We start from the raw sequence: 57,671 nt of genomic DNA, 5'->3' as shown, positions 1-57,671 counted from the left end.
TTGAAGAAATTACTCAGGAACATTTTATTGAGGATTATAACTTAAAGATATTTTTAACCGATCACAACTACTTGAAAAAGATACCTCTTACGTCTTTAAGAACAAGTCCTGAGCATAAGCTGAAAGACGATGACTCTATAGTTCAGGAGATTGAGACTCATAATAAAGCTGATTTACTGTTGTTCTCAAACAAGCAGACAGTATATAAGATCAGGATTTATGAAATTGACGATTGTAAGGCAAGCAGTCTGGGTGACTATCTGACCAACCTTTTAGGACTGGAAGCAGATGAAAGGATTATTAATATAGTTGCAACCGATGACTATAAAGGCTATATGATTTTTGCATTTGAAAATGGAAAAGTTGCAAAGATTGATTTGGAAAGCTACGCGACAAAGACAAACCGCAAAAAGCTTGCAAATGCCTATAGTGATTTGTCAAAAATAATATATATGCAATACATTACTGAGGATGAGGAACTCGTTGCGTTCAGTAGTCTTAAGAAAGTATTGATATTTAGTACTTCAAATATCAACCCTAAATCCACCAGGGATTCTCAGGGAGTTCAGGTACTCAAGGAAAAGAAGGGAAGCGTGATGACCACTGTAAAAAGGTTATCTGAGGTTTCGTTCAAAGACCTTGATTATTACAGGACAAAAAATATACCGGCTGTCGGATGTTATATCAAGGATGAAGATAAAGAGGACGGTCAGATTAAGTTTGAACTTTGATTATTTGGAATAAATGAATAAACTTGTCGCCAACATTTCCGAGGAAAATCATAACCGGGAATTGATTGGCGACTATCCTTCTTTAATCAATTCATATTGAGAATCTTCTTTTAAAAGTCACAATTATGTTGACGCTCAAATATAATATATTATATTTCAATTAAAAGTTAATCGGAGTACTTATTTCAAGGTTCTCATGCAGAATTTATTGTAGGGAGGTATGAGTGTGAATGCAATTTATATGACAATGATGAATGCAGTGCAGCCTTGGCCTGTAACTAGTGCGGAGGCTGTTGCCTATATACGTGGAGGTACACTCGCTCCGCAGATCAGTGGCCATGTGATATTTAAGGATGTACCGGGCGGGACACAAATATATGTTGAAGTATCAGGGCTTCCGGAATACAAACCGGGTAAAAACGGTGAAGCGCCTGTAGGACCACACGGTTTTCACATACACGAAAACGGTAATTGCGAAGTTGGTAATAGAGAAGAGCCATTCATGGCAGCAGGAGGACATTGGAATCCTAATGGCCAGCCACATGGCAATCATGCAGGAGATTTTCCAGTGTTATTTTCCAACCATGGTATTGCAAGGATGTGCTTTTTTACTGACAAATTTAAAGTAAAAGATATTTTAGGAAGGGCAGTTATAATACACAATAATCCTGATGATTATAGGACTCAACCGGCTGGAAATTCAGGCAAAAGGCTTGCTTGCGGAGTTATTGAACCTAGATTCCGATTTTGCCAAGAATAGGTTAATACGCTGGGGAATAGAAATATAATATATGAGTTTAGGAGGATTATTATTATGAAATTTTTAAAGTCTTTGAAGGATGCTAAAAATAAGAAAGAAAAAGAAAAAAAGGCTAAGGCGGTTAAAAAATTTGCTGCAGCTGCAACTCTAGGTTCCGCTGTTGGAGCCGTAACAGGGTTACTCTTTGCACCTAAAGCCGGTAAAGAGACAAGACAGGATATTGCAAACAATGTTAAGGAAGCGTCAGAAAGTGTAAAGGATTCTGCTAATAATGTGAAAGAAAAGGCAGCTGGAATTCAGAATGGTTTAAAGGGTATTTGGGGTAATGTTAGTAAATTCTTTACTAAAGATAGTGGAAAAAACGTTGAGACGGAAGATGCAATGCAGGAAGAACAGCCTGCTGAAAAAGAATAAATTATTTTGTGAAAAGTATAAATATGCACATCACAAGGCTGCTGGAGAATATCCAACAGCCTTGTGTTTAGCAGATGTACTTTTCAATTGTTTAGAATGTTTTTAAAAATCTTTATAGAATTTTTAAATTTGCTTTATTTTCCATTTAAATTCGAGATTTATAATGGCCTCATAGCAGATACAAAACAGTACAGTATCTCAAAATAAAAAGGAGGCCGAAATTATGAATAAGATTAAAATTTTGTACGATGTTTTTAAAACAATGAAGTCAAAGGAGGTTTTTAATGGTACTCTAACTGCAGAGGCTGTTAAAGGGCAAAAAAAGGTATTCAGCATTGACAATACCTTTGAGAAAAACAATAAGACTGGATTTAAAAAAGTTACAACTAACTCTGAAGTAGACTGCGAAGGAAAGAAAATCAAACTGCAAAACAGTCTTGAATTTCAAGGTGATGAATGTAAGGGGCATATGTGCTTTATGAAGCATTTGCACGCTCACCATAATGGAAATTCCGGGGTAAAGGATTGCTTTGGAAAAATTACATTTGCTTTAGGGGTGCTAAATAGTATCAAGGTTCTTGAACAGGAAGACAAATCCGTAATACTTAGCTTGCAGCATGCAGATATGTCTGAAGATTTAAAAGCGGCATTTTGTGAACATATGAAGGAGTGCTGTGATAATCACAAGTGTATGGATGAAGAAAATTGCAAGCACAAATTTATGAAGGAATTCCACGGTGTTGAGAAAACTGACTTTAATTTTAAGGTTTTTGTAAACAGTAAAAGCGAAATTGAGAAAATATCCATAGAGGTAGACGGAGTTAAGAAAGATGAAAACAATGAAAACTGTGATGTGAAATTATTTGCGGAAGCTAACTTCAACTGGTAGGCAAAGAGGTTCAAAAGGAATGATTTTATGCTGTAAAGAAACAGAGGATGCTAAATACGAAGTAAGTATTTGCATCCTTTGCCATTTTAAGATATTGTAGTATAATTAAGATCATGTCATATTTTCATTATTCCTAAGTAAATAATTACAATTTGCATTTATTATATTTAAGGTGGTATATATGGGCCTTTGCCAAAAGTTTAAGGGAAAATTTAAAAAGTGTAATAAGGAAAAATGCGCATTAGCCTGTATGGAATGCGATACTTCGAATTTACCGAAGCATATCAGGGAATTAAAAAAGTATAAAGCCGAGTTTCAGCGTTTTCATCGGTATATCAAATATGCTAAACCGGTAATTGTTATTTTTACACTTCTGGTATGGTACATTCTCATAAAATATGGAGGTTTTAAGGCCTTTAGTGTTTTTATTGCTTTATTATTCAGTATGGTTACATTTTTTGAGTTTTTCTTTTTGCGTAGAATCGAAGCAAAAATATTAAATCCTATAGGAAGTCTGAAAAATGGAGTTTCTGAAATTGCTCGCGGTAATTATGATGTAGAAATTAAGAATTGTGTATCAAATGAGATAGGCCAGCTGATTGACTCATTTAATGAAATGGCCCGGAAGCTTAAGGAAGGGGAAAAGGTGAAGTCTGAATATGAGGAAAACAGGAAAACGATTATAGCAAACATATCTCATGATTTAAAAACTCCTATGACGTCAATACAAGGCTACATAGAAGCTATTTTGGATGATACTGTGATATCAAGGGAAGATTTGTCTAAATATCTTAAGATAATATATAGCAATTCTGAGTATATGAACAAATTGATAGATGATCTGTTTCTGTTCTCTAAATTGGATATGCAAAAGCTTGATTTTAATTTTGCAGAAGTTGAAGCAATACCATTTTTTAATGATCTGTTTGAGGAATTTGAACTTGAGTTTCAGGAAAGAGGGTTTAAGTTTGCCTATACGAATAAGCTTGAGGAAAATGTAGTTTTCAATATAGATACCAAAAGAATACATCAGATTTTCAGAAATGTAATAGGAAATGCCGTTAAGTACAGGGGTGGAGCAAGTTTATCCCTATGGGTTGATTTATATATGGAGAAGGATTTTGTTTGTGTAGACGTTAGAGATGACGGCCGGGGAATTGGAGAGGACAAGCTGGAACATGTTTTTGACAGGTTTTACCGTGTTGATACTGAGCGAACCAAAGACCTTTTGAGTACCGGGCTTGGCTTGGCAATAGCAAAAGAACTTGTAGAAGCACATGGTGGTAAAATAAGTGCCTCAAGTGTTGAGGGCAGTGGAACTTGCTTTACAATAAGAATTCCTGCCTTAATAATAAGCCGGTAGAGGTGAAATATGAGAAGTGTTTTGATTATTGAAGATGATATTAATATTGCAGAGCTGGAACGCGATTACCTTAAATTAAACGGATACAAGGCCGATATTGTCCATGATGGCATGAAGGGATTGGAAAAAGCTATCTCAGGCATCTATGAAGTTATAATTGTAGATCTGATGTTGCCCGATAAAAATGGTTATGAGATAATAAAAGCGGTGAGAAATAGATTTGAGATTCCCATAATTGTGGTGTCTGCAAAGAGCGAGGATATTGATAAAATAAGGGGACTTGACTATGGTGCTGATGATTATCTGACTAAACCATTTAGTCCTGCTGAGCTTGCAGCAAGAGTAAAATCCCATATTAACAGATATGAAAGGTTAAAGGGTAAAAATACATGTTCAGAGGTAATTAACCATAAAGGATTGGAGATCAACGCAGGATCACATAAGGTTTTTGTGAATGGCAGGGAAATACAATTGACGACCAAGGAGTACGAGCTTCTATTTTTTCTCGCTTCCAATCCCAATATTGTTTTCACAAAAGAGCATATCTTCAACACTATCTGGGGTGACGATTATTATGGGGATACAGCTACTGTGCCGGTTCATATACAGAAAATAAGAAAGAAGATTGAGAAGGATGCCGGGAATCCACAGTATATCGAAACTTTGTGGGGTACGGGGTACAGGTTTAATTCATGAATTACATTAAGGGATCATTAATTTTAGATGGGGGTTTTATATTGTGAAAAAGATTGTTTGTTTAGCTATATTTTGTATCGTTATTGCAGTGTCTTTTACGCTAGTAAGCGCTTCTGACAATGTTGCCGAAAGTAAAGATATAAAGATCGTAATTAATGGAAAGACAGGTACTTACAGCGATGTGCCGTTAATTGTAAATGGCAGAACAATGCTGCCTTTAAGAGAAGTGCTTACCAATCTTGGAATTCAAAATGACGATGAACATATTATATGGAATGGGAGCAAAAAGTGTGTTACCGTAAAAAACGATTCTAAAAAAATATATCTGGAAGTAGGAAATGTAAAGGCAAGTGTAAATGATAAAATTGAAAAAGCACATATTGAGATATCTATCAATAAAGATACATATCTTATAAATAGTATAAAAGTGATAATTGATAGTACTTTGAGGGAAGATTTTCAATTCACTGCAGATATAAATTATACGGAATATAATCAGAATTTAGATATAGTAATACCATCGGAGCTTTTAGCTGGTAAGGAATAATAATTTATACAGGCTTTTAATTATAAAGACTAATATATAGAAAGGTCAAACAATTAGCGAAAAATGCTAAAAGTTTTCAAAAACTCCGTTACTCTTAAGATTAATTATCGTATATTATAGAATATCCTAAGCTATATTTGGAGATATAATTTTAACATGAAGGGGAATAGAGGTTTATATGAAAAATGTGATCTTTTCTATTTGTATTGTTTTAATGGTGTTTTCTTTAGCGGGTTGTAAACAGGCCGGTAAAACAAACAATGTTTCAATTAGCGTTGAAAAGTCTACAAAATTTAGTGAAGAGGAAATAAATAATGCAATAAATTGCGTAAAGGAAAAATTTAAGGATTTTGAAGGCTGTAAACTTACGAAACTATGGTATGACGACGATACATCAAATAGCTTTATTGATGGGTATTTGAAAAACGGACGTGGTTCAGTAAATGGGGCTAAAGCTGAAAATGTAATTGTTCTATTATCCAATTTTGATGTAGATTCTTCAGGTGGTGATGGAAGTTTAAATCCGAATTCAACATATACAGGTTGGAATTGGATATTAATAAGAAAAAGTACCTCAGATAATTGGAAAGTTGATGATTGGGGATATTAAAACTATAAATTGATTAGGATTGGGAAATTCCTGCAAATATGAATCAGGTATTGTAATACATGACAAAAGAGGAATTAAAAGAATTAATGGGCTGTTGCAAAAACTAAGTTATAAAAATTAGTTTTGCAATAGCCCTTCTTACTGAAAACCATCAAAGTGCAACGTCCTTGGTAGACTACTTTATTTTTTCATTTATACATTATACCAAATAAATCCTTAATTTGTATTTACATAAAAAAATATTAGTGGTATAGTGATTTTGAAAGTTTATGTCATATATATATGAAAATTGTAACTTGGTGTAGTAAATTGTTTACTTACTTAGGGGGGACGTTTTGTGAGCCAGGTTGGAAATGCAATAAAAATGTATATCTTATTACAGGCGAATGGAAAGATGAAGATAAGCGAGATTGCATCGCTGCTTGAGGTTGATGAGAGATCAGTAAGAAGATATCGTGATGATCTGGAAGTTGCCTCAATACTTATTGACGGTGAAAGAGGAAAATATGGAGGTTATCAACTTTATAACGACAATCTAATGCTAGGACTTAATATTTCAACTCAAGAACAAAATTCACTTCAACTCGTAGAAAAATATCTTAAGGATTCAAGAAATATAGCATCTAAAGACATTTCAAATATTGTAACGAAGATTAATGCAATGAATTCTGCACGAGAGAAGGAACAGGTTGACTTTTGCAATCATATGGCAAAAGAGACAATCTCAAATATTGACTTGAGCGTGGAGCGAAAGAAGTTTTTAGATATCCATGCTGCAGTTCTTTCAAGAAAGAAGATTAGAATAGACTACAATTCTTTAAATTCCGGCAAATTAACCAGAATAATACGACCTTACACAACCCTACAGTATAAGCAGGACTTATACTTAATAGGTTTTTGTGAATTAAAGGAGGAAATCCGAGATTTTAAAATTTCTAGAATAGAAAATTATGAGATTATGGATGAAACATTCCCAAAGGATGAAAGCTTTGATCCTGAAAAGAGCATGGAAAACTGCTTAGGGATTTATAAAGGCAAGGAATACAATATAAAGCTTAAGATAATGCATCCTATGTCGCAGATTATAAAGGAAAAAGTCTGGGTGAAAAATCAGGTGATAACTGAAACGGATGGGGGAGCGATTATTTTTAAGGCTAAGATGAGAGGGCTTACAGAGATAAAGACTTGGATTTTAGGTATGGGATCCTCTGTAATTGTGCTGGAACCTGATGAAATTGTATATGAGATAAAAAATGAAATAGAAAAGATGAGAAATTTTTATTTGCGCTGAGCTGTGTCCACATTGTGATATAGAATTTAAATTGAACTATCAATGGAAGGAGGTGACAAAAGTGAGATTAAAATGTGATTTTAAGGTTGATAAACTGCCAATTTCCCATAACATGATGTTTGTCAGTTTGATAAAAGAGGCTTTAAAAAAGTCTGACCCGGAGTATTATGAGAAGCTTTATAACTTTAATGGGAAAGCAAACAAAAAGAGCAAGAACTTTTGCTTTTCTACTAAGATGAGAGGCTTTGAGGTCGATGGAGATTTAGCAAACGTTAAAGATGGTGTTTCATTATTGGTAAGTTCTCCAGATACTGAATTTATCTTGTATCTTTACAACGGTCTTTTAAAGATTAGTGAGTTTAAGTATAAGGATTTTTGTGCTAAAAGGGAACGGATATCTATGGTGAAAGAAAAACCTCTAGATTCAGGTGAAGCCATATTTAAAACTTTATCTCCAATATGCATTAAAAATAATCAGAATTATTATCTAAAGATTGAAGATGAAAGTTATGAAAACGAGCTTAATTATATTGCTGGAAAAGTTCTTGAAAACTTTAGGGGCAGAGGGCTAGAAGAAAGGCTTGTTTTTCAAAGTGTTAAGATGAAAAATGTTGTTGTAAGACAAGATATTAAGGCGTTTGAAGAAATATCCCGTAGAGATTATTTATGCGTTAATTCTTACGAGGGCATTTTTAAACTGTGTGGGAATGTAACGGATTTAAAGGATTTGTATTCTTTAGGACTTGGATTTAAGAGAAACCAAGGTTTTGGAATGCTTGAGTTAGTTTATTAGGTGGGAGGTGAGAAATTGGACTACATTAAGTTAAGTCTTGCTGATTGGCTTTACAATGCTGGGGTTGTTGGATTAGTTAATATCTTAAAACATGCAAATGATGAGGTTAGTATCAATGGTCAGGAATTAATAATAAAAACTGACGTTTTAGAAAACTTTGAAGAGAAGTATTTTAGATATTTTATTGATACATATGAAGAAACGATGGTTTTCTCAAAATTGATTAATAAAATAGATAAGCTGCTTAATATGGAAATGGATGAATCGAAGGAAAAAGAAGTAGGAGAGGATATTGATTTTATTAAAACTAAGCTAAAAAACTCAGCATATAAAGCGATAGAGGGTAATATTGATTTAAAACGACTGGAAAAGCCAAGTAAAAAAGTAACAACAATAAATTCTGATTTTTTACTAGATTTAAAAGATTTATTATCAAAGGATAAAGAGAGTATATTGAAATCAGAATGTACAGGATATTATGACCAAAAAGCCAAAGCAAGTAAGGCTCCGAATGCAATAATTGACAAATATCTAAATACAAACATGTTGGATATAGAATTAGGCATTAGCGAGTTAAAGGAATATTTAAATAACAAGACAAAATTCAACTTGTGCTGCTTTCAATGTGGAAGGGAAATACGAAAAATAGATAAGGGATTAAGTTTTCTTAATAGAATGTTTTTTGACACATCCAGGAAGACATCCCATGTTTGGAATTTTGTCAGCGATATTGAGATATGTCCAATATGTAAAATAGTATATTATTGCGTTCCAGCCGGTTTTACAACAGTTTATGGAAATGGAATATATATTAATGATAATCAGAGTGTAAAAAGTTCTGAGAATATAAACTTCAACATAAAGCACGATATTTTACATAATGAAGAATCAAAAGGAATATATAATGCCTTTGGGACAATGATAAAAGCCCTGCATGAAAGTATTAATGACAGCGAAAAGTATGAGCTTGCGGATATTCAGGTAGTTCGCTATGAGGATGAAAAGTATAGGTTCAATCTTCTGTCAAAAAATGTTCTTAGAGTATTGTATGAATCCAAAGATGAACTGAATAGTTTGATAAAAACTGGCTTTCAAGAGGTAAAAACATATTTTAGGTTATATGATGAAGTGATGAAGAACTTATTGAACAATGAAAATTTATTCATTCTGATTCATAAAGTTTTAGTTATAAAAATATCTAGTCCCAAAGATGCAAAATACAACGAAAGCCATATAAGAAGTTTGATTAAAGTAAACTTGAAATACATGAAAGGAGTTGGGTATATGGAAGGAACGGAAAAAGATATTGTAAAGACAGCAAGTGGTGCAGGTTACTACCTAAGAGAAGCTTATAAATCCAAGAATTCGGAGAATAAGCTAAACGGTATATCCTATAGACTTTTGAATGCTTTAAAAACAAGTAATAAAAATATGTTTATGGATACAATTTTAAATTGTTATCTATATACAGGTAAGCCCGTACCAACATTTATTACAGAGTGCTTAAAGGATGATAATGTTTTTAAGACAATAGGTTATGCTTTTGTCACAGGTCTGATAGATGGTAAAAAAACTGAAAATACAGATGGGGGAGATAAATAATGGGAAAATCAATGAAGCCAAAAGGATTAATAGTATCAATGATATTTGAAGCTGAGAGTGCTAATTATGGAGAAGGAATTGGAAATGTAGCATCATTGAAAAAAATGGCAAGGGGAAATGGAGATCAATACACGTACATATCAAGACAGGCAATACGTTATAATATTGTAGAACAATTGAGTGAACCTACAGCAGAAGTAAAAGCAGAAGGAAGTGCGGATAAAAAGGTAATACAGTTTGCACCTGATTCAACTATTAAAGATTATCCGGAAATAGATTTCTTTGGATATATGAAAACTAAAAAAGGAGAAGGAAGTGCAACTCGTTCAGCTAAGGTAAGACTATCAAATGCAGTTTCGCTAGAAACATTTAAAGGCGACCTAGATTTCTTGACTAACAAGGGGCTTGCAGATAGATTAAATGAGAATATGAATATTGCTCAATCAGAGATTCACCATTCTTATTACCGGTACACAATAACAGCAGATATAGATCAGATAGGTATTGATGAAGAAGAGAATATTTCAATAGAAAATACCGAAAAAGCTAGGAGAATAAATAAACTTTTAGATACTGTTTCACTATTGTATAGGGATATAAGGGGAAGAAGAGAAGATTTAAAACCATTGTTTGCTATAGGTGGCGTATATGATGTAAAGAACCCGGTTTTTCAAAATGCACTTGAAGTGAAAGACAACAGGGTGCTTGTGTCGACTATTGAAGGGGTATTATTTGATATCATTAAAAAAGACACTTTTTGCGGCCTTATTGAGGGAAAGTTCAGTAATGATAAAGAAATAAAGGAAAAACTAAATGCTGTTTCGATGCCTGAATTCTTCAATAATATAAAGAGAAAGGTCAGCGAATATTATGAAAGCTGTTAGGTTAAAACTTGAACAAGAGCTTGTAAATTATAAGGTTCCAACTAGTTTTCAATTAAAAGAGACCTATCCACTTCCTCCATATTCAACAGTAAGCGGAATGGTACACTCCATTTGTGCTTATGAAGAATATAAGGCAATGAAAATAAGTGTTCAGGGAAAGTACTTATCAAAAGTTAATGATCTATATACAAGGTATGAATTTAAACCAGGTATGGGGTTTGAAGCAGGAAGACATCAGTTGGAGGTAAATGGTTTCGGAATTAGCAGGGGTGTAGCGACCTGTGAATTGTTAACTGAGGTTGAACTGTTGATTCATATAATTCCTGAAGATCAATCATTAATTGGCGAAATAGAAAATGCTTTTAGGTTTCCGATTGAATTCCCTTCTCTTGGTAGAAGGGAGGATCTTGTAGTAATAAAAGAAGTGAAGGCTGTAAATGTGAATGAGAAAGTACTGGAAGAGGATATTGAGCTTGAGAAAAACTATACTGCTTATATCCCTGAAAAAATGCTTGAGAATGGAACAATCAAACTTATTGGAGGCTCTTCAGGGGTTGAACAAAAGGGGACAAGATACAATATCAACAAGTACTATGAAAAAGTAAATTATGGTACAGAGAAAAGTCCGAAAGTATTTAGAAAGTGGGAAAAAGTTCGGGTTGTATATTCTTCAAGAATTTCTGCAATTGAGGATGAGAGCGTTCTTGTTGATGAAGATGAAAACATTGTTTTTGCAGTTTGAAAGTGAGGGTGTCATATGAATAATTATCTTGCTAAATCAAATCCTAAAGAAACCATACAGATGCATACTGATAACTTGCTTAAAAACTTGGAACTAATAAAGAACTTTTACCCTAACTTGGCAATAAACTGGCAACTTTTGAAAGTTGCCAGTTTGTATCATGATTTAGGGAAAATGAATTTAAAGTTTCAAAGTAAAATAGAAGGAGGAAAAAAGTATTCTGATGAAATAGCTCACAACTTATTAAGTCTGGCTTTTCTAGACAAAAATGAGTTAAAAAAGCAATTCAGTGACCAGGAAATTGAAATCCTTGCTCAAGCAATTGCTTACCATCACGAAAGGGGTGACTATGATGCGCCTAATTATAAAGAAGAAGTAGAGGCATTGAAGACTGAAGCAGAAAACTTTGTATATGAAAAGGTTAATATAACTACCATTAAAAAGATAAGCAACAAATATTTTTCCAATAATAGAATTTATGGAGATTCAGATTACTTTTTTGATTACGTTAAAATAAAAGGCTTGCTCAATAAGCTGGACTATGCAGCGAGTGCAGACATTAATGTGGAAGTAAATAATGACTTTCTGCTTAGAAAGCTAAATAGTCTGGATTATCAATGGAACGATTTACAAAAATATATGATTGCTAATAGTGAGAATAATGTTGTTGCTATTGCGCAAACAGGTATGGGAAAAACTGAGGCCGGACTTTTATGGATAGGTGACAATAAAGGATTTTTCACTTTACCTTTGAAAACTGCAATAAATGAAATCTACAAAAGAATTACTGAAAAAATTGTTGGTATTCAAAACAAAGAGTTAATAGGACTTCTGCATTCGGACACTTATAGCAAATATATTGAAAATACTACTGATGATGAAGACATTGATGAGTACTTTAATAAAACTAAACAACTATCATTGCCTGTTACAGTATGTACATTAGATCAAATGTTTGACTTTGTTTTTAGATATAAAGGGTTTGAATTGAAACTTGCAACTTTATGCTATTCCAAAGTTATTATTGATGAAGTTCAAATGTATTCTCCAGACTTACTTGCATATCTGATTATAGGGCTATCTTATATTTCTAGGATTGGCGGAAAATTTGCAATTCTTACGGCAACTTTGCCTGGAATAGTAACAGATCTTTTGAAAGAACAATTAAAGGATACTGAAGTTACTTTTGAGCAGCCAAAACCTTTTATAAATGATGAATTGGTAAGGCATAGCGTTAAAATTATAAATGAATCTATAGATTCATCTTTGGTTATCGAAAAATACAATAATAACAAAATACTGATTATTTGTAATACAGTAAAAACAGCACAAAGAATATACGATGAATTGAAGAATAATGAGGAATTTAGCCGGAAGTGTAAAAATATTAATTTATTTCATAGTAAATTTATAAAGAAGGATAGGAAAGAGAAGGAAAATAAAATAGTTAAGTTTGGTAAGGCAGATTGTAGTGATTCAGGGATATGGATAGCAACACAGGTGGTAGAAGCATCACTTGATATCGATTTTGATGTTCTCTTTACTGAATTATCTGATATAAATGGTCTTTTCCAAAGGATGGGGAGATGCTATAGAAATAGGATTTGGGATAAGAAGGGTTATAATTGTTTTGTTTTTGATGGCGGAGATAAAAAATGTAGCGGTGTAGGCAAGTTTATTGATGAAAAGTTATATGAGTTTTCCAAGGTAGCACTTAATGATGTTGATGGTATTATAACTGAAACAGAAAAACAGAACACCATAGAAAAAGTTTATAGCACTGAGAAGTTGAAGGATACTGATTACTATAAAGAGGTTTTAGATAATATTAAATATGTTCAATCATTTAGGGAACATGAACTAGATAAGAAAGAAGTTAAAAGAAGGTTCAGAAATATTGATAAAGTAACAATACTTCCGTCATGTGTTTACGATTCAAACAAAACTGAAATAGACAATCTTATAACAAAAATTCATATTGAGGAGGATAAGAAGGAGAGAAGGAAAATGATTGATCTCATAAATGAGTTTACATTGGATGTAAATCATTATGAGATTGAAAAACAGCAGTATACAATTTTGAAGGTATCGAAGTATATGGAGATTCCTATCTATGAAGGTTTTGAATATGACAAGCAAATTGGATTGAAAAGTAAGAATAAGAAGGAATTAAGTGCTTCTGATGCTAATAGTAGAATTTTGTAAAGATATAAGAATTGTAGGAATTGTAAGGTGATGGACATGAGCTTTGATTTTGAGGATTATAAAACCCAAGGTGTAAAGGTAAATTACTACTACATATGTAAAAGAAAGTTATGGCTTTATTCCAAAGGCATAACCATGGAGCACTTGAGTGACAGGGTACTAAGCGGGAAAGTGCTCCATGAGACAGCCTATTCAAGACAAAAATCCAGAGAAGTTTTGATAGATGATATACTTAAATTGGATATCGTAGATGGTGACTTTGTCCGGGAGATAAAGCTAACTAGTAGAATGTCAAACTCAGATAAAATGCAGCTGTTATATTACCTTTATTACCTAAGGAAAAAAGGGATTGAGAAAAAGGGGATCTTAAACTATGTTAAGGAAAAGAAGCAGGAATTTATTGAATTAAGTGATGAGGATGAAATAGAAATCGAAAAATCACTTGTAGAAATAAAAAGAATATGCAATATGGAAAAGCCTCCTTCGTTAGAGAAAAATACCATATGTAAAAAATGTTCTTATTATGAGTTTTGCTATGCAAAGGAGGTTGATGTAAATGGGTAGGGATTATTATATTTCGAGTAATGGCAGGCTTAAGAGAAAGGACAATACTATTTACTTTGAAGATATTACTGAATCAAGCAGATCGCTTCCAATCGAACTAGTTGATTGTCTTCATATATTTGGTGAAGTAGACCTGAATACAAAGTTTATAAATTACATTTCAGAATATTCACTAATGTTGCATTTTTATAACTATTATGGTTTTTATACCGGCTCTTTTTATCCCAGAAAAAGAAATGTGTCTGGATTTTTGACAGTAAAGCAGTCTCAACATTATCTGGACAAAGAAAAGAGACTTTATCTGGCAAAATGTTTTATTCTGAGTGCTAAATTTCATATAAAGAGAAACCTAAAGAATTATAAAGAGGTTTCGGAGGATATATATGAAAATCTTGAAAAAGAGGTTGTAGACAATGCCAGAGAAATTGATGAATTAATGGGTATAGAAGGGAGGATAAGAAATACTTATTATAAAAGTTTTAATCTTTTTTTGAGAGATGGATTTCACATGGATCGAAGGGAGAGACGTCCGCCTAGCGATCCTATTAACGCATTAATATCATTTGGAAATAGCCTTATGTACACAACGGTGCTTGGACAAATTTATCATACTCAGCTAGATCCGTGTATAAGTTATTTGCATGAACCTTCAACTAAAAGGTTTTCGCTTAGTTTGGATATAGCAGAGATATTTAAACCTTTGATTGTTGATCCGGTAATATTTAATCTTGTTAATAACCGGATAATTAATGATGAAGATTTCAGCATAAAGGATGGAATCTGCATGTTAAATGATTCTGGTAGAAGAAAATTTATTACCGAATATAATAATAAGCTTGCAGTTACTATAAGGCATAGGAAGCTTAATAGAAATGTTTCTTATAAGAGCTTTATACGTCTTGAATGTTATAAGCTTATCAAGTACCTTATTGATGACGAAATATATAAACCGTTGAAAGCGTGGTGGTAAATATATTTGTTGTATTAACCTATGATATTGAAGTCAAAAAAATAAATAAAGTAAGGAAATTGCTAAAAAAGTATTTGGTTTGGACACAGAATTCTGTTTTTGAGGGTGAGATTACAGAAGGTAAGTTGCAAAAATGTATAGGACAGATTGGCAGAATAATTGACAAGAACGAAGATTCAGTGTATATCTATACAATAGATAATCCAAAGAATATTGTTAAGAATAAAATTGGAAAAGAAAAGGCTTTAGATGAATTGATTTTATGATTTTGCAGCAAAGCGTTTTTTAAACTTAAGTCCTATAACATCTTTTATATGAGTGTTAGAAGGAATTGTGGAATTTTATTACAAACACTATTGGAGGCTTACTGCAGTTTAGTTATATTTGAAGGATTGAGAAAATCCTGAATAAGGCTTAAATAGAGCCTTTTAAAATTCAGTGAAAATGGGAACTGCCTTAACTATGCGGGATGTAAAGATTTTTTATAAATACTCACATTGAAGGGTATACTAAGAACTGCCTTAACTATGCGGGATGTAAAGCATTATAAGGCAAATTATGATTGTAATCAAAAGGAGAACTGCCTTAACTATGCGGGATGTAAAGCTCTGTTAAAAACGTCTATAACAACTACCATTCCGAGAACTGCCTTAACTATGCGGGATGTAAAGTGTTACCGCTTTTCATTCACAAGGGAATATCTTGGATGAACTGCCTTAACTATGCGGGATGTAAAGCAGCTAGCAGAGATATTGAAAGATTAAATAAGACTTTGAACTGCCTTAACTATGCGGGATGTAAAGTTATTTAATTTAATAACATCTATAACTATTGCACCGGAACTGCCTTAACTATGCGGGATGTAAAGGAATAATAGAGCTTCAAAAACTGAAAATAACAAACGAACTGCCTTAACTATGCGGGATGTAAAGTAACAATTCATCATATAAAAATGACAAATAAGAATTCGAACTGCCTTAACTATGCGGGATGTAAAGCCTAGCAAGATTTAAAACAAATTTCCAATTTTTTACCGAACTGCCTTAACTATGCGGGATGTAAAGGTTTATACTCGAATGTGTGTGCAATTAAGAGAGTCGAGAACTGCCTTAACTATGCGGGATGTAAAGTATTATATGCTGACTTTTAGTGGTGAACTTAACAGAGAACTGCCTTAACTATGCGGGATGTAAAGATAGCAATTAAATCTATTGTGGAGGATTTGAGAAGGAACTGCCTTAACTATGCGGGATGTAAAGTTTAATTTGTTTAAAGTGTCGTCAAACAATTCGTTCGAACTGCCTTAACTATGCGGGATGTAAAGTATTTATATGCCTTACAATATTAGTTTTATTGTCTTGAACTGCCTTAACTATGCGGGATGTAAAGACTAAGGGGGCAGGACTTGCTTCAGTACAAAAACCCAGAACTGCCTTAACTATGCGGGATGTAAAGTGGAGTAGGACTTGTCAATTTATTATTTAAAGTCCAGAACTGCCTTAACTATGCGGGATGTAAAGTTCTAACAGGGTACACAAAGGAATATCTTCAAAAAGAACTGCCTTAACTATGCGGGATGTAAAGGACTCAACTTTTGTATTTCCAAATTCAATTAAACTTTGAACTGCCTTAACTATGCGGGATGTAAAGTTAATCTCATTGGGTATTAAATAGTTGAAATTCAACGAACTGCCTTAACTATGCGGGATGTAAAGTTTACTGGTGCTTATGAAAGAAAAAATGATGAATTAGAACTGCCTTAACTATGCGGGATGTAAAGGAGCTGATTAATTCTATTGATTACTTGCAAGAAAGTTTGAACTGCCTTAACTATGCGGGATGTAAAGATAGATTTAATACTCTCTTCTCCCTCGCTTACCTGGAACTGCCTTAACTATGCGGGATGTAAAGGGATTATTTCACCTACAAATTTCTGTGGCGCTACCAGGAACTGCCTTAACTATGCGGGATGTAAAGTTCTTTCCAATTTTCTTTACCTATATTGGTATCAACAAGAACTGCCTTAACTATGCGGGATGTAAAGGCTGACACAGTAATTAAGTGAGATGCGGTCTGAGTAAGAACTGCCTTAACTATGCGGGATGTAAAGTTTGCTCTATTCTCAGATGTAGAAGGGTCAACTGACGAACTGCCTTAACTATGCGGGATGTAAAGTCTTTTATTAACTCTGTTTGACTTGCTGCTGGACGAGAACTGCCTTAACTATGCGGGATGTAAAGATGATATCAATCATCAAGAAGCCGCAGCTGTAAAAGAACTGCCTTAACTATGCGGGATGTAAAGGCGGACTATATCAAGCTGAAAGTCGAAAAGCATTAAAGAACTGCCTTAACTATGCGGGATGTAAAGTCGTTTCCTATAAGCCAGCATGTAGTCGCTATTCCGAGAACTGCCTTAACTATGCGGGATGTAAAGGTAATGAATTAATAACAGAATCAAATGTAACAAATGAGAACTGCCTTAACTATGCGGGATGTAAAGGATGTTGAAAGTACTTTCATTGACTTTGGAATGCTTGAACTGCCTTAACTATGCGGGATGTAAAGTCAATAGTATTAATAATATTATCAGCTGAAATGTCGAACTGCCTTAACTATGCGGGATGTAAAGTTATAAATAACCTCTTTCATTTACTTGATGTTTTTCAGAACTGCCTTAACTATGCGGGATGTAAAGATACCTTCATTGCGTATGCGTTGCCTTCAGTGCCCGAACTGCCTTAACTATGCGGGATGTAAAGAGGGAATTAATTTCGGCTTCTGATCTGATTAAACAGAACTGCCTTAACTATGCGGGATGTAAAGTTTGTTCAAGCTTATCTAAAAGAATAAAGCCACAAGAACTGCCTTAACTATGCGGGATGTAAAGTTCCTCCTTCAAATCTCCAAACGTTTGGAATTATTCATGAACTGCCTTAACTATGCGGGATGTAAAGAGTCTCATCCCACATGATGCGGCTAGCATTATTGGCAGGAACTGCCTTAACTATGCGGGATGTAAAGACCTTTATCACGGTTGATACTTTTTTGTCTTTTGGTAGAACTGCCTTAACTATGCGGGATGTAAAGGCAAAAGCATTCTTGCTCGTAAACGAGATGCAAAAGGAACTGCCTTAACTATGCGGGATGTAAAGGATCCTGTTGTTGGGGAAAATGATTTATTCGGTATGAACTGCCTTAACTATGCGGGATGTAAAGGAAGATGTACAGAAAGAGCTTGATGAGCTAAGAAAGGAACTGCCTTAACTATGCGGGATGTAAAGTTTAGTTTCTTGTGGTTCAATATCAATTGATGCAAAGAACTGCCTTAACTATGCGGGATGTAAAGCGCAAAGTCGGTGATTTTCCCTGTTTGCGTCTCAGAGAACTGCCTTAACTATGCGGGATGTAAAGACTTAATTCTCTGCCTTCTAAACTCATATATAATTCCGAACTGCCTTAACTATGCGGGATGTAAAGTACTCTTGAGATATAGGATAGTACCCAGTTGACTTTGAACTGCCTTAACTATGCGGGATGTAAAGTGGGTTACCTTCTGCGATAGCACAACAAAGCTCAATGAACTGCCTTAACTATGCGGGATGTAAAGACAACAATGCCGTATGCATCATCATATTTGATGAGGAACTGCCTTAACTATGCGGGATGTAAAGTGTGGAGCGTCTATTTTAATGTGTATTATTGCTTTGGAACTGCCTTAACTATGCGGGATGTAAAGGATACATACTTGTTAACGGGTGATGCAAGTGTTGACGAACTGCCTTAACTATGCGGGATGTAAAGGTTCTTTGCATCCCAGCAAGAATGGTGAGTTGTATGAACTGCCTTAACTATGCGGGATGTAAAGCTCAATGTACACGGTGTCTTCTACAATGCGTGCTTTCGAACTGCCTTAACTATGCGGGATGTAAAGTCTTTTATTAACTCTGTTTGACTTGCTGCTGGACGGAACTGCCTTAACTATGCGGGATGTAAAGAAGGATACCAAGGCTAGCCCGGGGCGAGCGTTGCGGAACTGCCTTAACTATGCGGGATGTAAAGTGAGATGATACAGCCTACCGTAGAAGCGGTACAGAAATTACAGAACTGCCTTAACTATGCGGGATGTAAAGGTCCAAAAGCGAACAACAAAGCGAATTTGGTTTCCAGAACTGCCTTAACTATGCGGGATGTAAAGGAGCTTCGAGAAGTGAAGCAAAATTCTTAACTAAAGGAACTGCCTTAACTATGCGGGATGTAAAGCTTAAAGAAAGCAGTTCGTCAAATCAGATTATTCAGAACTGCCTTAACTATGCGGGATGTAAAGTGACATCTCGATGATATCAACGGTGTTGTGTTGGTGAACTGCCTTAACTATGCGGGATGTAAAGGAGATAATGACAATCAATTTTAAGCTTAGATTCTTTGAACTGCCTTAACTATGCGGGATGTAAAGTCAAGAATCTATGAAAACACTTGATGATGAGCTGGCGAACTGCCTTAACTATGCGGGATGTAAAGTTAGTAACTTCGGTCAAAGGAAACTTTTCGCCACAAGAACTGCCTTAACTATGCGGGATGTAAAGGCTACATCCTCAAATGTTCGCCCTGTTTTGCTAGAGAACTGCCTTAACTATGCGGGATGTAAAGAAAAAAGAATGAGTTTTGCAAATACCTGTATATTCTGAACTGCCTTAACTATGCGGGATGTAAAGTATTATAAATATATGATTGAAAAATGTGATATAATATGAACTGCCTTAACTATGCGGGATGTAAAGAAATCAATGAAAGTACTTTCAATATCTGGAAAAGGGAACTGCCTTAACTATGCGGGATGTAAAGATAATTACATACTTTCTCGATAAAGGATTCAACTAGAACTGCCTTAACTATGCGGGATGTAAAGCCTTTAGGGTGTTGATATTCAAGTTCTTCATGCTGCGAACTGCCTTAACTATGCGGGATGTAAAGATAGATGCAAAAGGCAAATTATATGTGAGCTTTAAGGAACTGCCTTAACTATGCGGGATGTAAAGCTGCAAAAGCGTTCAACAATAACACAATCAGAAATTGAACTGCCTTAACTATGCGGGATGTAAAGGATTTTAAAGATACTATTGATGATTCTATTCCTAATGAGAACTGCCTTAACTATGCGGGATGTAAAGTCAATCTTTCAAAGTTTCATAAGGTTGAAACCAAGAACTGCCTTAACTATGCGGGATGTAAAGGTCTGCTGATGTAGATATCACTCTGATGAGACTGAGAACTGCCTTAACTATGCGGGATGTAAAGCCCATTATGCTACAAAAGCAATTTCTTTTGCTACGCGAACTGCCTTAACTATGCGGGATGTAAAGAGGAATTAATTGATGAAGGAATTCAAGCAGTTAAAGTGAACTGCCTTAACTATGCGGGATGTAAAGGAATTCCCAGTAGATTTATATCATATATTTGCTGAGAACTGCCTTAACTATGCGGGATGTAAAGCCAAAGAATTTTGTCATTATCACGCGATTAAGTAAGAACTGCCTTAACTATGCGGGATGTAAAGCGATATACATAACTACTAACTTGTTTTTTCGTAACGGAACTGCCTTAACTATGCGGGATGTAAAGACATCTACCTTAATATTAAACATCTTATCCCTAAAAGAACTGCCTTAACTATGCGGGATGTAAAGAAGATCATCTTCATGCCATCTTGTCATAATTAATAGAACTGCCTTAACTATGCGGGATGTAAAGCCATGTGTTAATTTCATCTTGTTTATTCCTCCCTTGAACTGCCTTAACTATGCGGGATGTAAAGCACTGTTAATATTCTTTGTTATACTGCTAATACATGAACTGCCTTAACTATGCGGGATGTAAAGTTAACTATCTGTTACTCAATTACTAGAGTATTACCGAACTGCCTTAACTATGCGGGATGTAAAGATTCTTGTGTTATTCATGTCTGTAACTGTCACTGTTTCGAACTGCCTTAACTATGCGGGATGTAAAGTCATAATAAATCTTGCCTATATACTTTACATTTTTTGAACTGCCTTAACTATGCGGGATGTAAAGAAATATAGCACAAAATCAGCACAAAATCAGCACAATGAACTGCCTTAACTATGCGGGATGTAAAGGATGATAGAACTATTGGGTCAAGAAAAAACACGTAGGAACTGCCTTAACTATGCGGGATGTAAAGTGGAAAGCAAAAAAGGTTCTGTTGAAAAAGCTAGACAGGAACTGCCTTAACTATGCGGGATGTAAAGTATACAGCTATTTGGTAAGTATAACACTTGTCGCTTAAGAACTGCCTTAACTATGCGGGATGTAAAGTGTAAATAATGTTTTAATATGTACATTTACATATGAGAACTGCCTTAACTATGCGGGATGTAAAGTATCAATGCTTTGGAAAATTTAAAGATAATGATGAATGTGCGAACTGCCTTAACTATGCGGGATGTAAAGCATCATTAAAACCATTAATCTGAAAATAATCATCAGAACTGCCTTAACTATGCGGGATGTAAAGGGGACAATATCGAAGTTAATTTGGTACTTACCGGGGAACTGCCTTAACTATGCGGGATGTAAAGATTAACATATAAATTATTGATGACCTTAAAATATTAGAACTGCCTTAACTATGCGGGATGTAAAGGAAATAGAATTACTAGCTATTGTTTGTATGATTTTTGAACTGCCTTAACTATGCGGGATGTAAAGCGTACTGTATTCATTGACCCGAAAGGTAAGTCATACGAACTGCCTTAACTATGCGGGATGTAAAGTTGAAAGATATGTTAGATGTAGATGATGTTGAATCTGAACTGCCTTAACTATGCGGGATGTAAAGCTTGCTTTTGATTAAGTCCATGTTTTTCAGCAATAACGAACTGCCTTAACTATGCGGGATGTAAAGGAATAACAGCATTACCTGATTTGATGACGGTCAGCAGAACTGCCTTAACTATGCGGGATGTAAAGCACTCATTATGACAATATCTAATGTTGCAAATTCTGAACTGCCTTAACTATGCGGGATGTAAAGTATATAAATTTGATTAATATTTGTAGGTTTTGTAATGAACTGCCTTAACTATGCGGGATGTAAAGTAGACTGTTGATAAGTTTGGGTTGCTTTTAACTGCCGAACTGCCTTAACTATGCGGGATGTAAAGGAAACACCAGAAAGAAACATAATTTTTATTTTCCTAGAACTGCCTTAACTATGCGGGATGTAAAGAATAGTCTCAATATCCGTTCTGACTGATTCGCTATTGAACTGCCTTAACTATGCGGGATGTAAAGCGGAAAGAATAAAGGAATAAATCCGTTCTTTCCTTCTGAACTGCCTTAACTATGCGGGATGTAAAGGATAATGATAAAATTAAAAATTTAGCTGATGAATTAAGAACTGCCTTAACTATGCGGGATGTAAAGTAATAATTCTAATGGGAAATCTTTAAACAATGCACTGAACTGCCTTAACTATGCGGGATGTAAAGATTTAACTATTGGCGAAAATGAAAGGGGTTATTTGGAACTGCCTTAACTATGCGGGATGTAAAGATGTTGTTAACAATGTTGATGTTTCTGGAGTTCAAAGAACTGCCTTAACTATGCGGGATGTAAAGATTGAAGAAACCTACGATATAGATTTTAACGAAACCGAACTGCCTTAACTATGCGGGATGTAAAGGTAGATTATTTGCGCAAAATTATGCCTGCAACTACGAACTGCCTTAACTATGCGGGATGTAAAGTCATCAGGCCCAATCTTAATACCGTTATAAACTTTGGAACTGCCTTAACTATGCGGGATGTAAAGTATCCCTGTTTTACCTGAATCTGTGGCCTATAACGAGAACTGCCTTAACTATGCGGGATGTAAAGTTTGGATATTTTGTCTTAATTGCTGTAATGTAATTAGAACTGCCTTAACTATGCGGGATGTAAAGTGTGTGAAGCCTTCTTCATCACCATCTTTTATTGCCGAACTGCCTTAACTATGCGGGATGTAAAGCCATATATACTAGCCCAACTCATTCCATTATTATTTTGCAGAACTGCCTTAACTATGCGGGATGTAAAGTGTTATCCATCCTGCATTATATTCAGTTTGAGTAAGAACTGCCTTAACTATGCGGGATGTAAAGATACATAAGAAACACGTTGGTAGTGTTAAGTATGGTGAACTGCCTTAACTATGCGGGATGTAAAGTTTCAAAAACTTTTTATCAAAGAAGGGGCCGTAGCCGAACTGCCTTAACTATGCGGGATGTAAAGGAAGATCAGCAGATCGATCAGGAAGATCCGAATTCGAACTGCCTTAACTATGCGGGATGTAAAGTTGCAAGAATGGAGTCAATAGAATCATTATTCCCGTGAACTGCCTTAACTATGCGGGATGTAAAGGCACTTGAAACACTTTCTATTTGTTCATGTACCAGCTTGAACTGCCTTAACTATGCGGGATGTAAAGGGGTAACACCCGGGGAAAAAACCTTTTACAAGTGGAGGAACTGCCTTAACTATGCGGGATGTAAAGTCAAAAATAATTATTAATAATGAAAGGAATTGTGTGAACTGCCTTAACTATGCGGGATGTAAAGACTATTCTCGAATGTCTTTGATAGGGGTACAACTGTAGAACTGCCTTAACTATGCGGGATGTAAAGCAGTTTACGCACTTCCAGCCTTTTTGCATTACACACCGAACTGCCTTAACTATGCGGGATGTAAAGTGAATGCAGAAGGGTGAGGTAAATGGCTAGAAAAAGAACTGCCTTAACTATGCGGGATGTAAAGTTGACATATGTATACACTAACTTATCAACAAGACATACGAACTGCCTTAACTATGCGGGATGTAAAGAAGAGTTCATGAAACTATCAAATGAGGAACAGCTTAAGAACTGCCTTAACTATGCGGGATGTAAAGTTCCATACAGGCTCATATAATTCGACAAGTACTTTGTGAACTGCCTTAACTATGCGGGATGTAAAGCTTTTTAGTTATATAGTGTTACAAAATCTAATCAGGAACTGCCTTAACTATGCGGGATGTAAAGAGCAAGCCCCATTATATTATCAATTTAAAAAAGGAGGAACTGCCTTAACTATGCGGGATGTAAAGCTGACTAACTGTATTCGATTCAGTATTGTGTTTAGAGAACTGCCTTAACTATGCGGGATGTAAAGGCTTTTTCTCCAAATCTTTTAAGCATATGATAATAAGGAACTGCCTTAACTATGCGGGATGTAAAGATGCATACCGGAGATGCTTTTAAAATGCCAGGTATTGAACTGCCTTAACTATGCGGGATGTAAAGTTTTGAAATATAACCATCTTGACCCTTTAAATTAAAGAACTGCCTTAACTATGCGGGATGTAAAGTTTATAGGGTACTTTACTATCATCATTTTGATGTACTGAACTGCCTTAACTATGCGGGATGTAAAGGTTATAAAAAAGACTTCTATAACTCAGAGTGAAATTAGAACTGCCTTAACTATGCGGGATGTAAAGTACACTTGTATTTCTTTCACGACCTCTAGTGTAAATGAACTGCCTTAACTATGCGGGATGTAAAGGACTTTAAAAACGATATTGATAATAGTATACCAAATGAACTGCCTTAACTATGCGGGATGTAAAGTTAAGAAGCCAAAATTTCAAGAAAAACTGTTTATAAGAACTGCCTTAACTATGCGGGATGTAAAGAAATTAAAAACCTCCTTTTTAGAACAAATATTCTTTGAACTGCCTTAACTATGCGGGATGTAAAGCTTTTATGTATATATCTATATAATAAATTAATCAAGAACTGCCTTAACTATGCGGGATGTAAAGTATAGCAACCAATTCAGCTTAAGGCTTTCGTTGTTAGAACTGCCTTAACTATGCGGGATGTAAAGTCAACCCCAAAAACCAGATCTGTCAAGTATCTTGCGAACTGCCTTAACTATGCGGGATGTAAAGGACCTCAAATAACCAGTAAATAATTCTCTTACCTGGAACTGCCTTAACTATGCGGGATGTAAAGACAACTTTCATCTTCGATGCTATCAATTAGATTTCCGGAACTGCCTTAACTATGCGGGATGTAAAGGGACGAAAATGATAATATAAAAATTGCTCGTGAAAATGAACTGCCTTAACTATGCGGGATGTAAAGAAGTATACAATAGTTATATTTGATGAAATTCAGAGTAGAACTGCCTTAACTATGCGGGATGTAAAGATGTCACTTGGAATAAGTATGCTACCTCTATTCATGAACTGCCTTAACTATGCGGGATGTAAAGGTAATAAGCGAATAACCTCGGCTTGTTGTTTGGAGGAACTGCCTTAACTATGCGGGATGTAAAGAATTGAAGTTGAGGGCTATAAGGTAGGAGGATTTGTGAACTGCCTTAACTATGCGGGATGTAAAGTGTTTTGGAGATAGTCATTTTGAGTTTTAGGAGTGGAACTGCCTTAACTATGCGGGATGTAAAGCTGATATATCAGCCCAATGGTAAGCCTCTTCCATTCCGAACTGCCTTAACTATGCGGGATGTAAAGATTTCTGATTCAACATATGGAGGCAAACCCTAGAGCGAACTGCCTTAACTATGCGGGATGTAAAGAAGAATGAGGAATTCAGAGAACTTGTAAAGTCTTTAGAACTGCCTTAACTATGCGGGATGTAAAGGACGAATGGAGAACGTCAAGCGATGACCGCCAATGGGAACTGCCTTAACTATGCGGGATGTAAAGATGGCACCGGTTATTTTATTGCTGCTTACCACCATTGAACTGCCTTAACTATGCGGGATGTAAAGAAAATCAATTAAAAAATGGAGGTAAACGAAATTATGGGAACTGCCTTAACTATGCGGGATGTAAAGCAGCAAAATTGAAAATGCCAATTTGGCTTGACGATGAACTGCCTTAACTATGCGGGATGTAAAGACTAAGGATAGTCATGTAATGGTCATCATACTTATAAGAACTGCCTTAACTATGCGGGATGTAAAGGGACACAGTACAAAAAGAATCAATCAACTAGCAGAGGAACTGCCTTAACTATGCGGGATGTAAAGTCTCGATAGCAAGCTTTTCCTGAGTCGCTGCATCAGAACTGCCTTAACTATGCGGGATGTAAAGTATATATAGCACTATAGGGATGTTCTACAAGCAGGTGAACTGCCTTAACTATGCCGGATGTAAAGTCTCTTACCATAGGGCATCCATACTCAGTTATCCAGAACTGCCTTAACTATGCGGGATGTAAAGTGGGGAAACATATACATACAATGTACAAAACCAACGGAACTGCCTTGACTATGCGGGATGTAAAGGGGCATGAATTAAGAGTAGTTACGATGTGTATCGGTGAACTGCCTTAACTATGTGGGATGTAAAGTGAAAGAAATGAAGGGTTAAACATGATTAATGAAGGCACGATTTACACAGGCGTGTGGATTATTTCGATAATTCTTTTATCCTTTACACCAATCCTGTATAGCTTTCTTAGAAGTATCCTGTGATTTATGTTGTTCTATGGCTATTATCGGTTTTTGAGGTGTATTGAGATTTATGAGTGTTTTTGCAAACGTCATTTATGATTTGTTGATCTGTATGGTCTAAATCCAAAGTTTTGAGGATAGAATTTTGCTTCGCATATTGCTCGGTTATTATTCTTATATACTCTTGAATTATCTTATCAATGACAGTTGTAATTCCATCATTTCAGGCTGCAACGAGCAATACTACCATGCCTCAAGGCCTCAAAGAAAACCATTACTTTGATTAAGTCAAAATATACTTTCCTTCAATTCTGGTAATTGCTCCTCCACCAAAAAGTACTCGTATATTTCCATCTGCATCAACTCTTGTTTTAAGCTGTACAATATTGAATCTATCTGTAGTACCATTTTGCTCGATTATGACAGACTCTTTATTCCACAAATCATTCTTTAAAAGATAATAACCAAATGCTGAGTTACCAGAGCCTGTGGCGGGGTCTTCCAAATAGCCAAAAGTAGGTGCAAATACCCTTGTCCTAAAATCGCACTTTTTATCATAAGTCTCATCACAAAAAACTTCAATAATATCTATATTCTTTTTCAAACAGAAATTCTTCAGTATATCAAGTTCCGGATTAATATTTAATATCGACTGTAACGTATTGATTGGAACTATTAAGGTTTCTAATCCTGCATTAACAATTGACATTTCAAATTTGACACTTATTGCAGCAATATCAATATTCAGTGCAGAAGCAATCTCTTCCTTACTAATTTTCGTTGTTCTAAATTCCGGATTTGGAGCAAAAATGAAAACTGCATCTTTTTTTGAAATTTGGTTTTCCACAATCAACTTTCCCTTATTTGTTATAATGTTAATTTCCGGTTTGTTTATTAGGCTGTTTGTATTCTTTATCATGTCGTACATTATCGCAATTGTTGCATGCCCGCAAAATTCAACCTCTCGCTCGGAAGAGTAGTATTTTAGAGAAAAGGTAGTTTCATTTTCCTTATAAATATATCCAACCTCATTTACAAATCCTTTCAATTCTCTTGCTATCTGTTGCATCTCATTCTCATTAATACTTTCTTTTGAATCTAAATTTATATAACCTGCTGGATTTCCAGCTGACTTCATTGTAGCAAAAGCATCAATTTTTTTAAAAATGAATTCCTTCATAACATTTAGTCCTTTCATTGACAAAAATAATTATATAAATACTTCAACGCATATCGTCGAAAGTATGCGGAGATGTGGTGCGGCAGACCTCTATGCACTACTTCATGCATCTACTCATCCGCACCCTTGCGAATACGCATTGTTCGAAGTCCGTTGGCACTATTCTTAAAATTACCACTACCTAAAAACACTTTCCTTACGTTCGCTGCCAGTGTTAAACTATAGCTTCAGAACTATTATCAATGGTTACATCATCAACTATAAAAACTAAATCAAATTCTTCGCAGAGAACTGGGATATCTTCAGTGAACTGCTTTCCTATCCTTAAACACTCGTATGTAAAATAGTCTTTATGAGCCTTTCTCCAAAAATCTAGACTTTGGTCACCTTCGCCTTCTTTTGCTGCAAAAGTTTCTGTTACTTCCTTGAAAGGCAGAATTTCAATATTCTTCGTTCTAATTATTGCTTTTGGAATCCCATCCCAATTTGTGATAATAGAATAATCGCCCACTTTAGGAAGTGGTTCGTTATCATATTCAAACACCCATGGTGAAGAAGCTGTGGCTTTCTTTTTCCCAGCTATCACTAAATCAAGTAACGAATTTGCACCTCTCTCTGTAACTTCAAAATGCCAAGATGTAAATGTCTTATCTGTTGTCTCAATTGATTCTCCAACTGAATGTAGAAAACTTTTCCATACTTGACTTATAAGATTTACTTTATCCAAATGATTCACTCCCTAACTTAAATTGAATTATGCTATTTAAAATGAGAAAAATTCAAACAAAAACTCCAAATTTGTACTTACTTCAAAAGGATTTCGACTAAACGTCACTCATTGCCCACGCCCACGAACCGGACAGGAGGAACGTGACCAGGAAGCGGGGCTTGCCGGTGAGAGGGCCCGCGTAGCCAATGTCATCAAGATGCCATGGAATAAATAGGTAAAGTGATTATAACAAAAAATATATACATTTAAAATACAAAAAATTAAAGAAAAATCAAAGGATTTTCCAAAAATACTTGACTTTTCAAAAACGCCCCACATCTAAAATGTCCTCTAACCCTTAAGGCGCCTTAAATTTGCAGTCACCACCAATCAATCTCTCAAATTGAAAGATTTCAAACTGCTACAACTTAAACACATTTTCATTTAATATATCGTAAAATGCTATTGAAATATCTTGCGTCAAATCTATACCACCTTTAAAATTCGTTATCAAACAGCTTATTGTCCAGAAAAAACCAGCAATTGACCACCAACCGAATAAGATAGTTTTTAGTGTTATGGGCCAGTGAACTTTGATAAACGGCTGCTCAAACTTTATAAAGAATATATCTGAGGTTTTCATCTGCGAAATAAAAATCGCTGACACACACGACTTAAATACTATGAATCGCCCGCCCTTTTCAATTTCTTCTATTATTTCAGAGGCAGTCATTCCTTTTACTCCGTAAATTCTTAAGCTTTTGTTACCATCAAATGATAGCACTATACTCTTGTCTAATATTCTCCCATCTATATCCATCCTACTAATTTTAACTTTAGGTTTATTAAAATCATAATCAAACGCTTCAGAATTCATAGTTTGATAATTTTCATTTGATAAAAACTGCTTCAAATCCTTTTTTCTTACAACATATACATTAGATACTTTGTCACCAAATCTTTGTTTGGTCTTGCTGTTTCTTGCAATAATAAAGGTAAATAAAGTTATTATTAAGATTGGATTTACTTCTATAAGCCAAAACAAGGCTCTAACTGCTGATTGACGAGTAGTAGGTTTTCCACACTCATTATTTATAACTCTAATTCCAAGAATAAATTTACCTATCGTAAATCCCAAAAGACTTTCAAATGATATAAAATATAATAATACGATCGCAATATAGCTTAGTATAATTACTAATGCATTACTAGAGTTTACAACTGAAACTACTATGAGCGTCAAGATAGCAATAAATATAAAATCAATAAAGGCAGCCAAACTTCTTGTGTCAATTATGTCCTTCTTTGTCATAGTCAATAAATTTTCAATATTCATATCTTTTCACCTTATAATATTATTTGATTTCGAACGGTCTTCACAGGGATGACTCTAATCTTAAATTTTATACAAATCTAGAGAATTATCTTCGTTAAAGGTACAACCTATTCCAAGTAACTCAAAAAGTCTAATTACACTACCTTTATCTTTTAACAAAATACAACTTTTATATCTCGCTCTAATATCACCAAATTCTCCTCCAATGTACTCCGCCATTGGTTCTCCATTAACTGAAGAAGCATAAACAATACCCTCGAATTCAGTGAATTTCCCATTAAAGGATACTTTAAATTTTGTAGGAACTTTGTCTCCTGAATATCCCCCAAACTGTTTATCTGAGTAATCTTGTATTTCAATGCTTATATCATTCCAAGCATTACAAAGTGCATTAAGATTCAATCCACGTTCATTAACTATTATTATATTTGATGATACTTTTTTCTTGTTAACAGATATATAGGAAACATCAAGAAGGCCTTCACTTTGATTACTGCTTTCATTTTTGCTATTTAACAAAGTTTGAATTTCATTCTTCTTTTCTAATTCTCCCTGTAAAACATTTATTTCTGATTTTAAATTTTCTATTTCTTCTTTCATTTGAACAATCTCATTTTCTTTAGATGTTTGAATACTATTACTACATCCAGAAAAAGTAATGCTTATAATAACACTGCTTATTACACCAAATTTAATAATTGTTTTCATTATATATCCACCAACCCCTCATGCAATTCATCCAAATTTATCATTAATTCATTCCCTATAAATGGATATTCAGCTAACGACTCGTATTTACTTATTAAGACTTCATTGTAATTTCTCAAATCAGATACAGGCCTTATATTTTACTTATTAAAGTATCTCAAAATAGCATTTAGAACACTATCTATTACCTGCAAGAAAAAAGCAAGTAAACTTAAAAGAAAGCATCCACCACACCAATATAAATAAGTCCAAATAGCAAGTGAATGATTAAAAAAATAAGTAATTAATGAAAATGGTATAACAACAATACCTATAATTATACATATTATAACATTAAAGAAACCAATATACGTTATCTTATTCAAATCTAAAGAATCTATGTCTCCATCAAACCATCTATGTAATATAGTAAAAGCGCGTTGAAAACTGTTTTCAGCCACAAATGCTTTTACAAACCTATGTCCGAAACTATAGTTGCGTAGTTGACATGCTATATTACAAAAAAACCAGACTATTAGTATTCCAAATATAAGAATAAAAATTTCAAATAGCTTATTAATTATAGCAATCACCTCATTATTGTTTTAAAGCGCCATAGCCATAGGTAAGTCTTTAAAGTGATCTCTAGCTTTTCCCCGGCTCCAAACCGGACAAGAACCTTTCAATTCATCAGGCTTTCCAACAAACCAACCTATTTGCCTTCCTCGGCTTTCGACTTCTTGCTACCTCACGATAGCAAAATGCTTCAGTTTAAAACTTTAAGCTTTTTCTAGTAATTTAGAATATTTGATTTCATTTTTGAGTTTATTCCTTGTGGTATCTCTCCACTTTGTACTATCTTTAGACAATTATAACAAAACCATGCCAAATTTGGAATCTTGTTTATTTTATCGGGGGGCTAATTGAAGTATTCATTAATTGCGCCCGTTAAGAATCCGCGTGAGAGGCACAAGCCCGATGAATCGATGTGGGCAGGATGACCCGTAAGCATGCCCTTTACTCAAATGGACTTGTTCTCTGATGTGCGGCGGACTCACCAAGCCAGAGTACCATGGATGATGCACCTTATTAGAAATACTTATACTTATGCTATAATTCTTATTTGATAAAATAGCCCGCCAAAATACCAAAAGAGTTATATAATCCATGCCCAACTGCTAATGCCAATATAATGTTCCCCTTTGCCTTTATCCTAATTATTGAAAGAATAATCCCAAAGAAAAAAGCAAAGATTACCTGACTAAAATAATAACTAACAGGATAATGCCATAAAGCAAATACCAATGAAGATACAATAACAGCAAATAGCTTAGAGTTTTGTATTTCTTTTTATCTTTCTAGCAAATATCCCCTAAAAATAAGCTCTTCTGCAAATCCTAAAATACAAATGTAATATATAGTTCTTAATATCGTATTTGTTAATGTTAGATTGTTGAACGTCACAATGAAATCAGGCCTGACATCAAATTGTTTTCAGTTAGAAATGATAATATAACGTCAAATTAAAATCAGGACTACAAATTGTTCTCACTAAAAAAGCACATTGTTGTCAAGTTAAAAGTTATATCACTTCAAAGCAGTCTATCATCACAGAGTCAGGCCTAAATTCAATTTTATTGAGCCAAGCTTTCCGAATTGGTTTGTGAAACGCCTAAAATATCTATGCCTTTAATCTTATCAGAATAGCTTGATACTGGATTGACTTGAACATTTCTGTTTTTCGTCTGGACTGTTCCAGTCCCAGTTGTGCACATAACTGGCGGTAAAATTCTGTCACACTGATTGTTGAAAGGCAAGTATAACTCATTTGGCAGAGATTTGGATTAAGATTGTCTGCGAAACAACGTAATGCGTGAGTCTTTCCCATACCTGGTGGAGCAGTAAAAAGTCCTATCCCGCGAGTGTTTTTCAGAAAGGAAAGTCGGTTCTGCATTTCAACATGATCTCTTGATTGAAAGGCTGTTTTTATTGGTGCAGATTTGTCAAAAGGATTAAAAGTCAGACCATAATACTGTTTATACATCTTTAAAGCCCCCGTTCTTTGAGTAGTCTATAACTGGAGTGTTTTCACGCTTTGTACGGGAATTCTCCAATTTATTTGTAGGTCTTATGTAATAGCGTTTACCGGCGTATAAAATGTAAGCATTTTTCATATCATCAGGTAGGTAGCGGATTTCTACTTTCATACGGATGAATTGCATAGGTACGTCATAGGATATTGAATCTATCGAAACTGTAGAATCATTATTGACCTTGCGTATTGTACGATTCATAAAACATTCATCAAGCCATTCCCGGTTTTGTGGGAATTTGATCTGGTTAATATGGCGTGAGTAGCGTTCCATAGGTGTTTCACCAATATCACGGTTGAATGAATTGTTACGCATTCTGACATAATCGGTCAGCAAGCGGTTTAATTGTTCAAGAGATTTTACTCCAGATGGATCAAATCCATTCAGCCAAGTATCCTTAATGGTGCGAAAACTTCTTTCTACTTTAGCTTTTGCAGCACCATCCCTAACAGGAGCGTGTATTTCTATGATGCCAAGGGAACCAAGAATAAGGCTCAATTGCTTGTTCACATAGGTAGAACCATTGTCACAATAAATTTTTCTGCAAAGACCGTAACGAGCTATAGCTTCTTTTAAAACCTGTTGAAAGTTGTATGCATTGTCGTTGTAAAAGAAGCGCGCACCAACAATTAGTCTTGAATGATCATCAACAATATGAAAAAGATATGTCTTACGTTTTACTCCGTTTTCAGTTATGTAGATACTATGGCAAGTATCAGCCTGATACATGTCACAAGGAAATTCTTCTTCAAAAGCCTTACGGTCTTTCATATTAGGATTTCTTGCAGATTTTAGGTCGTTTTTCTTAATGAATCTTTGTACAGCTGAAACAGATACTTCTGATTGTTTGATAAAACCGTCCTCAATAAGCTTGTTGTATATTAATGTTGCATTAATGCGAGGGAACTGTTGTAACGAGCCTCCCATTTTTCAAATGTATTGTAGTTATAAAGTAGCTCTTTCCCATTTGGCATTTTAAATGCTTTCTCAGCAATCTTTTTGTAATAAGCTGTTTTTGTAGGCTCAGCAAACAACCCCTGTAGTACAGGAGCTATAGCACCAAAACGCATATGTGCAATTTCCACGGCTTCACTATATTTTTTGTCATTAAAAGTGTCATTCATGACACAAATCACCTCCTGCTCACATAATAACAGGGGACAAAGCATAAATAAATTTCGATTTTATGTGAAAGATAAAATACAAAAATGAACCGATTTTATGGCGGATTATATTTAGCTTTTTTGATGTGAGCATTTTGCAGGAATGAAACACCTGCAATTAGAAAAAATTCTTCAAGTTTATATAAAAGGTTTTCTGAATTCAGAAATTGTATTGATGATGTACAAGCATCTTCAAGAAGACCAATCCAAATTTTCTTTTGATTTAGGAACAAGCTTTTCCATGAGTAGAGAGTGGAAACAGAAATATTATATTTGGCACAGATATCTGTTACTGTGATTGATCTGTTGAAATAATCTCTCATAACTGCAAGAATAAACAAAAAGCTGTATGAGCAGTATGGAATGATAGATTCCGGTAGTATTGCATGGGTATGCCCACAAGATGAACATTGGTATCTTGTAACAGTAATTTGATAATATACAACACACCCGTTTTCAAAAGAAACAAGATAACGGTTGTATTGAGAATGCTTCTTCCAGTCAGGATGCTTTGTTTTACAACAAGGACACTTGAATTCTGATATTATGAATCCTGACATGGATTTAAGAAAAAATCCTTAGCAGAAATATTAATAAATTTTATCTTGCAGAACAGGTTAAAAACTCTTATCATAATAGTATGTTTGTTATTTTTGTGTTAATTTTTATTAGCATGAACAATTAAGAGAAAGAGACTGTGGTGAGTGGATTTCTCTTTTTTGTTATAATAAAAATATAAAAAATATGATTACAAAGGTCAAGAGGTAACTAATAAAAAAATGCCCTGGATTGCGGCAAAGTAAAATCAGATGTTTAGGTAAAAACCAGAATTTAATTTGCAGTAATTTCTTGAAATTAGAGGAAACTAAATTGTCGTTCTACAATTATCGAGTTAACAAACTCCAATTTGTCCATATAAGTCATAATTTTCTAGGGAGATATACATGAAACTTAAAAAAATCGGAAAAATAGGTATCGGGATTTTGGTAGTATTGCTCGCCGCTTTGCTTTTATTTACCTTGGCGACATTTATAGTTCATCGTAATAAATCAAAGAGTGAACTGGAACTGCTGAAAGAAAAGGGGTATTATAATCCTGTATCGGTAGGGGACTATTCGCTGAATGTTGCGAAATTTGGAAATGAGCAAGGCAGTCATACGATTGTTTCATTGGCAGGCCTTGGTATGGGAGATTATTCCGTTACGGAAAGACAAATGACAGAAAGTCTTGAAAAGGATAATTTAGTAGTATTTGTTGATCGTGCTGGCTATGGCTTAAGTGATGATACAGATAGCGAGATGACACTTGAATATATCGTGGAGGATTACCGCAAAGCACTCAAAAGTGCGGATATTCAAGCACCGTACATCCTTGCTGCGCATTCCGTTGGTGGAGCGTATGCAAACTATTGGTCAAGTAAGTATCCTAAGGAGATAGAAGCGGTGGTGTTTCTTGACGGTAGTCAGTTAGATGAAAATGCCTTTGAAGAAGAACCAGAGTTTAGTCCGAATTTTGGCGATAAGGCATACGCGTTTCTTGCAAAACTTGGTTTCAACAGATATGTGTTGAGAGATTATAGTTATTTGTATCCTGACAATTTTTCCGAAGAAGAACAGCGCCTCAGTGATACCCTTTCCCTGATGACATTGGATTCCATTGCTCTGATATCCGAGACCGGTATGCTCACAGAAAATGCACAGAATGCATTTAATCAAATTGTCACAAATGACATCCCAAAACTATATATCTGTGCAAGCTGGGGGTTTCAGACAGCTGAAGAACTGAACGAAAATGGTAAATGGGTGAACCGACAGATAGAAAAAAACGGTCTTGATATGCCAAAGTGGCCTACGAACTACAAGGAAGATGACGAGAAAGCAAAAAAGATACTGGATAACTGCAAGAAAGGCAGACAGGAGACCATCCATCCCTACGCGGAGAAAATGGGAAATTGCACGGTCGCTTGTGTTCCCGGAGATCATCTGATTTATGTGCAAAAGCCTGACGAGTGCAGCAAACTTATACAGGATTTTATCGTTGACCTTGAAAAATAATATACGAAGATGGGCAAGAGACAATGAAGAATTTGGAGGTTACGATATGGTATATCAAATGATTGCAGTATTGATATTAATTATGTTTTACAGCGTGTATTTTAGTAAATTTTTTAGCCAACGAAAGCAAGGGATACAAACCAATCTTTTGGGCAAGGGGAAAGAGGGATTCGTAAAAGTCATAGAGATTACACTCAAAATTGTGACATTAATTGTTCCTGTTGTTGAACTGATTAGCATTATTAGTACTACACATATTGATTTAACATGGCTAAGAGTAGTAGGTGGCATATTGGGTATATTAGGAGTTGCTGTGTTTACAGTATCGGTGCTTACAATGCGTGATAGTTGGCGAGCAGGTGTTCCAAAAGATGAAAAAACAGAACTTGTGACATCAGGGATATATGCTTTTAGTCGAAATCCTGCTTTTTTAGGCTTTGATTTAATCTATTTATCGATCCTTTTTATGTTCTTTAATTGGGGATTGTTTGCAATAACATTGCTGGCAGTTGTTATGTTGCACTTGCAAATTGTGAATGTAGAAGAAGCGTTTCTGGTAAACGCATTTGGGAAAGACTATTTGAAGTATAGAAAAAAGGTATGTAGATATATCGGACGAAAGATATAGACTATGTGTCAAAACAGAATTTGTGAAGATGGGTGAGTGGATGAAAAGATATGTTGCCTTGTTAAGGGTTATCAATATAAGAGGAAAAAACAAAGTACCAATGGCAGAATTGAAGACAGGATTTGAAGAACTTGCATTTGAAGAAGCCTATTAATTTTAACTTTAGGTTTATTAAAATGGTAATCAAACGCTTCAGAACTCATATTTTGATAATTTTCATTTGATAAAAACTGCTTCAAATCCTTTTTCCTTACAACATATACATTAGATACTTTGTCGCCAAATCTTTGTTTGGTCTTGCTGTTTCTTGCAATAATAAATGTAAATAAAGTTATTATTAAGATTGGATTTACTTCTATAAGCCAAAACAAGGCTCTAACTGCTGATTGACAAGTAGTAGGTTTTCCACACTCATTATTTATCACTCTAATTCCAAGAATAAATTTACCTATCGTAAATCCCAAAAGACTTTCAAATGATATAAAATATAATAATACGATCGCAATATAGCTTAGTACAATTACTAATGCATTACTAGAGTTTACAACTGAACCTACTATGAGCGTCAAGATAGCAATAAATATAAAATCAATAAAGGCAGCCAAACTTCTTGTGTCAATTATGTCCTTCTTTGTCATAGTCAATAAATTTTCAATATTCATATCTTTTCACCTTATAATATTATTTGATTTTGAACGGTCTTCACAGGGATGACTCTAATCTTAAATTTTATACATAGCGGCCTCTTCCGTTTTTAGTCAAGAATACAGGTTCAGCAATTGCAATCTCCTTTAAGACTTCATTGTAATTTCTCAAATCAGATACAGGCCTGATATTTTACTTATTAAAGTATCTCAAAATAGCATTTAGAATACTATCTATTACCTGCAAGAAAAAAGCAAGTAAACTTAAAAGAAAGCATCCACCACACCAATATAAATAAATCCAAATTGCAAGTGAATGATTAAAAAAATAAGTAATTAATGAAAATGGTATAACAACAATACCTATAATTATACATATTATAACATTAAAGAAACCAATATACGTTATCTTATTCAAATCTAAAGAATCTATGTCTTCATCAAACCATCTATGTAATATAGTAAAAGCGCGTTGAAAACTGTTTTCAGCCACAAATGCTTTTACAAACCTATGTCCGAAACTATAGTTTCGTAGTTGACATGCTATATTACAAAAAAACCAGACTATTAATATTCCAAATATAAGAATAAAAATTTCAAATAGCTTATTAATTATAGCAATCACCTCATTATTGTTTTAAACTGAGTAATCTTGTATTCTTCTTTTCTAATTCTCCCTGTAAAACATTTATTTCTGATTTTAAATTTTCTATATCTTCTTTTCTTTATTCTCAACCACTGGCTGATCATAAAACTCAGAGGTGCACAGAATGTGCACCCCTCAAATCCCACTTTTATCAATGTCACCAAACAAAACTCTAATATAGTCTCTTGAACCATATAAAATTCGATATATATAAACATTTGTTTCATCAGCTTTATAAAAGATAATATACTTTTCACAAACTAAAAAACGAAAATCTGTACTAATACCTATTTTTACGCTTAATTCATTCCCTATAAATGGATATTCGGCTAACGACTCGTATTTACTTATTATCTTATCAATTATCCTATTTGCAGCTTTAGGGTTATCAAGTTCGGTGGCAATATACTCTTTAATCTCCTTCAAATCTTGTAACGCTAAAGGATTTATTCTTAATGTATGCAAAGATTATTCCCCCAAGATTTTCCTAACATCATCAGCACTAAGCCAGTCTTTATCACTTTTTACTGCTTTTTCAGCATCCGAAAGTTGAGATAACAGTTTTATAGTCGCTCTAATCTTTTCGTACTCAGCCATATCAATAATTGCATAGCGGCCTCTTCCGTTTTTAGTCAAGAATACAGGTTCATCAATTGCAATCTCCTTTAAAACTTCATTGTAATTTCTCAAATCAGATACAGGCCTTATATTAGGCATAATATCAACTCCTAAAAATATTCTTTATGTATTTATTTTATCACAAATATTACTTAAAATAAAACAACAAATATTACAGCACATACTAGTATACTAATAAAATTAAACTAAGGATGGCACCATTGTGTCCGATTGCAGCTAACGTGTACATGCCCCAAGCCGTTTGAGCCGGACCCATTAGAAAGACCCGTGAGAGCCGCTGTGCGGCCGGCGAAACGGTGTAATGCTGATATACTGCATGTGATAACCCTCGTCAGCGCGCAACTGCGCCCGAGAAACGCTGTGGGCTAGAGGGATTATTCGTAAAGTTGTGCCTTCGAAGCTCAGCGGCTGACACGATGTCAGCCGTTTAAATTTCTTAGTTTGTTGTTTGGCTACAAGAAGATCTTTTGAACCATTTTTAGGAGCACTAACCAAAATTACATCATATGGTTCTATATATGATACTGAGTGATCTCTAAGCCCAATTATATCAATATATTCTTTAGATTCTGATTCATCAGGACATCCTTCTTCAACCCAATTTTTAAAGTTTGATATTTTTGCATTTGGATCTTGAGCATTCAAATAACCACAATCTATAATATAAACTTCATAGGCGTTTCTATCTTGTCTCATCTTTCCGATAACTTACCATTAGCGACATAATTGCCACATATGTAACTGTAGTTTGTCTTATTTTCAAATTCATACATGTTAACCTAAAATAAATTCTTCTTAATTAACAATAATTGTATCATACTTTTTAATCTTTCATGCTAAAAACTTCTTTATAATACATGCAATCGTAATATGCATAATTATTGAAACAACTTGAAACTTATTGCTTGGCCAGCATATTAATAAAAAACAATTGAATGTCGGTGAGACAAAGTTTATTAATATCTCGAAGGTATATTGGATATCTAATTTAATATGATATAATATATAAAAATAAAATGTGAATTAAGATTATTATGTAAATAAGAAATAATTTCGATGTATAGGATAGAATTAAATTTCGACTAATGTGGGGGAATGTTATGCATTTGTTTAATGCCAGTTCATTATTTAATGAGGATGCCAAAGAAGAAATATTAAATATTATAGATAATCCGGAAAAACTAAGAAATAGGTTAATTGAAGTAAAGAAAATGATTTTAAAAGTATATAATTTTAAAGCGTATAATCTACCTGAAGATTTTGCTACAACTTCTTATATATTAGCAACTAATCATTTAACTGATTCTGATGCTCCGATAATAATGAGTTATTATTATGAACTTATGCATCAAAGTATAAATACTTATCCGGAGATATTTGTTTTCGCCAAAGAAAATTGCTTTAATGGTGTTTCCATACCTAAAGAATTAATGCCGATATTAGAGATGGAAAAGGTTATTCCAGTTGACCGTAAAAGTCTTGCTGGATCAATGGCGGCAATGAAATCTGCATCAAAGTGGTTTAATGAAGGCGAAAAACCAAAGCATTTTCTGATATTCTCTCAAGGAACAATTTATGACATAAATAAAGATAGAGCAGAAGATATTGAGTCAGGAGCATTCTGGTTAGCTAGATTACTGGGTATTCCTGTTCTGCCGGCTTTTATTGAGCAAGCTGTTGAACAGGCCGAGAATCGTTTAATGTTTGGAGAACCAATTTTTATACCAAAAAACTGCCGAAATTTTGATGATTATAAACAATTATGGTTAGAAAGAGTAATTGAAGCACAGAATGAATTAGGTGAACTTACGGGAATTCCAGCAAGAGAAGCTATGCTTGATGAAGAACATCAAACGAGAAAAAGATTTAAACTAACTAATTAGAATACGAGGATAGTGATAAATTGATATAGCCTTTTTTAGGGGCTTTTAAGAGCATGGGACGAAAAATATCAAAGGAATTTTGGAGTTTGGAGTCCCATTTTTATAATTTTGAGAACTATCTCCCTAAATGAATTCCACATTTCAGCAATCTGAACAGGTCATCTGCAGCTTGCCTTAGGTTCTGGTCAGCATTACTAATAGCCTTTTCCAAAGGCATAGGTTCTCGGACAGACGAAATAATACAATCTATTCCATGCACATATGCCGCTTCAGCACCCTCACCGATTGAACCAACCAGTGCAATCACCGGAATTTTCTTTGAACCCGCTCCACCATGTTCAACGCATCTTTTTGCAACGCCTACAGGTACTTTTCCAAACGCTGATTGGCTGTCTATCCTACCTTCACCCGTGATTACCAAATCAACATCTTCAAGTTTTCCATCAAAATCAACAATATCCAAAATTGTATCAATTCCGGATTTGATATTGGCCCCAAAGAAGGCAACAAGGCAAGCACCTAATCCGCCCGCTGCACCTGCACCTTTGATACTGTCAATATCAATACCGAGCTGACTTTTTACTATCTTTGCGAAATGATTCATTCCATTCTCCAGCTCCAAAATCATTTCTTCTTTGGCACCTTTTTGCTTTGCAAATACCCTTGTGGCACCTGTCTGTCCGGTTAACGGATTTGTAACATCACTTATAACAGTAATGTCCGATTCCCTAATCCTATTGTCAATTCCGCTCATATCAAATAATTCAAGTCTTGATAAAAACTGTCCTCCAAATCCTAAATCAGCTCCATCGCTATCCATGAATCTCACTCCAAGCGCCTGTGCAGCACCAATCCCTGCATCATTTGTTGCACTTCCGCCAATACCTATCAAAAAGCTTCTATATCCTTTATCAAGTGCATCCTTAATTAGTTGGCCCGTTCCAAATGTAGTAGTTTTTAAAGGATTCCTTTCATCCTCCTTAAGCAAAGTCAAACCGGAGGCCTGAGCCATTTCTATTACAGCCGTTTTTCCATTTATAACACCGTATTTTGCTTCTAGCTTTCTACCAAGTGGATCAACAACCCAGGCAGTCTCATATTTGCCGTTTGCAGCTAAAACTATCGCCTCAACTGTCCCTTCGCCGCCATCTGCTATAGGTACTTTTATTATTTCTATTTTTTCAAAATGTTTTATTGCACTCTCTTCTATGATATTTATAACCTCTAAAGAGGAAAGAGAGCCTTTGAACGAATCGGGAGCTAATAGTATTTTCATGCCGACCTCCTTGGAATGATCAATGCATGGATTCATTATTACATAGATTTGGCTTAATAATCAAGGTTAGCTTCTAAGTGTGTAAATTCACACGTATTATCCATACGCACTCCTCCTTAGCTATTATTCATTGCGGAAATATCCCAAACGTATGTTTGAATATCTGATTCAATATGATATAATAGATTAAACTAAAATTTTGGGAGAGTAATAATTATGCCTGAATTTAAGATTGCATCTGAATACAAACCTTGCGGGGACCAACCTAAAGCTATAGATAAGTTGTGTGAAGGTATTAACAGAGGACTTAAGGGACAAACCCTTTTAGGTGTTACCGGTTCGGGTAAGACCTTTACAATGGCTAACGTAATTGAAAGAGTGCAAAAACCAACCCTGATAATTGCTCATAACAAAACCCTCGCTGCGCAGCTTTGCAGTGAGTTTAAGGAGTTTTTTCCGGACAATATAGTTGAGTATTTTGTCAGTTATTATGACTATTATCAGCCTGAAGCATATATTGCAACCACAGATACCTACATTGAAAAGGATGCTTCAATAAATGAGGAGATAGACAAGCTTAGACACTCGGCTACTGCTGCATTGTTCGAAAGAAGAGATGTAATTATTGTTGCCAGTGTTTCATGTATTTATGGTCTGGGTGATCCTGAAGACTATACAGACCTTATGCTTTCCTTGAGAAAGGGGATGCAAAAGGATAGGGATGAGATTATCAGAAAGCTTGTTGAAATACAATATGAAAGAAATGAGATAGATTTCAAACGTGGGAAGTTTCGGGCAAGAGGAGATGTTCTGGAGATATTTCCTTCATATTCTTCCGACAAGGTAATTCGTGTAGAGTTTTTTGGAGATGAGATAGATCGGATAACTGAAATAAATTACCTGACTGGTGAGATACTAGGCTCAATGTCACATGCTGCTATATTTCCTGCTTCCCACTATGCGACTACACGGTCAAAAATGGAAAAAGCAATGGTAAATATAGAAAAAGAGCTTGAGGAACGTCTGAAAGAACTCAAGGAAGATGGTAAACTGCTTGAAGCCCAAAGGCTTGAGCAGAGAACAAGATATGATCTTGAGATGCTCCAGGAAGTAGGTTTTTGCCAGGGAATTGAGAATTATTCTAGACATATTAGCGGTAGAGAACCCGGGAGTTCCCCTTATACGCTTATAGATTATTTCCCGGATGATTTCCTGATGATGATTGATGAGTCACATGTTACTGTTCCGCAGGTAGGTGCTATGTATAATGGGGACAGATCGAGAAAGCAATCGCTGGTTGATTACGGATTCAGGCTGCCATCGGCCTTTGATAACAGGCCTTTGAAGTTTAATGAGTTCGAGGAGAGGATAAATCAGATTGTTTTTGTTAGTGCTACACCTGCTGCATACGAGAGGAATAATTCACAGCAGATAGTTGAGCAGATAATAAGACCTACCGGGCTTATAGACCCTGAAATTATAGTAAAACCAGTAAAGGGGCAGATAGATGATCTTATTGGAGAGATCAATGAGAGAATACAAAAAAATGAACGTGTTCTTGTTACTACCCTGACAAAGAAAATGTCCGAAGACCTTACGGATTACCTTAAGGAGTTGGATTTTAAGGTTAAATATCTCCATTCCGACATTCTGACAATTGAAAGGATGGAGATTATAAGGGACTTGAGACTGGGAGTATTTGATGTTTTAGTTGGGATAAATCTATTAAGAGAAGGGCTGGATTTGCCGGAGGTTTCTCTAGTAGCCATTCTTGATGCTGATAAGGAAGGATTCTTAAGATCTGAGACTTCTCTGATACAAACTATCGGCAGGGCAGCTAGAAATGTAGAAGGAAAAGTAATAATGTATGCTGATACAGTTACTGAATCAATGAGAAAGGCTATAAGTGAGACAAATAGAAGAAGAAAGCTGCAAGTAGAGTATAATGAGGAGCACGGGATTATTCCACAGAGTATTAAAAAGAGTGTAAGAGATGTAATTGAAGCAACAAAGGCTGCGGAGGAAAGCTCAGAGTATTCTGTACGTAGAGAAGAAGAGGTTATAAGTCAAGGTGAGGCTCAGGCTATCATTGACAGATTAACAAAAGAAATGAAAAAGGCAGCGGCAGATTTGCAGTTTGAAAGAGCTGCTGAGTTAAGAGATAAGCTTAATGGACTGAAAAGTAAGTTTGGTTTATAAGTAAGTGTATTGTGGCATGAAGTGATGTTTTAAGGGAGCAGTTTTAACTACTATAAAGTAGGAGCTGCGCCCTTTTGCTGTTATTAAAGGAGAAATTGAAGGTGCCTTGGTAGAGGCAGATTCACAGCATAATAATAAAAATGGAAAAAATTCTGAAAAAATATCTTTATTTTATTAAGATTTTATGATAAAATATTACTACAAGCTAAAAATTCCCTTCTTAGTGTTTGCAGTTAATTACCAAATTCATTTAAATCTTTTTTACTCAAGACAATAATTCTTAAATCCCCTATTATTCCATGTATGTATGTTTGTTTACCTATGTCATTTTGTAAAAAATTAAAGGAGGGGCAAGTTATGAAAGATATTAATTTTAAGGACCTTGTTAGTGCATTGAAAAGGGTTGATGGGTCTGTGGTAAAGGAAATGATGGAACATGACAAAGGTGTTTTGAGAAAGACAGTTGTAAGTATTTCGCCATACACTGTTACACTTGAATACATAGACTTTGGCAGGAGTCAGCGTGCCCTTAAATTTTATGCAACCAATAATAATGGAGAAGAAATTCATTTTGATTCAGTAAAGAGCCTGGTAGATACTTTAGGAGTGAAGCTCCAGTTTGAAAATAATTAATTGGTATATAATATAAATAAATATTAAGATAAATGAACCGGTGTGAGCCTTGTGCGAGCACTGGTTTATTTGTTTTCGAACTTATAAAGACAAAATACTGGCGAACTGATGTTTGCTTTTTTCTTTATATTTGATATAATATATATCGATTTTAATGTTAACTGGAAATGAGTGTGTTTTTTATGATGAGAGATAAAATTTTTATAAAAGGTGCCAGGGAGCACAATTTAAAAAATATTGATATTGAGATACCAAGAGATCAATTTGTAGTTATTACAGGACTTAGTGGTTCTGGTAAGTCTTCTCTTGCGTTTGATACTATTTATGCTGAAGGTCAAAGACGTTATATGGAGTCACTGTCTTCATATGCCAGGATGTTTCTAGGGCAGATGGAAAAGCCTGATGTTGATTATATAGATGGTTTGTCTCCTTCAATATCCATTGACCAGAAGACAACCAGTAGAAACCCGCGTTCCACTGTTGGAACTGTTACTGAAATATATGACTATCTCAGACTTTTGTACGCAAGAATAGGTGTGCCTCACTGTCATATCTGCGGGAAAGAGATATCCCAACAGACGGTAGATCAGATGGCAGACAACATAATGGACATGGAGGAAGGTACAAAGATACAGCTTCTAGCCCCTGTTGTAAGAGGAAGAAAGGGCGAATATCACAAGCTGATTGAGGATATAAAAAAAGGTGGATATGTTAGAATTAGAGTCGATGGAGAAATTTATGAGGTTAGCGATGAGATAAATCTGGACAAGAACAAAAAACATAGTATCGAAATTGTCGTTGACAGGCTTGTAGTAAGACCTGATATGAGAAAGAGGCTCACAGACTCTTTGGAAACAGTTCTTAAGCTAAGCAATGGATTGCTTGTTGTAGATGTAGTAGGCAAGGAAGAGTTTTTATTCAGTCAGAATTTTGCTTGCAGTGATTGTGGTATAAGTATGGAGGACCTTACACCAAGGATGTTCTCGTTCAACAATCCATTTGGTGCATGTCCTACTTGTAGTGGGCTTGGAGCTTTGCTCAAAATTGATCCTGATCTTGTGCTTCCAAACAAAAGCAAATCATTGGCTGAAGGAGCTATAAATACTAATGGATGGAATATAGCAAGTGGCGATGGTTATGCCAGAATGTATATAAACGCTCTTGCCCGCCACTATAAATTTAGTGTAGATACACCAGTGGAGGAACTTCCACCGAATATTGTGGACATCATTCTTTACGGTAACAAAGGTGAAAAAATCAAGGTAGACTATGAGAGAGAGTACGGAAAAGGTTCTTTTATGGCAGCTTTTGAAGGTGTTATAAACAGTATGGAGAGGCGATATAAAGAAACTCAGTCGGAAAGCATGAAGCAATATTATGAAGAGTATATGAGTAATGATATTTGCCCTGAGTGCAAGGGGGCAAGGCTGAAAAAAGAATCTATGGCTGTTACGGTAGGCAACCGGAATATCCACGAGATATGCTCCGTTTCAATTGGGGAAACAAAGAGCTTCTTTGACAACCTGAAACTTTCTGAACGTGAGAGGCTTATAGCTCACCAGATACTCAAAGAAATTAAAGAAAGACTGGGATTTTTGGTTGATGTGGGTCTTGGGTATCTGACATTATCAAGGGCAGCAGGGACACTTTCGGGTGGCGAAGCTCAAAGAATTAGACTTGCTACACAAATAGGCTCAGGGCTTATGGGGGTTTTATATATTCTTGATGAACCGAGTATCGGGCTTCATCAGAAAGACAACGAAAGGCTTCTTAAAACCTTAAGAAGATTGAGGGACCTAGGGAATACACTTATAGTGGTTGAACATGATGAAGATACAATGTATGCTTCAGACTATATTATAGATTTAGGTCCGGGTGCAGGAGTGCATGGCGGCGAGATTATTGCAAAGGGAACTGTAGAAGAGATTAAAAGCAATCCCAATTCTATAACAGGGCAATACTTAAGTGGAACAAAGAAGGTAGAAATACCGAAGCAGCGCCGCAAACCGAACGGAAAATGGCTGGAAGTAGTTGGTGCCAGGGAGAATAATTTGAAAAACATAGACGTAAAAATACCTCTTGGAGTTTTTACATCTGTTACAGGCGTTTCCGGGTCAGGGAAAAGTAGTTTGGTAAATGAAATACTGTATAAAAAGCTTGCAAATGAATTGAACGGTGCAAAACAACATCCGGGTGAACATAAATGTATAAATGGTTTGGAGCACCTGGACAAGGTAATTGATATTGACCAGTCACCTATAGGACGTACACCAAGGTCAAACCCGGCAACCTATACAGGAGTATTTGATTTGATAAGAGAAGTTTTTGCAGGAACGACGGAAGCTAAAACGAGAGGCTATAAGTCTTCCAGGTTTAGTTTTAATGTAAAAGGCGGACGATGTGAGGCCTGCAACGGCGATGGAATTAATAAGATCGAAATGCACTTTTTACCTGATGTTTATGTTCCCTGTGAAGTATGTAAGGGCAAGAGGTACAATAGGGAAACGTTAGAAGTTCGGTATAAAGGCAAGAATATTTCAGAAGTCCTTGATATGACAGTTGAAGATGCTGTGGAGTTTTTTAAGAATATACCGAAAATACACAAAAAGATTGAAACTTTAAATGATGTTGGACTTGGCTATATCAAAGTCGGACAACCTTCAACAACCTTATCGGGAGGCGAAGCACAAAGGGTCAAACTTGCTACCGAGCTTTCAAAGAGGAGTACGGGCAAGACTATGTATATTTTGGATGAACCAACTACAGGGCTCCATGTTGCCGATGTGCACAGACTTATTGATATCCTTCAAAGACTTGTTGATGCTGGAAATACCGTTTTGGTTATTGAGCATAACCTGGATGTTATAAAAGTTTCGGACTATATTATTGACTTGGGTCCTGATGGGGGAAATATGGGTGGAAATATAGTTGCTCAGGGAACTCCGGAAGAGGTTATAAAGGTTAAAGAATCCTATACCGGACAGTTCCTCGAAAAAATTCTGAAGAATTAATAAAAGCCTGATATTGACATTATTTATATTTTGAGGTATATATTGTACAATACCTAAAAAATACTTTATATTTTACTTCTAAGTAAAGTTAAGCGATTTGGATTAAGGCACAGGTATTTATCTTAACTTAGAGCTAAATTAAGTTAGTTATCCAATCAATAATGGTGAGATAAGGTTTTGTGGTTAGACCGTAAAAAATTAGTGTGGTATACTTTATATAAATATATTTAGAGATTTGAGTTTGTCATAGATTATTTTATGCTGAAATAATACAAAGGTTATCAGCATACGTTAATAATGAATGTATTTGGATCTACTGGCGCTCTTGTGATTGGAGATGACGAAAATGATGATGTGTTCTATGTGTAAAGAGAATATAGCAGTGGTATTTATAACAAAAATTACAGATGGCAAGCAAACCCAGGAAGGTTTGTGTTTCTCTTGTGCCAGAAAACAAGGTATACAGCCAATAAACCAGATTATTGAGCAGACAGGTATATCTGATGAGGAAATGGAAGATCTGAACAAGCAAATGGGAAGTCTTTTTGAGGATATAGATATCAATAATTTGAACGGTGCAGTTTCAGAACCAGGGCCAGCTAATAATCAGAACCCTTTCCTGAATCTTTTTAATAAAACATTGTTTAAGAGCAATGAGCCAAATTCCAATAAAGTCGATGAAACAAAAGAATCGCAGGAAGATGGTGGTACAAAGGAAGATAAGGACAGCAAAAATAATACAAGAACCAAGACTCAGGAGAAAAAACAGTTAAAGAAGAAAAAGTACCTGGATTCTTATGGCTCAAACCTTACCGAAAAGGCTAAAGATGGTAAAATTGACAGGGTTATTGGCAGACAGAAGGAAATAGACAGGGTAATTCAGGTTTTAAACCGAAGAAATAAGAACAATCCTGTTCTGATAGGTGAGCCTGGCGTAGGTAAGACGGCGATAGCTGAAGGGCTGGCAGTGAGGATTTCCGAAAAACAGGTTCCGGCAAAGCTTTTTAATACTGAAGTATACCTCCTGGATTTAACCAGTATAGTGGCTGGAACACAGTTTAGAGGACAGTTTGAAAGCCGTATGAAAGGCATAATTGAAGAGACTAAAACTCTTGGCAATATAATTCTGGTAATAGATGAACTGCATAATATAATGGGTGCCGGCGAAGCAGAAGGTGCCATGAATGCTGGTAATATTTTAAAGCCTGCACTTGCAAAAGGTGAAATACAGGTTATTGGTGCAACTACACTAAACGAATATCGCAAGCACATTGAAAAGGATTCGGCGCTTGAGAGAAGATTCCAGCCGGTTATGGTTGATGAGCCTTCAATTGAAGAGTCTATTGAAATACTAAAAGGTATTAAAGACTATTATGAAAGCTATCACAGGGTTAAAATATCCGATGAGGTAATCAGAACATCTGTAATAATGGCTGAAAGGTATATAACAGACAGGTTTTTGCCTGATAAGGCAATAGATGTGCTTGATGAAGCAGGTTCCAGGGCCAATATCAATAACGTGGATCTTGTAGAGTTTGATGCCCTTAAGGAAGAGCTTAAGAAGGTGCAGGAAGAAAAGGAAAGTGCAATTTCTGCAGACTCTATTGAAGAATATCAGAAGGCTGCAGATCTTAAGGTTAGAGAGTGTAAGCTTAGTGAGCAGATAAGTGAAATAGAGGCCAGGAATAAGTCCATGGAAATAACCGTTGATGATGTAGCGCAGGTAATTGAAGCGTGGACTAAGATTCCTGTTCAAAAGCTTACCGAGCTTGAGGCAAAAAAATTACTAAACCTTGAAGAAAGGCTTCATAAGAGAGTTGTTGGACAGAAACAGGCGGTTATAAGTGTTTCCAAGGCTATAAGACGTAATAGGGCAGACTTTAAAAAGAAAAAGAGGCCGACTTCCTTTATCTTTGTTGGGCCGACAGGAGTTGGGAAAACCGAATTGGTCAGAGCCCTTGCCGTTGAACTGTTCGAAAGTGAAGATGCACTTATAAGGCTTGATATGTCTGAATATATGGAGAAGCATACTGTGTCCAAGATGATTGGATCACCTCCGGGATATATAGGCTATGACGATGGCGGACAGTTAACTGAGAAAGTAAGGCGAAAACCTTATTCTGTTATTCTTCTGGATGAGATTGAAAAGGCCCATCCTGATGTGTTTAACATGCTATTGCAGATACTTGAGGATGGAAGGGTAACTGACAGTCATGGAAGGACCGTAAGTTTTGAAAACACGGTAATAATAATGACTTCAAATGCCGGTACCAGTCTTAAGGCACATGGTATAGGGTTTGCAAATGATAATTATATCGCGCTTGAGAATAAGGTTAAAGAAGTATTGAAGGAAATATTCAGACCTGAGTTTTTAAACCGCTTGGATGAAATAATCGTGTTTAATGAACTGAGCAGGGATGAATTAAAACAGATTGTAGACCTTATGCTTAAGGAAGTAATTCAAGAAGTTGAGCCAAAGGGCATAAAGATAGAGATAAGCGATGCTGTTACAGAATATATCTTAAAAATCGGTTATGACCAAAAATACGGGGCAAGACCTCTCAGAAGAACAATACAGAAATATATTGAAGATGAGCTGACAGATCGTTACCTCAGAGGTGAATATAAGGAAGGAAGCAATATCTTCATTGATGCAGGCAGTGAAGGGCTGATATTTAAGTAGTGAGTCAAAGATAAAAATACTTTTATGAAACTATAATTGACCACGCAATTGTTATAGTGTAGTATAATAATTAAATAAAAAGAAATTAGAAACGGGGAAGATATTTCCCCGTTTTTGTGAGTTTTAGGAGGGTCAACACTTGGCTATTGAGATAAAAAAGGCGATTATTCATGTGCTTGATAAGGATTCAAATGAACCTATACTAAATGAGTTTGAATTGGATGTAAACGAAGACCTTCAGCTATTTTTCGAGAAGCATATTTCAAAATCTATTAGTGATGACAATGCAAGAAAAGGTAATTTTAAGGATGGGCTTAATGTAGTAAAGGAAGTATGTTTTAGGATTTCATCAGACAACGAGTATTTCCTTGAAGGCTCAAAGGATATTGCAAGGCAGCTTTTCAGAGCAATGAAAACGAACAGCAGTATTTCCTCAACTGATTTAGTAGTATGTCTTTACGAAAATGATAATGTTCCGGCAGTTGCTATTTTGAAGATGGATTACACAGTGTCGTTTATACATGACATTGAAATGGTGGAAAGCAAGTTTAAGATAAGTATCAAAAAACAGGATATAAGCTTGCCAGGCGTGAATCAAAGAATACAGAAATGTGCGTTTGTTTTGTCACCTGCGGTTTACAGTGAACATGAACTTGTTATTCTCGATAATCAAATAGGTAAAGATGCAGATGAGCCTGTTGCACAGTTTTTTCTTCAGACCTTTCTTGGCGCTGAATTAATTTTAGATAGCAAAACATGTACAAAAATTTTGAAGACAGAAACTGAAAATTGGGTTCGCAGTAAGGCAAAGGAAGGAGAACCCTTTGCGGAGGAAGTAAGGAACTTTGTAAATGATGCAATCCATCAGGAAGATGAAATAGACATAGAGTCCTTTTCAAACAAGGTATTTGGAAGCAAAGAAGAACTTCGGGACGAGTACATTAATAATTTAAAGGAAAAGGGGTTAACTCACGAGAAATTTGAAGTAGACCGGGAATGGGTTGATAAAAAACTAAGCAAGATAAGGCTTAAGACTAATGATAATATTGAGGTATTAATAGATTATGACCTTTATGGTGATAGAGATAAATTTGAGATAATCAGTAATGCTGACGGAACAAAGACTATAGTAATCAAGAATGTAACGAGCCTTAATCAAAATTGAGATAATTCAGTATATTGCACCAGTGTCTAAAATAAAGAAACTGCGATAAGGTTTGCACTTGCAGGACCTCATCGCAGTTTTTTAATTTTAAGAGTTGGCACTTATATAAGGAATTTAGGAAATTCCATTCTGTGCTTAAACTTGTAATCCCAATATTGTATAGACCAAAATGCTAAGTACACAAAAGCAAAATGTAATGGACACAGTAAAGGCTGCAAGTACCTTCGAAAATCTTGCCTTGGAATCTTGAAAAGTGCTTAGAAAGAAACCTATTGAAAGTGCTCCAATAATAAAAGTAGCAGCTATATACCTGTAATCTTGTGTACATACATGAGGAAAATCAAAGCAAAACTTAATATATAATCCCATGGTTACAACATAAAGTAAACTCAAAAATGCTTTTAATGGAGCATCAAGCTTATTTGACTTTTTTAATATGGTAATTACAATGCAAATAAGTGAAATTAATACTAATAATATATTGACGTAGAATAGCATATTTGAAAATAACAGACTGATATAATTTTTTACCCAAATTGAATTCCCCAAACACAGAGGTCTTTAATAAAGCAATAAATATATTAGAATCTCTATATGGATTTCCAAAACCAGTATAAATATTTTCAAATTTAATAGGATTGAACTCAAATAACCTGGTTATAACCGAACAGTCACCTAAATATTGAGGTGAGATGTCTAAACGTAGAATTGCATTAAAAGGCATTTTATATTTTACAAAATTGTAAACCGACCACCACAAACCAAGAGGAATACATATAACACCAAAAGTTGCGAATTGACCAATCAACTTAAAAAACATATCTCTTTTTTGCCACAATTTAAAAAAGAACACAACAGCAATAGCAGGAGCTATTAAAAATCCGGAGGATTTTGCCATCATTGATAGCCCTAGGGAAACCGCTATTTTTATTATTGTTAGGGTTGTAGGATTTTTATACCATCTGATAGTAAAAAGTATTGCAGCCACCATTAATGTAAGGCATAATACGTCGTTATTTATACTGCCTGATAAAATAATCAATGTAGGGTGAAAGCAAACTATAGAAAAAGGTATAATCAACCCCAATTTCTCTAATGAAAACTCTTTGAAAATTTTATAGCATAGTATGTTTATACACCCTGTGTAAAATAAAGTTAAAACTTGAATGTTTTCTACTGCCTGGACATACTCCATTCCCAAAACGCTATTAAACTTTAACCAAAGGGCAGAAATAAAATGATGAAGCGGTGGATGATAAAATTGCGTTTTAGTTCTAGGATCAAAATCCGGCAGCATAAAGTTGTTATTAAAAAAATGCTGTATATACGCTATATGCCCCACAGAACTATCTATTCCGTCAGAATCATGCTGTCTTGTATAGTAAGGAGTATACATTATGTACATAACACGCAGCAACAAAGATGTGATGCCTAATAAAATTATAATGTTTCTTGTAGTTAGCTTACCTTTCACTTTTAAAAATATTGCTGTACTTAAAATAATAAAAAGTCCGACTAAAAACATTGCAGGTATGGGTTTTAAACCTAAGTTCAAGCCTTGAATGAATTTCTCCGCATTCAATGTAAACAAAAAGTTGAGTAAAAGACACAATAGTCCAAGTGCTATAAATGGATGTTTAGACAGCTGCACAGACGAATACCATTTACTATTTTGACTCATGATATTCCTCCTCAGTGTTTACATTCCAAACAGCGGATTTATCAGGATTATTATTTTTAATCAGGTTGACAGCTTCGATAGCTGTAAGCATGGAATGATCCATATTATTATAACGGTGCTGACCATTTCGGCCCAAACAGTAGAGGTTTTCAAAACCGTCCAGATATTCTCTGACTTTATCGAAATCACTGTATGTTCCAAAATATGCAGGGTATGCTTTCTTGACCCTGATGTGAGTAGAATCGATAACATCATCTTTTTCTATTACATCGATCTTAGCAAGCTCATCAATTGCAAACTTAATAAAGTCTTCACTTGCCATATTCCACATCTTATCACCCTCGGTACAAAAATACTCGAGGCCTACCCAAACGGTGTTTTCATTATCGTTGACCATATAAGGCGACCAATTATTAAATATCTGCAGCCTTCCGATTTTTACATCTCTTTCCTGAATGTAAATCCAGCAATCGGGTACTATGTTTCCAACCGTTTTTATCTTAGTTTGATTTTTGATTTTTAGTTTCTTGAGTAACAAGCCAACTGTAATAAAGTCGCGATATGGCAGATTTGCAGCAATCTCGTTAACTTTTGCCGGGACAGTATCTCCCATAGATTGAATAAGATCCTTTACAGGCATGGTTGAGAAAAATAAATCTCCGCAAAGTACTTCGCTATTACCGTTTTGGTCTGTAACGACAACCTCTTTTACCGTATTGTTGTCAGTGTTTATTCCAGTAACCCTACTGTTAAGTCTGATTTCTCCGCCTTTTTTTTCTATTTCGGAAGCCATTATCTCCCAAAGTTGGCCCGGTCCTTTTTTAGGATACACAAATTGTTCTATAAGAGAGGTTTGATTGCTCTTGTGATTTTTATTGAATAATTTCGCAAGCATTTCTATTATGGCTTTGCTTAAAGATAATTCCTTAACCCTTTGTGCACCCCACTCGGGAGATATGTTAGAAGGGTGAACTCCCCAAAGTTTCTCCGTATAATCTTCGAAAAACATCTCATAGAGAGACCTGCCAAAACGGTTTACGTAGAAATCCTCCAGAGATTTTTCTTCACGTTTTTTGATGGAAGACCCTATTAATCCAAAGCCTGCTTTCATAGTACGAATAAAGCCCATATTTATGAAGGTTGCAGGTTTTATTGAAATAGGATAGTCAAAAAAGCTTCTTAAATAAAATATTCTGGAAACACGGTTTCTAACAAGCATAACCTTATCAGTCTTTTCAGGATCAGGGCCATCAGCGGATAATGGTTTTTCTATTCCAAGTAATTTGTCGTCTTTGGAAGGAGAGCCTTGAGTGGGCATTAACTCTTGCCATATATCATTAACCTGGCTGTTTTTTGAGAAAAATCTATGTCCTCCGATATCCATTCTGTTCCCTTTGTATTGTGCAGTTCTGGATATTCCTCCAATAAATTCGGATTCCTCCAGTATGATTGGTTTTATGTCTGTATCTTTTAGTAATTGATACGCAGCAGTTAACCCTGCAGGACCTGCACCTATAATTATTGCTAGTTTTTGCGATTTGATTTCTGTCATTTCAGACCTCCAACTATTGAAAACTTTAAAAATTATATATTTATTTGAATATAAATATTTTTCGAGCGATATAATTCCAAAAGAGCACTACGGATGCTACGAAGATTTTTACAATAAGGTAGTATTTGTCTCCAAAAAGTGTAATGCCAAAACACATTCCACCTTCAGTAAGCCCAAGGCCAATAACACCTATAAGTGCAAAAATAATAAAAGACTTTAGCTGTTTGCTTTTGACTTTATCTTCAGCGCCTTTAAATACAAAGAGAATAGATAAAATGTAGTTGTAGATGAGTCCGGCAATAAAACCTAAAGCGGTTGCTATTAATATACCGGGTTTTCCTAAGTCGAAAAATAAAAGTTTTTTTGTTAAAAATAAGACGCCTGTATCGACAAGAAAGGCAGAACCACCAACAAATAAGTACCTTACAAATTCGAAAATGAAATCTATGCTTTCAAGATTTGTTTTTTTTAAATTTCTGAAAACTTCCATAATAGTCATATTCCTTAATTATTATAATATCCATAGATATTATAACATAAAATGCATTGTCCGCTAAATACTTTTTTGTCAGATGTTGCAAAATATTATAAATTGCTGCAAAATGCTTGGACAAAATTCGTGGAGTTTTTCGGTTGTCCATTTTATGTAATCTTTAGGATATGACTTTTGTGGTAAAAGAAGTCAACTTTAACACAATCAGCTAATATACTGTAAATGGTAATTTATTATTATTAAGTGGAGGAACAAATTGTGTTAAAAAAGAGGTACTTTGCCCTAGTGACTTGTATGCTGGTTGCCGTTGTGTTTCTGTGCAATACTATGCTAGTATGCTTTGGAGCTGCTGAAGATCAGAACGCAGCCGGAAATTGGATGCAAGGGGTGTACAACAAGCAGGAAACTAAAATCGAGAAGGTTACTTCTTGTAAATGTACCACATATGATGGTCAGGTAAGCGGTGACATGACTGGCACATATAACTTTTCCGAACTCGAATTTATCACTATAATGAGTGGTGAGTTGAGGTATAACGGAATTGCCAAAGGAAAATGGAATGCTGTTTTAAACGGTACCCATTATTCCGGAATTGTTAAGGACACTTTTTATTCTGATTCAGAAAGAAAAAATGTAAACGTTAAGTGCATACTTTTAGGAGAAGAAGCAGAGGGGTTGATGGAGTGTTCTTTAAGCAGGGAAGCAATATTTAGTCTCCAAAATGGAACCTTTTCAGGTAACTGTCTTATAACTAAACTCAATAAAAAAAACACGCAAGTGTCACTAAATGTAACTGGAAAATTTGACATTGAGAAAATAGACCAGCTTAGGGATACAAGTATATCAGTCAACCAAAGTGCTTTCAGCGGAAAAACCAAGGAAGGTCTGAACATTTATCCCGTTGTAACAAATATTCTTATTGCTGATGAAAACAGTCCTTATAATAATGAGGGGTTTTCAAACATTTCTTATAGTTCTTCTAAAGGTTCAGGCACTGCATGGGCATATAGCAGTATTTCAGATGATGGCCTGATTTCTGTGGATGGAATAATCAGAGGAGCTGTATCGGGTACTATTTCAGGAAAGATAAATTTCAGCAATGTTGTGTGGAAAATGAAGCTTTCTATCAATGAAGGCCAACTTCAAAATATTCAAAAGCCGATACTAAAAATGAGCATGTGGGGACCGTCTACCGTAAGTGCCGGGCAAACCGGATATATAGGTATTCAGTACTCAAATACAGGTGACTACTATGCGGAAAATGTTAAAATATTGCTGAATGTGCCTGCTGGGGTGGAGTTCTTGGCAGCGTCTCCGGGTGGTTCATTTAGTTCATCTGCAAGAACAGTAACATGGGAAATAGGTAAAGTGGATAAGAATACTTTTAATTACTTGTATATAAATGTGAGGTTTTTATCTACTGCAAAGTTTACTGCACTTCTTTATAATGATACGCAGTTTTGTTGTAAGGCAGAATGGACGGTAAGTCAGGTGCTGTACCCTCATGATCCTAATGCAAAATATGGACCATCAGGACCATATACTCCGGGAGAAAAGCTTAATTATAAGGTTGAATTTGAAAATGAAGGCCAAGGGGAAGCTTTTGGAGTATTTTTCACTGATACGCTTGATAAGGATTTAGATGATACAACTCTTGTTATTGGCCCTGTGTACAGTACAAAAGACAATACGCAGATTGCTCCGAAAGGAATTTATGACCCTGCAACAAGGACAATAACGTGGTTTGCAGGAGATGTCAAGTCAAAAGAGGGAGGTTATGCAGAGTACTCAATAAAGGTAAATTCCGGTGCGAAAGAAGGAACTGAAATATTGAACTTTGCAACAGTATACTTCCCATATGCCAATGAAGAAACAAGGACGAACCCAATAATCGGGTATGTCAAGGATTCTACTCCTCCTATCCTTTATGCTCGCCCAGGAGGCGGAAGTTATAACTCTGTTATAAGCATAACAATAAACTCCTCTGAGATTGCAGATATATACTACACAACAGATAATAGTGTGCCAAACGAAAACAGCACAAAATACGTTGGGCCTATTGTATTAAATAAAGATACAGAGCTAAGGTTTATGGGGATAGATTACTTTGGAAATAAATCGATTATTTATAATGAGAAGTACAAGATAAGATTACATGGACGAACTAATACACCATATCATACCTTATCACCGTCACCTACACCATCTTCATCAGCATCGCCAACTAGTACGCCTACAGTAACACCTGTGCCCACAAATACTATTAAACCTACACATCACGGAAGACACCCGTTTAAGGATATAGATGGACATTGGGCCAAGGAGGATATAATCAATCTTTACTGGAAAGGTATACTTGCGGGATACGAGGATAATAGCATAAGACCGGACTGTGAGATTAACAGGGCAGAAGTTGTTGTAATGATTTTAAAGGCACTGGGTATTAAACCTGCTGACAAAGTACAATCTGGATTCAGGGATGACAAGAATATACCTGAATGGGCGAAGGGCTATATAACCGCTGCAAAGGACATGAATATAATAAAGGGATTTGATGATGGCAGGTTTAAGCCTTTAGAAAAATGTACAAGGGAGCAGATAGCAGCAATTTCTATCAAAGCTTTCGAGTTTAAGGTAAGTGGAGACAATAAAGCTGACTTCGCAGATGTAAAGGATATTGGGGAATGGTATTTGGATTATGTAGGAACAGCGAGTTCTCTGGGAGTTATAACT

At 35.2% G+C, this 57,671-nt stretch carries 43 protein-coding genes, 2 pseudogenes and 1 CRISPR repeat array (2 of these 46 cut by a window edge); of the genes and pseudogenes, 27 read left to right on the top strand and 18 right to left on the bottom strand.

The annotated features are described in order from the left end of the window. The 17 genes from ACECE_RS0215285 to cas2 form a co-directional block, all read left to right on the top strand. On the top strand, positions 1-731 hold the end of the coding sequence (locus ACECE_RS0215285) for a DNA gyrase/topoisomerase IV subunit A (protein ID WP_010248791.1). 1,453 nt of this gene lie to the left of the window's left edge; the window shows 731 of its 2,184 coding nt (coding positions 1,454-2,184); the start codon falls outside the window, past its left edge; the stop codon is at positions 729-731. Between the two features lie 241 nt (positions 732-972). Further along, a complete protein-coding gene (locus ACECE_RS0215280; protein WP_407636668.1) occupies positions 973-1,491 on the top strand; it encodes a superoxide dismutase family protein in 519 nt (172 codons plus the stop codon). A gap of 54 nt (positions 1,492-1,545) precedes the next feature. Then, positions 1,546-1,905, top strand: a complete 360-nt coding sequence (locus tag ACECE_RS0215275) for a YtxH domain-containing protein (protein WP_010248785.1) — start codon at positions 1,546-1,548, stop codon at positions 1,903-1,905. 223 nt (positions 1,906-2,128) lie between these two features. Beyond that, positions 2,129-2,794, top strand: coding sequence for a hypothetical protein (locus tag ACECE_RS27730; protein WP_010248784.1), 666 nt, complete (start codon positions 2,129-2,131; stop codon positions 2,792-2,794). 181 nt (positions 2,795-2,975) lie between these two features. Then, entirely contained in the window at positions 2,976-4,157 is a 1,182-nt protein-coding gene (locus ACECE_RS0215265) for a HAMP domain-containing sensor histidine kinase (protein WP_010248782.1), read from the top strand. 9 nt (positions 4,158-4,166) lie between these two features. After that, positions 4,167-4,853 carry a response regulator transcription factor gene (locus tag ACECE_RS0215260; RefSeq protein WP_010248780.1) on the top strand — a complete coding sequence of 229 codons (687 nt, stop codon included), beginning with the start codon at positions 4,167-4,169 and terminating at the stop codon, positions 4,851-4,853. Between the two features lie 43 nt (positions 4,854-4,896). Continuing rightward, positions 4,897-5,400 carry a stalk domain-containing protein gene (locus tag ACECE_RS0215255; protein ID WP_010248778.1) on the top strand — a complete coding sequence of 168 codons (504 nt, stop codon included), beginning with the start codon at positions 4,897-4,899 and terminating at the stop codon, positions 5,398-5,400. Between the two features lie 178 nt (positions 5,401-5,578). Further along, positions 5,579-6,010, top strand: coding sequence for a DUF4829 domain-containing protein (locus tag ACECE_RS27725; protein ID WP_010248775.1), 432 nt, complete (start codon positions 5,579-5,581; stop codon positions 6,008-6,010). A gap of 337 nt (positions 6,011-6,347) precedes the next feature. Then, positions 6,348-7,301 carry a helix-turn-helix transcriptional regulator gene (locus ACECE_RS0215245; RefSeq protein ID WP_010248773.1) on the top strand — a complete coding sequence of 318 codons (954 nt, stop codon included), beginning with the start codon at positions 6,348-6,350 and terminating at the stop codon, positions 7,299-7,301. A gap of 61 nt (positions 7,302-7,362) precedes the next feature. Then, on the top strand, positions 7,363-8,094 hold the full coding sequence (cas6, locus tag ACECE_RS0215240; RefSeq protein WP_010248770.1) for a CRISPR-associated endoribonuclease Cas6: 732 nt from the start codon (positions 7,363-7,365) through the stop codon (positions 8,092-8,094). A 15-nt stretch (positions 8,095-8,109) separates the two neighbouring features. Then, the gene (gene cas8a1, locus ACECE_RS0215235; protein ID WP_010248767.1) at positions 8,110-9,696 is read left to right on the top strand and encodes a type I-B CRISPR-associated protein Cas8b1/Cst1; all 1,587 of its coding nucleotides are present in this window, start codon (positions 8,110-8,112) and stop codon (positions 9,694-9,696) included. Beyond that, positions 9,696-10,580 carry a type I-B CRISPR-associated protein Cas7/Cst2/DevR gene (cas7i, locus tag ACECE_RS0215230; protein WP_010248764.1) on the top strand — a complete coding sequence of 295 codons (885 nt, stop codon included), beginning with the start codon at positions 9,696-9,698 and terminating at the stop codon, positions 10,578-10,580. The genes cas8a1 and cas7i overlap by 1 nt, the downstream gene beginning before the upstream one ends. Further along, complete coding sequence (gene cas5b, locus ACECE_RS0215225) at positions 10,567-11,322, top strand: type I-B CRISPR-associated protein Cas5b (RefSeq protein WP_010248760.1); 756 nt, start codon at positions 10,567-10,569, stop codon at positions 11,320-11,322. Before cas7i ends, cas5b begins: the two co-directional genes overlap by 14 nt. Before the next feature lie 15 nt (positions 11,323-11,337). Continuing rightward, positions 11,338-13,527 (top strand): CRISPR-associated helicase/endonuclease Cas3, encoded by a 2,190-nt coding sequence (locus tag ACECE_RS0215220; RefSeq protein WP_010248758.1) that lies wholly within the window; start codon positions 11,338-11,340, stop codon positions 13,525-13,527. Between the two features lie 36 nt (positions 13,528-13,563). Further along, entirely contained in the window at positions 13,564-14,091 is a 528-nt protein-coding gene (cas4, locus tag ACECE_RS0215215; RefSeq protein WP_026073860.1) for a CRISPR-associated protein Cas4, read from the top strand. Beyond that, positions 14,084-15,061 carry a type I-B CRISPR-associated endonuclease Cas1b gene (cas1b, locus tag ACECE_RS0215210; protein WP_010248754.1) on the top strand — a complete coding sequence of 326 codons (978 nt, stop codon included), beginning with the start codon at positions 14,084-14,086 and terminating at the stop codon, positions 15,059-15,061. Before cas4 ends, cas1b begins: the two co-directional genes overlap by 8 nt. Beyond that, the gene (cas2, locus tag ACECE_RS0215205) at positions 15,052-15,327 is read left to right on the top strand and encodes a CRISPR-associated endonuclease Cas2 (protein ID WP_456049025.1); all 276 of its coding nucleotides are present in this window, start codon (positions 15,052-15,054) and stop codon (positions 15,325-15,327) included. The genes cas1b and cas2 overlap by 10 nt, the downstream gene beginning before the upstream one ends. 182 nt (positions 15,328-15,509) lie before the next feature. Next, positions 15,510-26,480: direct repeats of the CRISPR family, unit length 29 nt; unit sequence GAACTGCCTTAACTATGCGGGATGTAAAG. Positions 26,481-26,866: 386 nt separating this feature from the next. Here the strand turns inward: cas2 and ACECE_RS0215200 are convergent. The 9 genes from ACECE_RS0215200 to ACECE_RS0215170 all read right to left on the bottom strand — a co-directional run bounded on the left by ACECE_RS0215200 (position 26,867) and on the right by ACECE_RS0215170 (position 34,311). Then, positions 26,867-27,781 (bottom strand): PhzF family phenazine biosynthesis protein, encoded by a 915-nt coding sequence (locus ACECE_RS0215200; RefSeq protein WP_205410187.1) that lies wholly within the window; start codon positions 27,779-27,781, stop codon positions 26,867-26,869. 196 nt (positions 27,782-27,977) lie between these two features. Continuing rightward, positions 27,978-28,490 (bottom strand): ASCH domain-containing protein, encoded by a 513-nt coding sequence (locus ACECE_RS0215195; protein ID WP_010248741.1) that lies wholly within the window; start codon positions 28,488-28,490, stop codon positions 27,978-27,980. A 403-nt stretch (positions 28,491-28,893) separates the two neighbouring features. Next, on the bottom strand, positions 28,894-29,808 hold the full coding sequence (locus ACECE_RS29475) for an RDD family protein (protein WP_010248739.1): 915 nt from the start codon (positions 29,806-29,808) through the stop codon (positions 28,894-28,896). Between the two features lie 60 nt (positions 29,809-29,868). Further along, entirely contained in the window at positions 29,869-30,516 is a 648-nt protein-coding gene (locus ACECE_RS0215185; RefSeq protein ID WP_010248737.1) for a hypothetical protein, read from the bottom strand. A 1,098-nt stretch (positions 30,517-31,614) separates the two neighbouring features. Further along, entirely contained in the window at positions 31,615-31,839 is a 225-nt protein-coding gene (locus ACECE_RS32375; RefSeq protein ID WP_083878658.1) for a CPBP family glutamic-type intramembrane protease, read from the bottom strand. Positions 31,840-32,176: 337 nt separating this feature from the next. Next, positions 32,177-32,539, bottom strand: coding sequence for an ATP-binding protein (locus ACECE_RS27715; RefSeq protein ID WP_010248732.1), 363 nt, complete (start codon positions 32,537-32,539; stop codon positions 32,177-32,179). Further along, positions 32,532-33,515 (bottom strand): DDE-type integrase/transposase/recombinase, encoded by a 984-nt coding sequence (locus tag ACECE_RS27710; RefSeq protein ID WP_235715958.1) that lies wholly within the window; start codon positions 33,513-33,515, stop codon positions 32,532-32,534. Before ACECE_RS27710 ends, ACECE_RS27715 begins: the two co-directional genes overlap by 8 nt. Next, positions 33,470-33,712 (bottom strand): hypothetical protein, encoded by a 243-nt coding sequence (locus tag ACECE_RS31835; RefSeq protein WP_010248727.1) that lies wholly within the window; start codon positions 33,710-33,712, stop codon positions 33,470-33,472. Before ACECE_RS31835 ends, ACECE_RS27710 begins: the two co-directional genes overlap by 46 nt. A gap of 95 nt (positions 33,713-33,807) precedes the next feature. Further along, positions 33,808-34,311, bottom strand: coding sequence for a DUF6431 domain-containing protein (locus tag ACECE_RS0215170; protein ID WP_010248725.1), 504 nt, complete (start codon positions 34,309-34,311; stop codon positions 33,808-33,810). A 459-nt stretch (positions 34,312-34,770) separates the two neighbouring features. Between ACECE_RS0215170 and ACECE_RS29470 the strand changes: the two genes are divergently transcribed. The 3 genes and pseudogenes from ACECE_RS29470 to ACECE_RS32370 form a co-directional block, all read left to right on the top strand. Continuing rightward, positions 34,771-35,805, top strand: a complete 1,035-nt coding sequence (locus tag ACECE_RS29470; protein WP_162862556.1) for an alpha/beta fold hydrolase — start codon at positions 34,771-34,773, stop codon at positions 35,803-35,805. 46 nt (positions 35,806-35,851) lie between these two features. Then, positions 35,852-36,433, top strand: coding sequence for a methyltransferase family protein (locus ACECE_RS0215160; protein WP_010248721.1), 582 nt, complete (start codon positions 35,852-35,854; stop codon positions 36,431-36,433). A gap of 28 nt (positions 36,434-36,461) precedes the next feature. Further along, positions 36,462-36,530, top strand: a pseudogene (locus ACECE_RS32370) (hypothetical protein); the annotation flags it as partial. On the opposite strand, the gene ACECE_RS32365 reads toward ACECE_RS32370, so the two are convergent. The 5 genes and pseudogenes from ACECE_RS32365 to ACECE_RS0215130 form a co-directional block, all read right to left on the bottom strand. Then, complete coding sequence (locus ACECE_RS32365) at positions 36,505-37,071, bottom strand: RDD family protein (RefSeq protein ID WP_407636667.1); 567 nt, start codon at positions 37,069-37,071, stop codon at positions 36,505-36,507. The pseudogene ACECE_RS32370 and the gene ACECE_RS32365 overlap by 26 nt on opposite strands. Positions 37,072-37,165: 94 nt before the next feature. Next, positions 37,166-37,267: pseudogene (locus ACECE_RS31825) on the bottom strand (prevent-host-death protein); the annotation flags it as partial. 591 nt (positions 37,268-37,858) lie between these two features. After that, entirely contained in the window at positions 37,859-38,188 is a 330-nt protein-coding gene (locus tag ACECE_RS0215140) for a type II toxin-antitoxin system RelE/ParE family toxin (protein WP_010248715.1), read from the bottom strand. Positions 38,189-38,191: 3 nt separating this feature from the next. Then, on the bottom strand, positions 38,192-38,440 hold the full coding sequence (locus ACECE_RS0215135) for a type II toxin-antitoxin system prevent-host-death family antitoxin (protein ID WP_010248713.1): 249 nt from the start codon (positions 38,438-38,440) through the stop codon (positions 38,192-38,194). 177 nt (positions 38,441-38,617) lie between these two features. Beyond that, a complete protein-coding gene (locus ACECE_RS0215130; RefSeq protein WP_010248711.1) occupies positions 38,618-39,058 on the bottom strand; it encodes a hypothetical protein in 441 nt (146 codons plus the stop codon). Positions 39,059-39,462: 404 nt separating this feature from the next. On the opposite strand from ACECE_RS0215130, the gene ACECE_RS0215125 reads away from it, so the two are divergent. Then, positions 39,463-40,245, top strand: a complete 783-nt coding sequence (locus ACECE_RS0215125; protein WP_010248709.1) for a lysophospholipid acyltransferase family protein — start codon at positions 39,463-39,465, stop codon at positions 40,243-40,245. A 115-nt stretch (positions 40,246-40,360) separates the two neighbouring features. Here the strand turns inward: ACECE_RS0215125 and ACECE_RS0215120 are convergent, their stop codons facing one another. Beyond that, positions 40,361-41,521 (bottom strand): glycerate kinase, encoded by a 1,161-nt coding sequence (locus ACECE_RS0215120; RefSeq protein WP_010248707.1) that lies wholly within the window; start codon positions 41,519-41,521, stop codon positions 40,361-40,363. 216 nt (positions 41,522-41,737) lie between these two features. On the opposite strand from ACECE_RS0215120, the gene uvrB reads away from it, so the two are divergent. The 5 genes from uvrB to ACECE_RS0215095 all read left to right on the top strand — a co-directional run bounded on the left by uvrB (position 41,738) and on the right by ACECE_RS0215095 (position 51,212). Next, positions 41,738-43,720: an excinuclease ABC subunit UvrB gene (uvrB, locus tag ACECE_RS0215115; RefSeq protein WP_010248705.1), complete on the top strand. Its 1,983-nt coding sequence runs from the start codon at positions 41,738-41,740 to the stop codon at positions 43,718-43,720. A 357-nt stretch (positions 43,721-44,077) separates the two neighbouring features. After that, positions 44,078-44,353: a hypothetical protein gene (locus ACECE_RS0215110; RefSeq protein ID WP_010248703.1), complete on the top strand. Its 276-nt coding sequence runs from the start codon at positions 44,078-44,080 to the stop codon at positions 44,351-44,353. A gap of 182 nt (positions 44,354-44,535) precedes the next feature. Continuing rightward, a complete protein-coding gene (gene uvrA / locus ACECE_RS0215105; protein ID WP_010248701.1) occupies positions 44,536-47,364 on the top strand; it encodes an excinuclease ABC subunit UvrA in 2,829 nt (942 codons plus the stop codon). Between the two features lie 346 nt (positions 47,365-47,710). Further along, the gene (locus ACECE_RS0215100; protein ID WP_010248699.1) at positions 47,711-50,047 is read left to right on the top strand and encodes an ATP-dependent Clp protease ATP-binding subunit; all 2,337 of its coding nucleotides are present in this window, start codon (positions 47,711-47,713) and stop codon (positions 50,045-50,047) included. 139 nt (positions 50,048-50,186) lie between these two features. Next, positions 50,187-51,212, top strand: coding sequence for a nucleoid-associated protein (locus tag ACECE_RS0215095; RefSeq protein WP_010248697.1), 1,026 nt, complete (start codon positions 50,187-50,189; stop codon positions 51,210-51,212). Between the two features lie 418 nt (positions 51,213-51,630). On the opposite strand, the gene ACECE_RS0215090 is transcribed toward ACECE_RS0215095, so the two are convergent. From ACECE_RS0215090 to ACECE_RS0215080, 3 genes are read right to left on the bottom strand one after another with little or no spacing between them, the layout of a single operon-like run. Continuing rightward, positions 51,631-52,893, bottom strand: coding sequence for an ArnT family glycosyltransferase (locus ACECE_RS0215090; RefSeq protein ID WP_010248694.1), 1,263 nt, complete (start codon positions 52,891-52,893; stop codon positions 51,631-51,633). Next, entirely contained in the window at positions 52,880-54,445 is a 1,566-nt protein-coding gene (locus ACECE_RS0215085) for an NAD(P)/FAD-dependent oxidoreductase (protein WP_010248692.1), read from the bottom strand. The genes ACECE_RS0215090 and ACECE_RS0215085 overlap by 14 nt, the downstream gene beginning before the upstream one ends. 40 nt (positions 54,446-54,485) lie before the next feature. Then, the gene (locus ACECE_RS0215080) at positions 54,486-54,935 is read right to left on the bottom strand and encodes a GtrA family protein (protein ID WP_010248690.1); all 450 of its coding nucleotides are present in this window, start codon (positions 54,933-54,935) and stop codon (positions 54,486-54,488) included. 261 nt (positions 54,936-55,196) lie between these two features. Here ACECE_RS0215080 and ACECE_RS0215070 point away from each other — a divergent pair, with 261 nt between their 5' ends. Then, a protein-coding gene (locus ACECE_RS0215070; protein ID WP_010248686.1) for an S-layer homology domain-containing protein crosses the window boundary here: on the top strand, positions 55,197-57,671 show its 5' portion. 111 nt of this gene lie beyond the right edge of the window; 2,475 of the gene's 2,586 nt are visible here — the first part of the coding sequence; its start codon is at positions 55,197-55,199; its stop codon lies off the right edge, out of view.

This window comes from Acetivibrio cellulolyticus CD2 (assembly GCF_000179595.2).
Classification (GTDB): domain Bacteria; phylum Bacillota; class Clostridia; order Acetivibrionales; family Acetivibrionaceae; genus Acetivibrio; species Acetivibrio cellulolyticus.
This window is presented reverse-complemented; position numbering and strand designations above follow the sequence as displayed.

Excerpts from the sequence above, each read along its gene's own strand:
- ACECE_RS0215265 (WP_010248782.1), top strand. The coding sequence starts at position 2,976 with ATGGGCCTTTGCCAAAAGTTTAAGGGAAAATTTAAAAAGTGTAATAAG.
- ACECE_RS0215120 (WP_010248707.1), bottom strand. The coding sequence starts at position 41,521 with ATGAAAATACTATTAGCTCCCGATTCGTTCAAAGGCTCTCTTTCCTCT.
- cas5b (WP_010248760.1), top strand. The coding sequence starts at position 10,567 with ATGAAAGCTGTTAGGTTAAAACTTGAACAAGAGCTTGTAAATTATAAG.
- ACECE_RS27725 (WP_010248775.1), top strand. The coding sequence starts at position 5,579 with ATGAAAAATGTGATCTTTTCTATTTGTATTGTTTTAATGGTGTTTTCT.
- ACECE_RS0215135 (WP_010248713.1), bottom strand. The coding sequence starts at position 38,440 with ATGCCTAATATAAGGCCTGTATCTGATTTGAGAAATTACAATGAAGTT.
- ACECE_RS0215080 (WP_010248690.1), bottom strand. The coding sequence starts at position 54,935 with ATGGAAGTTTTCAGAAATTTAAAAAAAACAAATCTTGAAAGCATAGAT.
- ACECE_RS0215125 (WP_010248709.1), top strand. The coding sequence starts at position 39,463 with ATGCATTTGTTTAATGCCAGTTCATTATTTAATGAGGATGCCAAAGAA.
- ACECE_RS27715 (WP_010248732.1), bottom strand. The coding sequence starts at position 32,539 with ATGTATAAACAGTATTATGGTCTGACTTTTAATCCTTTTGACAAATCT.
- ACECE_RS0215100 (WP_010248699.1), top strand. The coding sequence starts at position 47,711 with ATGATGATGTGTTCTATGTGTAAAGAGAATATAGCAGTGGTATTTATA.
- ACECE_RS0215185 (WP_010248737.1), bottom strand. The coding sequence starts at position 30,516 with ATGAAAACAATTATTAAATTTGGTGTAATAAGCAGTGTTATTATAAGC.
- ACECE_RS0215260 (WP_010248780.1), top strand. The coding sequence starts at position 4,167 with ATGAGAAGTGTTTTGATTATTGAAGATGATATTAATATTGCAGAGCTG.
- cas4 (WP_026073860.1), top strand. The coding sequence starts at position 13,564 with ATGAGCTTTGATTTTGAGGATTATAAAACCCAAGGTGTAAAGGTAAAT.
- ACECE_RS0215280 (WP_407636668.1), top strand. The coding sequence starts at position 973 with ATGACAATGATGAATGCAGTGCAGCCTTGGCCTGTAACTAGTGCGGAG.
- ACECE_RS0215110 (WP_010248703.1), top strand. The coding sequence starts at position 44,078 with ATGAAAGATATTAATTTTAAGGACCTTGTTAGTGCATTGAAAAGGGTT.
- ACECE_RS29475 (WP_010248739.1), bottom strand. The coding sequence starts at position 29,808 with ATGAATATTGAAAATTTATTGACTATGACAAAGAAGGACATAATTGAC.
- uvrA (WP_010248701.1), top strand. The coding sequence starts at position 44,536 with ATGATGAGAGATAAAATTTTTATAAAAGGTGCCAGGGAGCACAATTTA.
- cas1b (WP_010248754.1), top strand. The coding sequence starts at position 14,084 with ATGGGTAGGGATTATTATATTTCGAGTAATGGCAGGCTTAAGAGAAAG.
- ACECE_RS27730 (WP_010248784.1), top strand. The coding sequence starts at position 2,129 with ATGAATAAGATTAAAATTTTGTACGATGTTTTTAAAACAATGAAGTCA.
- ACECE_RS0215090 (WP_010248694.1), bottom strand. The coding sequence starts at position 52,893 with ATGAGTCAAAATAGTAAATGGTATTCGTCTGTGCAGCTGTCTAAACAT.
- ACECE_RS0215200 (WP_205410187.1), bottom strand. The coding sequence starts at position 27,781 with ATGAAAGGACTAAATGTTATGAAGGAATTCATTTTTAAAAAAATTGAT.
- ACECE_RS32365 (WP_407636667.1), bottom strand. The coding sequence starts at position 37,071 with ATGACAAAGAAGGACATAATTGACACAAGAAGTTTGGCTGCCTTTATT.
- cas7i (WP_010248764.1), top strand. The coding sequence starts at position 9,696 with ATGGGAAAATCAATGAAGCCAAAAGGATTAATAGTATCAATGATATTT.
- ACECE_RS27710 (WP_235715958.1), bottom strand. The coding sequence starts at position 33,515 with ATGGGAGGCTCGTTACAACAGTTCCCTCGCATTAATGCAACATTAATA.
- ACECE_RS0215160 (WP_010248721.1), top strand. The coding sequence starts at position 35,852 with ATGGTATATCAAATGATTGCAGTATTGATATTAATTATGTTTTACAGC.
- ACECE_RS0215220 (WP_010248758.1), top strand. The coding sequence starts at position 11,338 with ATGAATAATTATCTTGCTAAATCAAATCCTAAAGAAACCATACAGATG.
- uvrB (WP_010248705.1), top strand. The coding sequence starts at position 41,738 with ATGCCTGAATTTAAGATTGCATCTGAATACAAACCTTGCGGGGACCAA.
- ACECE_RS31835 (WP_010248727.1), bottom strand. The coding sequence starts at position 33,712 with ATGAATGACACTTTTAATGACAAAAAATATAGTGAAGCCGTGGAAATT.
- ACECE_RS0215275 (WP_010248785.1), top strand. The coding sequence starts at position 1,546 with ATGAAATTTTTAAAGTCTTTGAAGGATGCTAAAAATAAGAAAGAAAAA.
- ACECE_RS0215170 (WP_010248725.1), bottom strand. The coding sequence starts at position 34,311 with ATGTCAGGATTCATAATATCAGAATTCAAGTGTCCTTGTTGTAAAACA.
- ACECE_RS0215085 (WP_010248692.1), bottom strand. The coding sequence starts at position 54,445 with ATGACAGAAATCAAATCGCAAAAACTAGCAATAATTATAGGTGCAGGT.
- ACECE_RS0215130 (WP_010248711.1), bottom strand. The coding sequence starts at position 39,058 with ATGAGACAAGATAGAAACGCCTATGAAGTTTATATTATAGATTGTGGT.